General features: G+C 61.5%; 46 protein-coding genes. 25 read left to right on the top strand and 21 right to left on the bottom strand.

Annotated features, from left to right (window positions below):
- The 3 genes from pncB to pncA form a co-directional block, all read right to left on the bottom strand.
- A partial coding sequence (gene pncB, locus Q0478_RS13100; RefSeq protein WP_298679980.1) for a nicotinate phosphoribosyltransferase occupies positions 1 to 1,226 on the bottom strand: 1,226 nt, incomplete at its 3' end.
- Between the two features lie 75 nt (positions 1,227 to 1,301).
- Entirely contained in the window at positions 1,302 to 3,524 is a 2,223-nt protein-coding gene (locus Q0478_RS13095) for a PAS domain-containing hybrid sensor histidine kinase/response regulator (protein WP_298679978.1), read from the bottom strand.
- A gap of 113 nt (positions 3,525 to 3,637) precedes the next feature.
- Positions 3,638 to 4,249: a bifunctional nicotinamidase/pyrazinamidase gene (gene pncA / locus Q0478_RS13090; protein ID WP_298679976.1), complete on the bottom strand. Its 612-nt coding sequence runs from the start codon at positions 4,247 to 4,249 to the stop codon at positions 3,638 to 3,640.
- A gap of 107 nt (positions 4,250 to 4,356) precedes the next feature.
- On the opposite strand from pncA, the gene Q0478_RS13085 reads away from it, so the two are divergent.
- Together Q0478_RS13085 and Q0478_RS13080 are read left to right on the top strand one after the other, a co-directional pair.
- Entirely contained in the window at positions 4,357 to 5,283 is a 927-nt protein-coding gene (locus Q0478_RS13085) for a rhodanese-related sulfurtransferase (RefSeq protein ID WP_298679974.1), read from the top strand.
- Positions 5,280 to 5,633, top strand: coding sequence for a hypothetical protein (locus Q0478_RS13080; RefSeq protein ID WP_298679973.1), 354 nt, complete (start codon positions 5,280 to 5,282; stop codon positions 5,631 to 5,633). The genes Q0478_RS13085 and Q0478_RS13080 overlap by 4 nt, the downstream gene beginning before the upstream one ends.
- Positions 5,634 to 5,639: 6 nt before the next feature.
- Here the strand turns inward: Q0478_RS13080 and Q0478_RS13075 are convergent, their stop codons facing one another.
- From Q0478_RS13075 to Q0478_RS13050, 6 genes are read right to left on the bottom strand one after another with little or no spacing between them, the layout of a single operon-like run.
- Positions 5,640 to 7,013 (bottom strand): FAD-dependent oxidoreductase, encoded by a 1,374-nt coding sequence (locus tag Q0478_RS13075; protein ID WP_298679971.1) that lies wholly within the window; start codon positions 7,011 to 7,013, stop codon positions 5,640 to 5,642.
- Positions 6,994 to 7,860 (bottom strand): isocitrate lyase/phosphoenolpyruvate mutase family protein, encoded by an 867-nt coding sequence (locus tag Q0478_RS13070; protein ID WP_298679970.1) that lies wholly within the window; start codon positions 7,858 to 7,860, stop codon positions 6,994 to 6,996. Before Q0478_RS13070 ends, Q0478_RS13075 begins: the two co-directional genes overlap by 20 nt.
- Entirely contained in the window at positions 7,857 to 8,477 is a 621-nt protein-coding gene (locus Q0478_RS13065) for a cysteine hydrolase family protein (protein ID WP_298679968.1), read from the bottom strand. The genes Q0478_RS13070 and Q0478_RS13065 overlap by 4 nt, the downstream gene beginning before the upstream one ends.
- On the bottom strand, positions 8,474 to 10,537 hold the full coding sequence (locus Q0478_RS13060; RefSeq protein ID WP_298679966.1) for a hydantoinase/oxoprolinase family protein: 2,064 nt from the start codon (positions 10,535 to 10,537) through the stop codon (positions 8,474 to 8,476). The genes Q0478_RS13065 and Q0478_RS13060 overlap by 4 nt, the downstream gene beginning before the upstream one ends.
- A complete protein-coding gene (locus tag Q0478_RS13055) occupies positions 10,534 to 12,228 on the bottom strand; it encodes a hydantoinase B/oxoprolinase family protein (RefSeq protein WP_298679964.1) in 1,695 nt (564 codons plus the stop codon). Before Q0478_RS13055 ends, Q0478_RS13060 begins: the two co-directional genes overlap by 4 nt.
- Positions 12,225 to 12,791, bottom strand: a complete 567-nt coding sequence (locus Q0478_RS13050) for a nuclear transport factor 2 family protein (RefSeq protein WP_298679962.1) — start codon at positions 12,789 to 12,791, stop codon at positions 12,225 to 12,227. Before Q0478_RS13050 ends, Q0478_RS13055 begins: the two co-directional genes overlap by 4 nt.
- Positions 12,792 to 12,936: 145 nt before the next feature.
- On the opposite strand from Q0478_RS13050, the gene Q0478_RS13045 reads away from it, so the two are divergent.
- From Q0478_RS13045 to Q0478_RS13020, 6 genes are all read left to right on the top strand, one after another.
- Entirely contained in the window at positions 12,937 to 13,737 is an 801-nt protein-coding gene (locus Q0478_RS13045) for a GntR family transcriptional regulator (protein ID WP_298679960.1), read from the top strand.
- On the top strand, positions 13,737 to 15,140 hold the full coding sequence (gene leuC, locus Q0478_RS13040; protein WP_298679958.1) for a 3-isopropylmalate dehydratase large subunit: 1,404 nt from the start codon (positions 13,737 to 13,739) through the stop codon (positions 15,138 to 15,140). Before Q0478_RS13045 ends, leuC begins: the two co-directional genes overlap by 1 nt.
- The gene (gene leuD / locus Q0478_RS13035; RefSeq protein ID WP_298679956.1) at positions 15,140 to 15,751 is read left to right on the top strand and encodes a 3-isopropylmalate dehydratase small subunit; all 612 of its coding nucleotides are present in this window, start codon (positions 15,140 to 15,142) and stop codon (positions 15,749 to 15,751) included. The genes leuC and leuD overlap by 1 nt, the downstream gene beginning before the upstream one ends.
- An 85-nt stretch (positions 15,752 to 15,836) precedes the next feature.
- Positions 15,837 to 16,850, top strand: a complete 1,014-nt coding sequence (dctP, locus tag Q0478_RS13030; RefSeq protein WP_298679954.1) for a TRAP transporter substrate-binding protein DctP — start codon at positions 15,837 to 15,839, stop codon at positions 16,848 to 16,850.
- Positions 16,851 to 16,909: 59 nt separating this feature from the next.
- Positions 16,910 to 17,410, top strand: a complete 501-nt coding sequence (locus tag Q0478_RS13025) for a TRAP transporter small permease (protein ID WP_298679952.1) — start codon at positions 16,910 to 16,912, stop codon at positions 17,408 to 17,410.
- Positions 17,410 to 18,717, top strand: coding sequence for a TRAP transporter large permease (locus tag Q0478_RS13020; RefSeq protein ID WP_298679951.1), 1,308 nt, complete (start codon positions 17,410 to 17,412; stop codon positions 18,715 to 18,717). Before Q0478_RS13025 ends, Q0478_RS13020 begins: the two co-directional genes overlap by 1 nt.
- A 24-nt stretch (positions 18,718 to 18,741) precedes the next feature.
- Here Q0478_RS13020 and Q0478_RS13015 read toward each other — a convergent pair whose 3' ends face one another.
- A complete protein-coding gene (locus Q0478_RS13015; protein WP_298679950.1) occupies positions 18,742 to 19,854 on the bottom strand; it encodes a polysaccharide biosynthesis/export family protein in 1,113 nt (370 codons plus the stop codon).
- A gap of 97 nt (positions 19,855 to 19,951) precedes the next feature.
- Between Q0478_RS13015 and Q0478_RS13010 the strand changes: the two genes are divergently transcribed.
- Together Q0478_RS13010 and Q0478_RS13005 are read left to right on the top strand one after the other, a co-directional pair.
- Entirely contained in the window at positions 19,952 to 20,743 is a 792-nt protein-coding gene (locus tag Q0478_RS13010; protein ID WP_298679986.1) for an NAD-dependent epimerase/dehydratase family protein, read from the top strand.
- Entirely contained in the window at positions 20,740 to 21,369 is a 630-nt protein-coding gene (locus Q0478_RS13005; RefSeq protein ID WP_298679949.1) for a sugar transferase, read from the top strand. Before Q0478_RS13010 ends, Q0478_RS13005 begins: the two co-directional genes overlap by 4 nt.
- On the opposite strand, the gene Q0478_RS13000 is transcribed toward Q0478_RS13005, so the two are convergent.
- The 3 genes from Q0478_RS13000 to Q0478_RS12990 form a co-directional block, all read right to left on the bottom strand.
- A complete protein-coding gene (locus Q0478_RS13000; protein ID WP_298679948.1) occupies positions 21,344 to 22,060 on the bottom strand; it encodes an NAD(P)-binding domain-containing protein in 717 nt (238 codons plus the stop codon). The genes Q0478_RS13005 and Q0478_RS13000 overlap by 26 nt on opposite strands.
- 177 nt (positions 22,061 to 22,237) lie before the next feature.
- Positions 22,238 to 22,831 carry a GcrA family cell cycle regulator gene (locus Q0478_RS12995; RefSeq protein WP_298679947.1) on the bottom strand — a complete coding sequence of 198 codons (594 nt, stop codon included), beginning with the start codon at positions 22,829 to 22,831 and terminating at the stop codon, positions 22,238 to 22,240.
- Positions 22,832 to 22,931: 100 nt separating this feature from the next.
- Positions 22,932 to 23,831, bottom strand: coding sequence for a DMT family transporter (locus Q0478_RS12990; RefSeq protein WP_298679946.1), 900 nt, complete (start codon positions 23,829 to 23,831; stop codon positions 22,932 to 22,934).
- A gap of 241 nt (positions 23,832 to 24,072) precedes the next feature.
- Between Q0478_RS12990 and Q0478_RS12985 the strand changes: the two genes are divergently transcribed.
- A complete protein-coding gene (locus Q0478_RS12985) occupies positions 24,073 to 25,281 on the top strand; it encodes an aspartate aminotransferase family protein (RefSeq protein WP_298679944.1) in 1,209 nt (402 codons plus the stop codon).
- Positions 25,278 to 26,204 carry an ornithine carbamoyltransferase gene (gene argF, locus Q0478_RS12980; RefSeq protein WP_298679942.1) on the top strand — a complete coding sequence of 309 codons (927 nt, stop codon included), beginning with the start codon at positions 25,278 to 25,280 and terminating at the stop codon, positions 26,202 to 26,204. Before Q0478_RS12985 ends, argF begins: the two co-directional genes overlap by 4 nt.
- A 132-nt stretch (positions 26,205 to 26,336) precedes the next feature.
- Here the strand turns inward: argF and Q0478_RS12975 are convergent, their stop codons facing one another.
- The 3 genes from Q0478_RS12975 to hrpB form a co-directional block, all read right to left on the bottom strand.
- Positions 26,337 to 27,824, bottom strand: coding sequence for an inorganic phosphate transporter (locus Q0478_RS12975; protein WP_298679940.1), 1,488 nt, complete (start codon positions 27,822 to 27,824; stop codon positions 26,337 to 26,339).
- 81 nt (positions 27,825 to 27,905) lie between these two features.
- The gene (locus tag Q0478_RS12970; protein ID WP_298679938.1) at positions 27,906 to 28,367 is read right to left on the bottom strand and encodes an NUDIX hydrolase; all 462 of its coding nucleotides are present in this window, start codon (positions 28,365 to 28,367) and stop codon (positions 27,906 to 27,908) included.
- A gap of 91 nt (positions 28,368 to 28,458) precedes the next feature.
- Positions 28,459 to 30,882, bottom strand: coding sequence for an ATP-dependent helicase HrpB (gene hrpB, locus Q0478_RS12965; RefSeq protein WP_298679936.1), 2,424 nt, complete (start codon positions 30,880 to 30,882; stop codon positions 28,459 to 28,461).
- A 61-nt stretch (positions 30,883 to 30,943) separates the two neighbouring features.
- Between hrpB and meaB the strand changes: the two genes are divergently transcribed.
- Positions 30,944 to 31,918 (top strand): methylmalonyl Co-A mutase-associated GTPase MeaB, encoded by a 975-nt coding sequence (meaB, locus tag Q0478_RS12960; protein ID WP_298679934.1) that lies wholly within the window; start codon positions 30,944 to 30,946, stop codon positions 31,916 to 31,918.
- A 139-nt stretch (positions 31,919 to 32,057) separates the two neighbouring features.
- Complete coding sequence (gene hisD / locus Q0478_RS12955) at positions 32,058 to 33,371, top strand: histidinol dehydrogenase (protein WP_298679932.1); 1,314 nt, start codon at positions 32,058 to 32,060, stop codon at positions 33,369 to 33,371.
- Between the two features lie 12 nt (positions 33,372 to 33,383).
- On the opposite strand, the gene Q0478_RS12950 is transcribed toward hisD, so the two are convergent.
- Positions 33,384 to 33,731: a hypothetical protein gene (locus tag Q0478_RS12950; RefSeq protein ID WP_298679930.1), complete on the bottom strand. Its 348-nt coding sequence runs from the start codon at positions 33,729 to 33,731 to the stop codon at positions 33,384 to 33,386.
- A gap of 345 nt (positions 33,732 to 34,076) precedes the next feature.
- On the opposite strand from Q0478_RS12950, the gene Q0478_RS12945 reads away from it, so the two are divergent.
- From Q0478_RS12945 to lepA, 3 genes are all read left to right on the top strand, one after another.
- The gene (locus Q0478_RS12945) at positions 34,077 to 34,739 is read left to right on the top strand and encodes a hypothetical protein (RefSeq protein WP_298679928.1); all 663 of its coding nucleotides are present in this window, start codon (positions 34,077 to 34,079) and stop codon (positions 34,737 to 34,739) included.
- 149 nt (positions 34,740 to 34,888) lie between these two features.
- Entirely contained in the window at positions 34,889 to 35,335 is a 447-nt protein-coding gene (locus tag Q0478_RS12940) for a hypothetical protein (RefSeq protein ID WP_298679926.1), read from the top strand.
- A 32-nt stretch (positions 35,336 to 35,367) separates the two neighbouring features.
- Entirely contained in the window at positions 35,368 to 37,167 is a 1,800-nt protein-coding gene (gene lepA / locus Q0478_RS12935) for a translation elongation factor 4 (RefSeq protein WP_298679984.1), read from the top strand.
- Here the strand turns inward: lepA and Q0478_RS12930 are convergent.
- Both Q0478_RS12930 and Q0478_RS12925 read right to left on the bottom strand, forming a co-directional pair.
- Positions 37,164 to 37,886 (bottom strand): hypothetical protein, encoded by a 723-nt coding sequence (locus Q0478_RS12930; protein ID WP_298679924.1) that lies wholly within the window; start codon positions 37,884 to 37,886, stop codon positions 37,164 to 37,166. The genes lepA and Q0478_RS12930 overlap by 4 nt on opposite strands.
- Positions 37,879 to 38,427: a hypothetical protein gene (locus tag Q0478_RS12925; protein ID WP_298679922.1), complete on the bottom strand. Its 549-nt coding sequence runs from the start codon at positions 38,425 to 38,427 to the stop codon at positions 37,879 to 37,881. Before Q0478_RS12925 ends, Q0478_RS12930 begins: the two co-directional genes overlap by 8 nt.
- Positions 38,428 to 38,715: 288 nt before the next feature.
- On the opposite strand from Q0478_RS12925, the gene Q0478_RS12920 reads away from it, so the two are divergent.
- From Q0478_RS12920 to Q0478_RS12905, 4 genes are all read left to right on the top strand, one after another.
- Positions 38,716 to 39,030, top strand: coding sequence for a TraR/DksA C4-type zinc finger protein (locus Q0478_RS12920; protein ID WP_298679920.1), 315 nt, complete (start codon positions 38,716 to 38,718; stop codon positions 39,028 to 39,030).
- Between the two features lie 60 nt (positions 39,031 to 39,090).
- Positions 39,091 to 39,567 (top strand): cytochrome b/b6 domain-containing protein, encoded by a 477-nt coding sequence (locus Q0478_RS12915; RefSeq protein ID WP_298679918.1) that lies wholly within the window; start codon positions 39,091 to 39,093, stop codon positions 39,565 to 39,567.
- 86 nt (positions 39,568 to 39,653) lie between these two features.
- Positions 39,654 to 39,839 carry a CTP synthetase gene (locus Q0478_RS12910; RefSeq protein WP_298679916.1) on the top strand — a complete coding sequence of 62 codons (186 nt, stop codon included), beginning with the start codon at positions 39,654 to 39,656 and terminating at the stop codon, positions 39,837 to 39,839.
- Positions 39,840 to 40,040: 201 nt separating this feature from the next.
- Positions 40,041 to 40,739, top strand: coding sequence for a fumarylacetoacetate hydrolase family protein (locus Q0478_RS12905; protein ID WP_298679914.1), 699 nt, complete (start codon positions 40,041 to 40,043; stop codon positions 40,737 to 40,739).
- A gap of 118 nt (positions 40,740 to 40,857) precedes the next feature.
- Here Q0478_RS12905 and katG read toward each other — a convergent pair whose 3' ends face one another.
- On the bottom strand, positions 40,858 to 43,020 hold the full coding sequence (gene katG / locus Q0478_RS12900) for a catalase/peroxidase HPI (protein ID WP_298679912.1): 2,163 nt from the start codon (positions 43,018 to 43,020) through the stop codon (positions 40,858 to 40,860).
- A 122-nt stretch (positions 43,021 to 43,142) separates the two neighbouring features.
- On the opposite strand from katG, the gene Q0478_RS12895 reads away from it, so the two are divergent.
- Positions 43,143 to 44,033 carry a hydrogen peroxide-inducible genes activator gene (locus Q0478_RS12895; protein WP_298679909.1) on the top strand — a complete coding sequence of 297 codons (891 nt, stop codon included), beginning with the start codon at positions 43,143 to 43,145 and terminating at the stop codon, positions 44,031 to 44,033.
- Positions 44,034 to 44,041: 8 nt separating this feature from the next.
- On the opposite strand, the gene Q0478_RS12890 is transcribed toward Q0478_RS12895, so the two are convergent.
- A complete protein-coding gene (locus Q0478_RS12890; RefSeq protein ID WP_298679907.1) occupies positions 44,042 to 44,848 on the bottom strand; it encodes a helix-turn-helix transcriptional regulator in 807 nt (268 codons plus the stop codon).
- A gap of 146 nt (positions 44,849 to 44,994) precedes the next feature.
- On the opposite strand from Q0478_RS12890, the gene Q0478_RS12885 reads away from it, so the two are divergent.
- Genes Q0478_RS12885 through Q0478_RS12875 form a run of 3 tightly spaced genes read left to right on the top strand, consistent with a single transcriptional unit; the run spans position 44,995 to position 47,812 of the window.
- Entirely contained in the window at positions 44,995 to 46,080 is a 1,086-nt protein-coding gene (locus tag Q0478_RS12885) for an ABC transporter ATP-binding protein (protein WP_298679982.1), read from the top strand.
- Between the two features lie 3 nt (positions 46,081 to 46,083).
- Positions 46,084 to 46,995: an ABC transporter permease gene (locus Q0478_RS12880; protein ID WP_298679905.1), complete on the top strand. Its 912-nt coding sequence runs from the start codon at positions 46,084 to 46,086 to the stop codon at positions 46,993 to 46,995.
- Complete coding sequence (locus Q0478_RS12875) at positions 46,988 to 47,812, top strand: ABC transporter permease (RefSeq protein WP_298679904.1); 825 nt, start codon at positions 46,988 to 46,990, stop codon at positions 47,810 to 47,812. The genes Q0478_RS12880 and Q0478_RS12875 overlap by 8 nt, the downstream gene beginning before the upstream one ends.
- Positions 47,813 to 47,816 lie beyond the last annotated feature (4 nt).

Genomic DNA, 47,816 nt, shown 5'->3' with positions numbered 1-47,816 from the left:
TCCGCTGGGCCCATGGCTTTGCGGGGGTTGTCGGAGAGTTTGACTGTGGGGGAGCCGTTGGCGGAGACGGCTTTACAGACCATGGAGAAGGGCGCGAGGGCGTTGCCTTTTGTGAGGCCGCGGAAGTCGTTTGTCATGAGCGTGCCCCAGCCGAAGGAGGGGCGGACGCGGCCTGCGAATTGTGCGTGGAGTTCGAGGATTTTGTCCACGTCCAGACCATCGGAGAAGATGACCAGTTTTTTGGTCGGGTCTTCGCCGCGCTCTTGCCACCAGCGGATGGCGGTTTCGGCGGCTGTGGCCGGATCGCCTGAATCGATCCTGATGCCTGTCCAGCCGGCGAGCCAGTCAGGCGCGTTCTTGAGGAAGCCTTCGGTTCCGTAGGTGTCGGGCAGGATGATGCGCAGGTTGCCGTCGTGTTCCTCGTGCCAATCGGACAGCACCTCGTAGGGGGCCTGGGCCAGCTCGGCATCGGAGCGGGCGAGGGCGGAGTAGACCATGGGCAGCTCGTGGGCGTTGGTGCCGATGGCCTCGATATCGCGGCGCATGGCGATGTGGACATTGGATGTGCCGATGAAGGTGTCGGGGCCGAGGCCCTCGAGCATGGCCTGCACGCACCAGTCCTGCCAGAGGTAGGAGTGGCGGCGGCGGGTTCCGAAATCGGCCAGTTTGAGGCCGGGGGCGGCGCGCAGGCGCTCGATCTTTTCCCAGAGTTTTGTCATGGCGCGGGCGTAGAGCACTTGCAGCTCGAATTTGCCCATTTGCCCGAGAACGGCGCGGGAACGCAGCTCCATCAGCACGGCGAGCGCGGGGATTTCCCAGAGCATGACCTCGGGCCATTTGCCCTCGAAGGTGAGCTCGTATTGGTCGCCCACGCGCTCAAGGTGGTAAGGGGGCAGGCGCAGGTTTTCGAACCACTCCATGAAGTCGGGGCGGAACATCTGGCGTTTGCCGTAGAAGGTGTTGCCGCGCAGGTAGGTGCTTTCGCCGCGGGTGAGCGAGAGGGAGCGGATGTGGTCGAGCTGTTCGCGCAGCTCGCCTTCGTCGATGAGCTTGGCGAGGGGGACATCGGCGGCGCGGTTGATGAGCGAGAAGCGCACGGTGGCGTCGGGCTTGTTGCGAAAAACCGACTGGCACATGAGCAATTTGTAAAAATCGTTGTCGATCAGGGAGCGGACGATCGGGTCGATCTTCCATTTGTGATTCCAGACGCGTGTGGCGATGTCCAAGGCTGCGGCCCCCTTGCAAAATGTTGGCGCCACAATGGGGCGGGGCGCGCGGGGGTTCAAGCCCTGAGTGGGGGCTCAGATCTGGTTGAGCCAGCCCATCAGCTCGGCCCGTTTGAGCGGCTTGGAGAGAAAACCGTCCATCCCCGCCGAGAGGCAGGCGGCTTTGTCGGAGGCATAGACATTGGCGGTCAATGCCACGATGGTCGGCTGGACAAGCGACGGATCGGCGCGGATTTTGCGTGTGGCACTGAGGCCGTCCATTTCCGGCATGGACATGTCCATGAAGATCACCCGGGGGGCGTGGCGGCGGGCGAGGCGGACGGCTTCGCGGCCATTGCGCGCATAGATCACGTCCATTTCGGTGGATTTGAGGAAGGATTTCATCAGAAGCTGGTTGGTGAGATTGTCTTCGGCCACCAGCGCTTTCACCCCCGGCAGTTTGATAACGTTGTCGGCGGAGCCTGCCTCGCGGGGCTGGGCCTCATCAGGTGCAGGGGTGAGGGCTTGGGCGAGCTTGAGGGTGATGGTAAAGGTCGAGCCCTCTCCCAGCACCGAGCGGATTGCGATGTCTCCGCCCATCTCGCGGGCGAGAATACGCGAAATGGTCAGCCCGAGGCCGGTGCCACCAAATTCGCGGGTGATGGCCCCGTCGGCCTGGCTGAACTGGTCGAAAATCAGGTCCACACGATCGGCGGGGATGCCGATGCCGGTGTCAGTGACGGCCAGGGTCAGGCTGTGGCCCTCGGGGCTCGTGGTGCAGGACAGATCCAGGGTGACACCGCCTTGTTGGGTGAATTTTATCGCATTGCCGACAATGTTGAGGATGATCTGGCGGATCCGCCCGTCATCGCCGCGCACAAGGGGCGGCAGCGGTGTGGCACAGGTCAGATCGACATAGATCTGTTTTTCAAGCGCCTTTGGCCGCAGGATCGAGAGCGCGCTCTCGACACAGGGCAACAGCTCGAAATCGACCGGGCAAATCACGGATTTGCCGGCGTCCAGTTTGGAGAAATCGAGGATGTCGTTGATGATGCGCATGAGAGCTTCGGCTGAATAGCGGATGGTTTCGACATAGCTGCGTTGCTCTTTGGCCAGCCCGGAATCGCGCAGCAGATCGGCCATGCCGATGATGCCATTCATGGGGGTGCGGATTTCGTGGCTCATGGTGGCGAGGAATTGCGCCTTGGCGCGCTCGCCCTCCTCGGCTGAGTGTTTGGCGCGGGCCAGTTCTTCTTCGTGGTGTTTGGCGGCGCTGATGTCGCGCTCCACGGCGATGACCATTTCCACGGCGCCGTTTGCGTCGAGAACGGGCACCTGATTGGTTTCCACCCAGACTTCGGAGCCGTCTTTGCGGGCATTGAGGATTTCGCTGCGCAGCGGGCGCCCCTGGGTGATGGCGGTGCGGATGGCCTCGCTGGTGGCCGGGTCGGTGGTGGGGGCGTTGAGCAAATCGGCCGGGCGCTGGCCCACGGCTTCCTGAGCGCTGTAGCCGGTGAGCCGTGTGAAGGCGGCATTGACCCAAAGGATGCGCCCCTCAGGATCGGCGACAAAGACACTGTCATTGGCGTTTTGCGCCACCAGCGCAAGGCGGCGCATTTCGCTTTGATGCGCATGGAGCATGGTGTTGGTGAGCGCCAGTTTCTGGCTTTGTTCAAGCAGGCGGTGGGCGCTTTGGGTTTTATGGGCAATGCTGCGGCGGGAGTGTTGCAGGAAGGTGTAGTTGAGGAAGAGGGTCATGGCGAAGGCAAACAGCCCGTAGAGCTGCCCCTCCGGGCTCACGCTTCCCGCGAGCCAGGCATGAGCCATCACCCCGACACCACTGGCCAGCAGGACCGCCAGCCTGACAAGGGTGGCGGCGCGGTGGAAGCTGTAGAGATAGCTGGAGTTGATGCCGCCGCCGGCGATAAAGGCAAAGGCAAAAGCCAGCGTCTCGGCCCCGCCGGACAGTGCGATGGGCAGGCCGATCAGCAAGACGGTGGTGAGCGCCTGCACCGCGGCGGTGAGGGTTGAGACAAAGTAGAGCCGTTTGACGGGGGCACCGGCTGCCAGGCGGCGCGGCACGCCGGCAAGATAGGCGCAATCCAAGAGATCGCCCAGCAGCAGTGTGAGCAGCGCCACCCCCCCGGCCAGCGGGTGCCCCGTGAGAAACAGAACAGCCGCCCCGCCGAGCACAAAGATCTGTCGGAACCAGAAAAAGCTGAGCCGCTGGCGCGCGTAGCGCTTGAGCAAGCCCTCGGGGCTTTGCCGCGCTTCAAACTCGGTCAACCGGTTTTCAAATTCGAGACTGCCTGCTCGCATCGCTGCTTTCACTCTTGGCCTGCATTTGGCCCAGAGTTACGCCTCTGCCCCTTAACGAACAGGTAACAGCCACCCCCTATTTGCACTTATTTTTAGGCGTTTCGCGCCGTGTCTCAGGTAAAGATGCCCTCGCATATCACGCCGGCGGCCTGCATCTGGCTTTTGGCCTCTGCAAGGGAGCCGTTGAGGTCGATGGCGCGGCAGAGGTCTTCCCGGAGGGTGACATGGTAGCCGAGCCGCGCAGCGTCCAGCGCCGAATAGGCGACGCAAAAATCCGTTGCGAGGCCGGTGAGCACAACGGATTTGACGCCGCGCTCTTGCAGGTAGCCGTGCAGGCCGGTGGCTGTGGTGTGGTCGTTCTCGAAAAAGGCGGAGTAGCTGTCGATGGCATGGCGAAAGCCTTTGCGCACGATCATCTGGGCGGCATCGGTGCGCAGGTCGGGGTGAAACGCCGCGCCCTGGGAGCCAGCGACGCAATGATCGGGCCAGAGGACTTGCGCGCCGTAGGGCATATCGACCATCTCGTAAGGCGCTTTGCCTGCGTGCGAGGAGGCAAAGGAGGAGTGGCCCGCGGGATGCCAGTCTTGCGTGAGGACGATGCAGGAATGCGCGTCCATCAGCGCGTTGATGCCTGATACGATCTGATCGCCGCCCGCAACAGCGAGGGCGCCGCCCGGGCAAAAATCATTCTGGACGTCGATGACGAGGAGGGCGGTGTTTGACATGGCGGGCTCCTTGGCTCGGCTCTCTGCGACAATGGGTAGGGGTGCAAAGCGCTAAACTCAAGGGTAAAAGCCTTGCCGAAACCGCGATTCCCAGCTAGGCGAAGCCCATGTTTATACTTGCTGCACTCTATCATTTCACCCCGTTTGACGACCCTGCCGCCATGCAGGCACCTTTGCAGGATGTCTGCCGGGAGAACGGAATTTCCGGCTCTCTGCTGATTGCGCGCGAGGGGATCAACGGCACGATTGCCGGCCACCGTGCGGGGCTGGACAAGGTGTTGGCCTATATCCGCGCGCTGCCCGGCTGCGCCACACTGGAGTGGAAGGAAAGCACCGCCGCGCACCAGCCGTTTGCGCGCATGAAGGTGAAGCTCAAAAAAGAGATTGTCACCATGGGCCAGCCCGATGTGGACCCGCGCGCCCATGTGGGCAACTATGTGGCGCCGGAGGACTGGAACGCGCTGATCCTCTCTGAAGATGTGGCGGTGATTGACACGCGCAACGACTATGAGGTTGCTATCGGCACGTTTGAGGGGGCTGTTGACCCGAAAACCGCAAGCTTTCGCGACTTTCCGGCCTGGTGGGAGGAGAACAAGGAGCGCTTTCACAACAAGCGCATTGCCATGTTCTGCACCGGCGGTATCCGCTGTGAGAAATCGACCAATTACCTGCTCGGGCAGGGGATTGAAGAGGTTTATCACCTCAAGGGCGGTATTTTGAAATACCTTGAGAAAGTGCCTCAAGAGCAGAGCACCTGGAACGGCGAGTGCTTTGTTTTTGACGGGCGCGTTTCGGTGGGCCATGGCTTGCGTGAGGGGCCGCACGAGCTGTGCCATGCCTGCCGCCGGCCTGTTTTGCCCGAAGACAAGGCGCGCGCGACATGGGAGCAGGGGGTGTCTTGCCACCATTGCATTGACGAGACCACCGAGGACGATAAGGCGCGCTTTCGCGAGCGCCAAAAGCAGATCCGGCTGGCCGCAGAGCGAGGCGAGCAGCACATCAAGGTGGATGTGCCGCTTGAGCCGCTCGGATGACGCCTGCGCAGCCCAAAGAGACGGTCTCTTTTGAGGACTTCCAGAAGCTCGATATCCGTGTGGGGACAATTTTGGAGGTGGCCGATGTGCCCAAGTCCAAAAAGTTGGTGCAGCTGCGGGTGGACCTCGGCTTTGCCACGCGCACCGTGCTGGTGGGCATGAAGGGCGAGCGCGATGATCCGAGCGAGATTGTCGGACGACAAGCGCTGTTTGTGGTGAACCTCGCGCCGCAGGTCATGGCGGGGATCACCTCGGAGGCGATGTTGTTTGACATTGGCTATGCTGACGGGGTGACGCCGGTTCTGGCCATGCCCGAAAATGCCGTGCCCAACGGGACGCGCGCGGGCTGAGGCCGATCAGGCGCTCTGGTCCTGCCCTGCGATGCGGCCCAGGACCACGGCTGCCAGCAGGCCATTGCCCGACAGATAGCCGCTGTCTGCGCGACCGGAAACGCCGCAGGCGGCCCCACCCCCGGCAAAGAGGTTCGCGATCGGCTGTCCGCTTTGCCCCATGACCCGGGCGTGGGTGTCAACACGCAGCCCGCCTTGGGTGTGAAACAGCGCTCCGGTCACACGCACGCCGCAATAGGGCGCTTGCAGCGCGCTGGGCCCGAATGGCCTGCCAAAGGAGTCGCGCCCTCCTCGGGGCAGGGCTTTGAGCGTGTCTTGCAGCGCCTTGGCGGGCAGGCCGAGGGCCTCGGCCAGCCCGGCGACGGTTGGGGCGGTTTTGATGGCCCCCTGCGCCTCGGCGTGTTTGAAATCTTCAAACTGGCGGGCGATGGCGGCGATCCGGCTGTCAAAGATCGCATAGGCCTCTCCGCCCGGTTGGGCAAGCACGGCGCGGGCCGCCTCGGAGTAGCCCTGTGCTTCGTTCCAGAAGCGCAGGCCGTCGCGGTTCACCTGCACGCCCCCCTCGGTGATTGTGGCCCAGGTGATCAGGATTCCGTGCGGATGTGCGACGTTGCCATGGCCCTGATAGGCGCCAAGGTGCTGTGTCTGGGCGCCGATGGGCTCGGCCCAGAGCACGGCTTCGCCTTGGTTGCCATCATGGCCAAACCAGAGCCCCTCGCGGATTTGCGGCATATGCTCCCCCACAAGCGCCGGGTTGCCGCCAAAACCGTTGCAGGCCAGGATGAGCCGCGCGCAGCCGATGGTTTCAAGGCCGCCATCGGGGCGGCGTGCGGCGATGCCTTGCACGCGGCCATCGGCGAAATAGAGTGTTGTGGCACGGCGCTCGCAGATAATGTCTATGTCGGCCCGCTCGGCGGCGCTGCGCAGCGCATCAATCAGCTCGCGGCCCGCGCGGGTGGGCAGGCCGTGCATCCGGCGGCGGCTGTGGCCCGGATAATCAAAGTCATCCACGACCGAAAAGGGCAAGCCGTGGGCCTCTGACAGCCAGTCGATCACAGGGCCGGCATTCTGGGCGAGCAGATCAACAAGGGCCTGGTCATTTTCGCCATGGGCCTTGGCTTGGATATCGGCCGCGAACTGTGCGGCGCTGTCCTCTATGCCGGCAGCCTGCTGGAGCTTTGTGCCGGCAGCGGGGATCAGCCCCGCTGACAGGGCCGTTGAGCCAGACGGCAGGGGGTCTGCCTCGATCACCAACAGGTCTTGTCCGGCTTCTTTGGCCGAGAGGGCCGCCACGAGGCCGCAGGCCCCTGCGCCGATGATCAGCGTTTGAACCTCAAGATCAAAGCTGGGGGGCGGGGGTTCAACTGTCGGAGCCGTCATAGCGGGCCCCTGTTTTGAGCATCTCTGCGGTGCCGATCACGCCGTTGAGCCCGTTGAAATCAAACATCCGCTCTGCGAAGGGTTTGTTGGAGCCGTGTGTGGCGAGGCTTTGGTAATAGTCCTGTGCGGTGCGCGCGAGGGCGCGCACGATACCGCCGGGGAAGATCACAATGGAAAAGCCGAGGCGCTCCAGATCTTGGGCGCCCGTGATGGGGGTGGCCCCGCCCTCGACCATATTGGCGAGCAACGGAATGCGCCCGCCAAAGCGCGCGGCGATTTGCTCCAGCTGGGATCTGTCTTGCGGGGCTTCAATGAACAGCACATCGGCACCGGCCTCAAGATAGGCTCCGGCGCGGTCTTCGGCGGCGGCGAAGCCCTCCACGGCAATGGCATCTGTGCGGGCAATGATCAGGGTGTTTTCGGTTGCGCGGGCATCGGCCATGGCGGCAATCTTGCCCACCATTTCGCCTGCGCTGATCAGCGATTTGTCGGCCAGGTGGCCGCAGCGTTTGGGGTAGCTCTGATCTTCGATTTGCAACGCAGAGGCGCCTGCGCGCTCGTAAAGGCGCATGGTGCGCTGGGCGTTGAGCGCGTTGCCAAAGCCCGTGTCGGCATCAATGATCACCGGCAGGGGGGTGCGATCGGCGATCAGCATCATCGTGTCGGCCATTTCCGAGGCGGTGGTGAGGCCAATGTCGGGCCGGCCCAGACGCGTATAGGCGACCGCCGCACCGCTGAGGTAGAGGGCCTCAAAGCCTGCCGCCTCGGCCAGCGAGGCCGTCAGCCCGTCATAGACGCCGGGGGCGACGACAATCTCTTTGCTCTTGAGGCGTGTTCTGAGGCTCATGCTGTGCCCTCTACAAGGGCCAGCATCTGTGCGCAGCTCATCTGGTGGGTGACGGTGCCAAGCGAGAGGAGCGTGGCCTCATGGACCTCGGATTTGAAGGCCGCGCAGCCATCGGTGAGCATGACGGTTTCGATGTTGCGCAGGTGGGCGTCGCGCAGGGTCGAGGCGACGCCGCCGTTGGTGACGATACCGCCGACAATCAGGTGATCAATCTCGAGTGCGCGCATCAAATATTCCAGCCGGGTTTGGTAAAAGGCGGAGTAAGCGACTTTTTCAACCACGAAATCCGCGGGCTGGAGGCTGTCGACAAGGCTGTGCCCAAAGCTGCCGGGTGCGAAATCTCCCGGCCCGAGAAAGGGGCGCAGCGCTTTCAGGTGTGGGGCAATGAGCGGCGTGCCGTCTTTGTCGGGCACAAGGGTGAACTGGGCCGAAAAATAGCGCCCCCCCCTGGCTTGCAAAGCTCGCGCCAGCGGGGCGATCCGGGCGGGCAGGGCAGCGATGCTGGCCGCCGTCTGGCCGGCGCGGCCATAGGCTCCTTCCGGGTGCAAGAAATCGTTTTGCAAATCAATTGTCAGCAGCGCGGTGCGGGACATATCCCAGGTGGTTGGATTGCTCATGGGGCCTTCTCCACAGGTTCGATAATGGTGTTGCCAAAACGGTCCACGCGGCCTTGCAGCCCCGGCTCGATCAGCACGGTGGTGTCTGGCTGGGTGAGGATCGCGGGGCCCTGGATGACACTGCCGACCGGCAGGGCGAGGCGTTCATAGAGGGCGGTTTCATGCCAGCGGTCGCCAAAATGGACCGGCCGGTGGCCAAACGGCGCGGTGCGGCCCGTGCCCGCAGGGGCGAGCGTGCCAAGATCAAACTTGGGGCGCTGGCCCGTCACGGCGCTGCGCAGGTTCAGAATGCGGCGCACGCCATTGTGCAAGAGCCTGCCGAAGGTCGCGCGGTAGGCGGTGTCAAAGGCGGTTTCGATCTCGGCGCGCGCGGGGGCGATGACTTGCCCGGCCTCTGTTTTCACGGTGAGGGGCACGGCGACCGTGTGGGTCTGGCCAACATAGGCCATGTCCAGCTCGAAGCTCAGGGTGCGGGCCTGAAAATTTGTGCGCGCGGCGTCAAGCAGCGCCAGTCCCTGGTCTGCGTGCGCCTGCATGAATTCGGCAAGGGCGTTTGTGTCCAGCTGGTCCACGAGCGCGTTGATGGTTTGCACAAAATCCTGGCGCATATCGGCAATGACACAGCCCATGGCCGAGGTCACCCCCGGGTAGCGCGGCACGATTGCGCGGGCGATGCCCACCTCTGCGAGCATGGCCCCCGCATGGAGCGCACCGCCACCGCCAAAGGGCATGAAGGCAAAGCGCTTGGGGTCAAAGCCGCGCTCGATGCTGACCAGCCGGATTGCGCCGGCCATACGACTGTTGGCCACCTTCAGGATGGCTTCGGCGGCCTCAACCGTGCTCAGGCCGAGGGGTTGGCCGACATGGGTGTCGATGGCCTGGCTCGCGGCGTCCACATCGAGCCGTGCGAGCTTGCCGCCGATCGGATTGTCCGGGTCAATGCGCCCGAGCACGACATTGGCATCTGTCACTGTGGGGCGCGTGTTGCCCAACCCATAGGCGACAGGGCCGGGGTTGCTGCCGGCGCTTTCGGGGCCGATGTTGAGCAGCCCGCCCTTATCGACCCAGGCGATAGAGCCGCCGCCCGCGCCGATTGTTGTGATCTCGATCATCGGGTTGCGCACGACCATGCCGAAATCAATCGAGGTTTGCGGCGAGAGCATCGACTGCCCCTCGGCAATAAGCGAGACATCAAAGCTCGTGCCGCCCATATCGCCGGTGATGACATTTTCAAAGCCGGCGGACTGAGCAATATAGGCGGCAGCGATCACCCCGGCGGCGGGCCCGGAGAGGGCTGTGCGCACCGGCAGGCGGCAGGCGGTCTCGACCGCCATGACCCCGCCGTTGGATTGCACGATCATGAACTCGCCTTCAAAGCCATCTGATGTCAGCGCATTTTCAAGCCGTGCGAGATAACCCGAGACCTCGGGTTGCAAATAGGCGTTGAGCGCGGTGGTTGAAAAGCGCTCAAACTCGCGGATCTCCGGCAGGATCTCGGAAGAGGCCGAAACATGCGCATTGTGCCAGATCTCGCGCAAAACGGCCACGGCGGCCGCCTCGTTGGCCTTGTTGGCATAGGCGTTGGCAAAGAGGATGGCGACGGCCTCGCAGCCGTTGTCTTGCAAGGTTTTGGCGGCGGCGCGCAGGGCGTCAAGATCAACCGGGGTGCGTATCGTTCCGTCAGCCAGCGTGCGCTCGGGCACTTCAAGGCGGTTGCGGCGGTCGACCACGGGCTCAAAATCGCCGCGCAGCCCCCAGGTGCGCGGGCGGTCACGGCGGCGCATTTCGAGCACATCGCGCAGGCCTTGCGTGCAGATCACGCCGGTTTTTGCGCCTTTGCGCTCCAAAAGGGCGTTGGTGCCTGCTGTGGTTCCGTGCACAACCACGGAAATATCAGACAGCGCGCTCACCTCGCGCCGGATGCCATCGAGAAAACCGCCGGACTGGTCTGGCCGCGTGGTGGGAACCTTGGCGACGCGGGCCGTGCCTTCGGCTTCGTTCAGAACGAAGACATCTGTGAACGTGCCGCCCACATCCACGCCGATCATAAGAGTGCTCATGCTGTTTTCTCCCGCCACTCTGGGCCATAGGCTTCATCGGCCTCGGCTGCGCTGACCAGACCTCGGGCCACATCACGGGCGATGGCGTCTGGGCTGCGCGCGCCGGGCGCGCCATAGCCGCCCCCGCCCGGTGTTTCCAGACGCACGGCCTGCCCCGCTTTGAGCGTGATGCCCCGCATTTTTGAGGCCAGGGGCGGGCTGTGCCAGCCGTCGTCCTGCTCGTATTGGAAGGCATTGAGCGCGGCCATACCGCCGCCGGCGATCCCCTTGGGGGCAAAGCGTCCGCGCTCGCCGAACAGGAAGGCCTCGGCGCCATTTTCTTCCAGCACCTCGATTTCGTAGACGGCGCCAAGCCCGCCCCGGTGTGTGCCTGCACCGGCACTGTCCGGGCGCAGCGCCCATGTGCGAAACATCACCGGGTAAGCCGCTTCCAGAATTTCCATGGGCGGGATGGTGGCAGTTGAGATCGGCGCGTTGCCATGGTTGAGACCGTCTGTCTCGATAGAGCCGCCATGGCCGCCGCCGTAGAAGGAAAACATCACCCATGGCTGGCCGTTGGCGCGCTTGCCTGCAATCGAGAGCGCGTTGATGGTGCCGTAGGCATTGGCCACAACCCGCTCTGGTGCGGCCTGCGCAAAGGCTGAAAACACAACGTCGATCATCCGCAGGATCGTCTCGGTGTAGCCACCTGTCGGGGCGGGGAACTGTGCCGCCAGAAGGCTGCCCTCGGGCACGATCACATCGATCGGGCGCATGACACCGGCATTGGCTGGCAGGGCCGGGAAGACATGTTTGATGGCCACATAGGCCGTTGCCACGGTGGTTGGCAGGGCAATGTTGACAGGGCCGGCACATTGTGGCGCGGAGCCGGTGAAATCGAGCACCATCTCGTCGCCCTTGATCTCAAGCGCGATCTTGATTTTTAGGGGGCTGTCGGTGATGCCGTCGTTGTCGAGGTAATCTTCGGCCTCCCAGCGGCCATCGGGTAGCTCGGTGAGTTCGGCGCGCATGAGCGCTTCGGCGCGGTGGCCCAGAGCCTCCAGCGCGGCGGTGATCGTCTCGCCGCCATATTCGTCGAGCAGCTCGTCCATCCGTTTGACACCGAGGTCCAGCGCGCTCAGCTGCCCGTTCAGATCGCCCATAGCCGATTGTGGCAGGCGTGTGTTGCGCAGCAGGATGTCCACGATGTCCTGATTGATCGTGCCAGCGCGGGCAAGCTTCACGGGCGGCAGGTTGAACGCCTCCTGAAACACATCTGTCGCTGCGGGGTTGTAATTGCCGGGCACGGCGCCGCCGACATCATGCCAGTGGCCGACGGAGGCGAGGTAACAAAACAGCGCACCATCGCGAAAATAGGGCCGCACGAGGCGCATGTCGGAGAGATGCGTGCCGCCGATGTGGGCATCGTTGAAAATGTAGATGTCGCCGTCTTGCAGATCGCCGTCTTTGGCGGCCTTTTCGATCACGGCCTTCACGGCAAAGGACATGACACCGACAAAAATGGGCAGGCCCGACTTGCCTTGCACCAGCGTGTCGCCGGAGGTGGCGTGGTAGAGGCCGTGGCTTGCGTCATGGGCTTCGGCGATGATCGGGTTGAAGGCCGCGCGAAACAGCGTGGCGTCCATTTCATCGGCAATTTGTTCCATCCGTCCGGCCAGCACGGAGAGGGTGATCGGGTCTATCGTGCTCATTTTTTTGCGCTCACTTCGGCCATGTCGTTCCAAACATCTTGTTGGGTGATCTTGCCGTCTTTGACTTCAAAACGGTCAATGAAGCGGATGCCTTCAAAGCGGGTGTCGTCGTGATACTCGCCTTGCAGGGTTCCGCGGCAATAGACAATGGCGGCGTCGCCTGCGCCTTGCATTGCGTCAAAGCCCTCGAAGGTTTTGGTGACGAATTTGTAGCGCGGTCTGGACCAGGCAATCAGCTCTTTCAGGCTGTGCATCGGGGCCGTTCCGGGGAAGGTCATGGTGAAGTCTGCGGCGAGCATGGCGCGGGCCTTGTCAAGGTCGCGTGCTTCCATGGCTGCCAGATAGGTGGCCACAAGCTGGGCCGGATCGGGACGGGCGGGCGCCGGGCTGCGCTGAGTGCGGCCGCGGTAGTAATTTTGGGCAGGCATGTCGTGGATCATGACGGTGACCAGCTCTGGAGCCGCCGGCACGACGAATCGCACGGCATCTGTCAGAGCTTCGCCAAGACGTTGTTTTTCCTCCGGATTATATCCGGCCAGCAGATGTAGCTCGACGATCGGCATGGCACCCTCCTGCGCTTCAAGTTGTATTATTTGTAATACAAATATTGTATCTTACCAGCGAAAATTTTTGGATATTATGAATACTAATACTTGCTTTTGAAAGTAACATATTTACGGTCGGGTGCGAATGTCGGGAGAATCATCGATGCGGCCGGAAGCTGTCCAGATACTGCCAGAAGGGGCCAAGGCGCGGCGTGTTTACCTTGCTCTGCGCGACCAGATCAGCGGTGGCGATTTGCGCGATGGCGAGACTTTGCCGGGCGAACAAAAGCTTGCGGAGGCGTTCAGCGTCAGCCGGGTGACGGTGCGCCGGGCACTTGATGCCCTGGCGCAGGGCGGCTTGATCGAGCGGCGGATCGGCAGCGGCACGCGGGTGCGCGCCCGCGCGGCCAGCGGCCAGCGCGCCGAAATGAATTTCAACACGCTCATGCCCCAGCTTGTGGAGATGGGCCAGAAGACAACCGCGCGGCTTTTGTCGTTTTCCTATGGCAGCGCGCCTGATTTCGTTGCGTCTGCGATGGGTTTGGGCGGGGCGGCCAAAGTCCAGATCGCGACACGGGTGCGCCTGGCGGGGGATGTGCCGTTTTCGCATTTGACAACATATGTGCCGGCGCAGATTGCCCAGAACTACTCGGAAAACGATTTGGCGACCACGCCGCTTTTCAAGCTTCTGGAGCGCAGTGGCGTGCAGATCAAGGAAGCGCATCAATCGGTGAGTGCGATGCTGGCGGGGCCGGATGTGGCCGAGGCGCTTGAGGTTGAAGTGGGCTCTGCCCTGCTCTCGCTGCGCCGCGTTGTGCGGGATGTGGAGGGCAATGGCGTGGAATATCTGTCCGGGCTCTACCGGCCCGACATGTTTCGCCTGGACATGCCGCTGACGCGGGTTGGCGAAGGGGGCGCGCGCCACTGGGAGCCGGCGATTGGCGAGAGCGGGAGCGAGCGTTGATGGGCGCTGCGCAAACCATGCTCGACAAGCTCTGGGGTGCGCATGAGGTGCTTTTGCGCGAGGATGGCGTGTCTCTGCTCTGGGTGGACCGGCATTTGGTGCATGAAGGCTCGCATCATGCGTTTGCCAAGCTGAAGGCGCGTGGTTTGGCACTGGCCGAGCCTGCACTGACATTTGCGGTTGTGGACCATTATGCGCCCACGCGGGGCCGCGCACGGCGTGCTGATCCGCAGATCGAACGGATGATCCAAACGCTGCGCAGCAATGCAACCGCGCATGGGGTGCGGCTTTATGATCTGGATGACCCGTTGCAGGGGATTGTGCATGTGCTTGGCCCCGAGGAGGGGTTGACGCTGCCGGGGCTGCTCATCAATTGCGGTGACAGCCACACCTCGACCCACGGGGCTTTCGGGGCGCTGGCCTTTGGCATTGGCGCCACTGAGGTCGCCCATGTTCTGGCCACGCAAACCATTTGGCAGCGCAAGCCCAAGGCGATGCGGATTACGGTGGATGGGGCGTTGGGCCCGGGGGTGAGCGCAAAGGACATTGCTCTTGGCTGGATTGCCCGCCTTGGCACCGATGGCGCTCAGGGCCATGCGGTTGAATATGCGGGCAGCACGGTCCGGGGGTTGTCCATGGAGGGGCGCATGACGCTGTGCAACCTCTCGATAGAGGGCGGCGCGCGGTTCGGGATGGTTGCGCCAGATGAAACGACATTTTCGTATCTGCAAGGGCGACGCTTTGCGCCGCAGGGGGCTGGCTGGCCCGCAGCCTGCGCGGATTGGACGGCGCTGGCCAGCGACGCAGATGCGCATTTTGAGCGCGAGGTGTGGCTGGATGCGGGCGAGATCGCCCCGACGGTGACATGGGGGACTAGCCCTGAGCAGGCCCTGCCCATCACCGCTGTTCTGCCTGATCCGGCCGATTTGCCCCCCGCAAAGGCCGAAGCGGCCCACGCGGCCTATGCCTATATGGGCCTGACACCGGGGCAGAGGCTGGCCGGCACCCCGGTGGACCAGGTTTTCATCGGCTCTTGCACCAACGGGCGGATCGAGGATCTGCGCGCGGCGGCGGCTGTTCTGGCCGGGCGCAAGGCGAAGGTGCCCGGTCTGATTTCGCCCGGCTCGGCACAGGTGAAGGCGCAGGCCGAACGCGAGGGGCTTGACCAGATTTTTGGCGCGGCGGGCCTTGAGTGGGCCGCGGCGGGCTGTTCGATGTGTGTGGGGATGAACGGCGACCTTGTGGGAGAAGGCAAGCGCTGTGCGTCCTCGACCAACCGCAATTTCAAAGGCCGTCAGGGGCGCGGTGCGCGCACCCATCTGATGAGCCCGGCGATGGTGGCGGCGGCCGCTGTGACAGGTGTGCTGAGCGATGTGCGCCCCTTGCTTGAGGGGCGGGTGTGATGAGCGGTTGGAACAGCCACAAGGGTTTGGCGGTTGGCCTGCCGCAGGCCAACATCGACACGGACCAGCTGATTCCGGCGCGTTTCATGTCGGTGCCGCGCGCGGAGGGCTATGGGCCCTATTTGCTGCATGATATGCGCCGAGACGCAGAGGGACGCTTGCGCGCGGAGTTTGCGCTCAACCGTCATGAGGGGGCCAGCGTGCTGGTGGCCGGGCGCAATTTTGGCAGCGGCTCCTCGCGCGAGGCGGCTGTCTATGCGCTTGTTGATGCGGGCATCTGTGCGGTGATCGCCCCGAGCTTTGGCGATATTTTCGCCTCAAATGCTGTGAACAACGGGCTGTTGCCTGCCAGGATAGACGGGGCGCTTCAGGGTGAGCTGGCCACGGCTCTGGCCGAGGGCGCGCGGGACATCGAGATTGATATCAGCGCCCGCCAGCTTCGGCTTGGGACGCTGAGTGGCGCTTTTGAGCTGGATGACAGTTGGGCCAAGAAACTCATCAACGGCTGGGACGATATTGACCTGTCGCTGGCGCAGGGCATGGCCATCAAGAAATTCAAAGATTTACGCTATCAAACCACCCCTTGGGCCTGGCCCAGCGGACCGGATTGAAAACCGCCACCTTGGGCGGAAACATTGGGCAGAAACAGGCCCGAAAGAAGGGGGCGACTGCCCCGAAACAGTGGAGGACGACACGATGAAGATGAAACTACTGGGAAGCCTGCTTGCAGGTGCCACGCTGGTTGCGGGCGCACTCAAAGCGGAAGAGACGATTTCGGCGGTGCATGCTTTTCCGGAAACGCTGATCTACACCAAGAGCTTCCTGAGCTTTGTGGACAAGGTAAATGCCGCCGGTAAGGGGGTGATCCAGATTGATGTGCGCGGTGGCCCCGAGGCGATTGGCATGTTCCAGCAGCCCGATGCGGTGCGTGATGGTATTGTTGATATGGTCTATACGCCCGGCTCTTTTTATGGCGGTGCGCTGCCTGAAAAAGATGCGATGGTGGCCTCAAACCTCACCGCGGTGGAAACACGCGTCAACGGTGGCATCGCCCTGATTGACCAAATCCATCAGGAGAAGATGGGCCTGAAGTATCTGGGCTGGTTTGACAGCGGGGTGTGCTACAACCTCTGGACACGCGATGAGCCGCAGTTTGATGCGAACGGCAACCTTGAGGTGGAAGGGCTCAAGCTGCGTGGCAACAACGTGTATAACGCGTTCTTTACAAACTACCTCGGCGCGCAGGTCATTGATTTGCCGACAGGCGAAGTTTATTCCGCGTTGCAGCGCGGTGTTGTTGATGCGACGGGTTGGACCCAGATCGGCCTGATTGATCTGAAGTGGAACGAGTTTCTCAACTACCGGATCGAGCCCTGCTTTTTCTCGACTGACCTTGGCGTGATCGTGAACAACGAAAAGTGGAATTCACTGTCTGAGGAGGCCCGCACGATCCTTCAGGATGTGGCGATCCAGCACGAGAAAGACAGCGTTGCCGCGTTGCAATCCAAGCGAGATGAGGACTTTGCCGCGCTTGATGCTGCGGGCATGAAGGTTATCTCCCTGGAGGGCGAAGCCAAGGCCAACTATCTTGCGGCAGCCCGTGAAAAAACATGGGAGCGCATGAAGGAGGTCATGGCCGGACAGCCCGGTGGCACAGGCAATTACGACCGTCTGCTTGAGCTGTTCTACGACCTTGACGCAGCCAAATAACCCCCCACGCGGGCCTGCCCTTGGGGGTGGGCCCGTTTTGCTTTTTGGAGCCCTCTGCGATGATCACCAAAACCTATAAGGGTCTGCTCTACGGGATGGCCGCGATATCGGGCTTCATGCTTGTCTGGATCATGGTGTCGGTCATCACGTCGGTTGTGATGCGCAACTTTGGAGTGCAGCCCTTTGCCTGGCTTTTCACGTCGGCGGAATATGGCCTTCTCTATATGACCATGCTTGGCGCGCCCTGGTTGGTGCGCGAGAAGGGGCATGTGCATATCGAGCTGGTCACCGCCAGTTTGCCCGAGCGCGCGCGCCAGAGTCTCAGCCGGGCTGTGGCGCTGGCCTGTGTTCTGGTTTGCGTGATCCTGGCCTGGAAGGGGGCAGAACTGGTTCTCACCAACCTGGAGCGCGGCGACTTTGACACCCGCGCCTACTACTTCCCGCGGTGGCTGCTTACGATTGCCTTTCCGCTCTCGTTTGGCCTGATGGCTGTAGAATTTTCCCGCTTCGTTTTCGGTTCCGAGCTGATGCACAGCGGCGAAGCAGGGATACACGAATAATGGAATGGTTCGAGGCGCTGGCCCTACTGTTGGGCACTATCGTTTTTCTCATGGCGATCGGGATGCCGATTGCACTGGCTTTTCTGGCGGCCAACATCCTTGGCGCTTGGGTCTTCATGGGCGGAGAGCGTGGCATCACACAGCTGTTGAACAACGGGCTGGGCGCGCTGACCAAATACGCGCTGATGCCCATCCCCCTGTTCTTGTTGATGGGGGAGATTTTCTTTCACACCGGGCTTGGCGGGCGGATGTTCACGGCGATTGACAAGCTGTTGGGCCGTTTGCCTGGCCGGCTGAGCTATGTCACGGTGCTGGGTGGCACGGCGTTTTCCACGCTGTCAGGCTCCTCTATGGGCTCCACGGCGCTTCTTGGTTCGCTCATGGTTCCGGAGATGAGCCGCCGTGGCTACAAATCGCATATGAGCATCGGCCCGATCCTTGGAACAGGTGGGCTGGCCATCATCATCCCGCCGTCTGCGCTGGCTGTGCTGCTGGCCACATTGGCGCAAATTGATGTGGCTGCCCTGCTGATTGCCGGGGTGATCCCCGGGCTGATCCTGGCGGGGTTTTACATGGCAACGATCTGGATTCAGACCAAGATAGACCCGACAGCCGCCCCGGCCTATGAGGTTGCGCCCATGTCTTTTGGCACCAAGCTGGCTCTGCTCTTGCGGGAGGTTGTGCCGATGATCAGCGTCATGGTTGTTATCATCGTGCTGATGATACAGGGTTTTGTGACCCCCTCGGAGGCTGCGGCCTTTGGCGCTTTGGGCGTGCTCTTGCTGGCGGCTGTGTTTCGCTGCCTCACATGGGAGGCGATGAAAAAGTCGGTGCTCGGGGCGATGCGGGTGACGTTGATGGCCTATCTCATCGTGTTCGGCTCGGCCACGTTCAGCCAGCTTCTGGCCTTTTCCGGCGCATCACGCGGGCTTGTAAGCTGGGCGACCAGCTTTGATCTGGCACCGCTTGTGATGCTGCTTGTCATGTTCGGGGTGCTTTTGCTGCTTGGAATGTTCATGGAACAGATCTCGATCATGCTGCTGACGGTTCCGATTTTCTTTCCGCTGGCGCAGACGCTTGGCTTTGATCCGATCTGGTTTGCGCTGATCATGCTGCTCTCGCTGGAGATCAGCTTTACCACGCCGCCCTTTGGCTTGCTTCTGTTTGTCATGAAGGGGGTGGCCCCGGCGGGAACGACCATGCGAGAGATATATACCTCCGCATTTCCCTATATTTTCTGTTCGTTGTTTCTGGTGGGGTTGCTGATCGCCTTTCCCGGGCTTGCGCTCTGGTTGCCGTCCTTTTGAGCAACCAGAGCGGCCCGCAGCGGGTTAGCTGCCGCTCAGGGTTGTGGCCAGTCCGAAGGCCGAGCCGATCAGGCCAAAGAGTGAGCGCGCCGCTGTGACGGCCGATTCTGTGGCGAGAATGGTGTCTCCGGCGGCGATCTCAAAGCTGCGGGCGGCAAAGAGGCCGTCGGCATGGGTGAGATCGAAGGTGAAGACCACATGGGCAAGCTCGGGCCGCCCGGGGCCTGCGCCGGTTTGTGCGGCGCTGTATTCACGCAACACCAGAACCGCCTTGAGATTGGCGCGCGCATCTGAGAGCCCGCCCAGCCGCGACAGGGCTTCCATGGCGGTGATGGTCTCCTGATCAAAGGGCACGATTGTCTCTGTGCCGGTTGCGCCGAGGGCGGTGAAGTAGCGGTCATCCTCGCGCACGATGATTTTGTCGCCACCGCGCAACACGGTGTTCAGGGACTGATCGGTATAGAGTTTTTCGGCGCGCACCGCATAGGAGCGGTTGGCGCGGTTGAGCCGCACAAGCGGATTGCGCAGCCCTTGGTCGATTCCGCCAGCCAGCGAGAGCACGCTCAGGATCGAGGTGTTCTTGCTGGGCAAGGGGTAGCTGCCGGGCTTGCCAACGCCAGCCACCAGATCGACCGAGTTTTGCTGTCCGGCGCTCAACATGAGCTGCACCTGTGCTGAGGGCGATATTTCGGTGAGGCGTTGCTGGATATGGCGGCGGGCTTCTGTGGAGCTGAAGCCGGAGACGACCACCTCATCCAGATAGGGCACAAAGACCGTGCCCGCAGGCGAGACCCTCAGCCCGCGCATATCGGTTGATTTTGAGCCGGCCCCTGTCAGCAGGGAGTTGGCATCACTGTCCCAGATGATCAGGTCGATGCTGTCGCCGGCGCGGATTGTATCGGCGTTGGAGCCGCGGGTGGCGCTGGGCCAGCTGTAGGGCGTTGTCGCGCCCGTGCGTGGCCAGCTGGCAATATCGGGCAGCGCGGCGCGGGTGACCGGCACAACCTGAAAGCTCGGATCTTGGGAGCGTGTCTCGCGGACCACCTCTTGGACAAGCGCCGCTCCGCGCGGCAGCGAACAGGCGGCAAGACTGAGACTCAAACAGGCCAAAAGACCGAAACGGGCAAACAAACGCACAAGACCCCCCCAGACAAATTGGGTGCTTTGCCCTGTTTACACGGGCAAGGGGGTGCTAGGAAGGCCAAATAGCCAGTGGAGTTTATTTTTGGGCAGAGTGATTTTTCTGGGATCGACAGGGAAGCTGGGCCGCGCCTTGCAGCGCGTCTGGAGCGCATCGCCCCCTGAGGGCCTTGAGCCCCTGTGGCTCGGGCGCAAGGCGCTAGAAACGCAAAGCCGCTTGCCCCGGGCCCAAGCTGTTGTGGCTTTGTGGGGGGTCACCCACGGCCCGGCACAGGCGCTGGCGCAGAATGTGCCGCTGGCCGAGGCCGCGCGGGTTCTGGCCAAGGCCAGTGGCGCGGAGCGGGTGCTGCATCTCTCCAGCGCGGCGGTGTATGGCGCTTGCGCCAAGGCAGACCCCAGCGAGGCCGCACCGCTTGCGCCGCTGGGCGCTTACGGGCAGGCGAAGGCCGATATGGAGGCGCGGATTGCGCTTTTTGGGCCGCGCCCGCGCAACTGTGTGTTGCGGCTGGGCAATGTGGCGGGCTGTGACAGTCTGTTTCGCACCCTTGCGGAGGGCCGTGTCGCCGAGATTGACCAGTTTGAAAGCGGCAAGGGGCCACAGCGCAGCTATATTTCCGTGCCCCAATTCGGGCGTGTGCTGGAGGCGCTTCTGGCGTTGCCGCTGGCCGAGCTGCCTGATGTGTTGAACGTGGCGCAGCCCGGGGTTGCCGAGATGGGCGCGATTGCGGCGGCGGCGGGGGCCCCTGTGTGCTGGCGGCCTGCGCCGGCGGGGGCCTTGGCGCGCGTGGCGCTGGATGTGCGCGCCTTGCAGCGGATTGTCGGTTTGCCCGAGGTGACGCCCGAAGCACTGGTGGAGAGCTGGCGTTGCTGGGGAGGCTGGGCATGAGCGCGGCCAAGCGGGCAATGGACCTTGTGCTGGCGCTTGTGCTGGCGACGCTGCTTTGGCCTGTGGCGCTTGTGATTGCGCTTGCCATTAAGCTCACCGACGGGGGCGATGTGTTTTATGTGGCTGAGCGGATGCGCGGCGTAGAGGCGCCCTTCCTGCTCTGGAAGTTTCGCACCATGCGCCCTGCTGCGGCCAACGAGGGTGTTTCGGGCGCGGATAAGGCCGACAGGATCACACCGGTGGGGCGTTTCTTGCGGCGCACGCGGCTCGATGAGCTGCCGCAGCTCTGGAACATCTTGCGCGGCGATATCAGCTTTGTCGGGCCGCGCCCGCCGCTGAGGCGCTATGTCGAGATGTTCCCTGAACTTTACGGCGAGGTGCTGAAGGCGCGCCCCGGTGTGACGGGGCTGGCGACACTGGCGTTTCACCGCCGCGAGGAGGCGCTTCTTGCGGCCTGCACCACGGCGGAGCAAACAGAGGCGGTTTATGTGCGCCGCTGTGTGCCCGTGAAGGCGAAGATCGACCTGATTTATGCGCGCGAGCAGAGCCTGTGCTACGATTTGCAGCTGATGGTGGCGACTGTGCTGCGGCGCGTGCCGCTCAGAGCGCGGAGAGGCCGCTCTTGAGCGCGGCGAAGCTGCCTGTGGCCTCCATATGGGCGCGCAGGCGGGCGTTGTAGCCGCCTTCTGTGCTCAAGGAAGCGAGCAGGGGCGCAAGCGGGCTGGCTGTGAGATTGGAGGCCACGAGGCTGCGCAGGAAGTCTTGCGCTTTGGTGGCCTCAGCGCCTTGGGTGGCGGCCCAGCCCGCGGCTTCAAGCAGCATCTGCACCACGGGGGAGAGCACGGCTTGCGCAGAGAGCATGGCGGCGAACTCTGCCGCGCTGTCCATGGCGAAGACATCATGCGCGACGAAGATTTCTGTAACCAGCTCTGACTGTGGGAAAGCGATGAGCGGGGAGCGGCCATGGGCGATGGCCGGGAACGGCAGCACGAGGCTTTCGGCTGTGGCGGGGGCGACAAGCGCCTGAACTTCGGGCAAGGGCAGATCGGCGATGAAGGAAACCACCCGCTGGCCCGCGCGGAAGGGCAGCGCGGGCAGCAGGCCTTGCGCCACATCGGGCATAAGGCCGAGAAAAAGCACATCGGCTGCGGTGACAACGCCCGCGTTGTCGGCCACAGAGACGTTCGGGTAGGCCGCGCTGAGCGCGCGCGCGTTGGCGGCGGAGCGCTCGGACACCGCGATGGTATGGCCCAGAGGGGCGAGGGCGTGGACAACCGCTGTGCTGATGGTGCCTGTGCCGAGAAAACCGAGGTTCATGTCGTGCTCCTTGAAAGGGTTTGCGCTTTAGCTTCGCTAAATCGCGGTGGCGCGTGCTGCGGGGCGGCAGAAACGCGAAAGCCTGCGCGGGATGACAGCGCAGGCTTTGGATATTTTTGGCAATAAGAAAGGGCTGTTGTGCGTTGTTTGAAAACACCGGCACGGTTTCCTAGGGATTTAGCGCTTGCGGTCGCGGCGTGAGGACATGGGCTGGAAGGCCACGCCCACATGGGCTTCGCAATAGGGCTTGCCGGACTGTGTGGGCAGGCCGCAGAACCAGAAATCATCTGTGGCGGGATCGCCCACGGGCCATTTACAGGTGCGCTCGGTGAGTTCCATGAGGCTCAGTTTTTTGGCCTTCTTCTCGATCTCGTTGACCTTGGCGAGGGCCTCGGCGCTGATCTCGTTGTTGGAGGGCTGTGGCGGCAGGGGCTGGCCTGCGGGAATGATGGCGCGGCGCGCAGGGCTTTTGGGGAAGGGTTTGGCCTCGGCTTCCGGAGCCGCCACGGGCGCAGGCTCGGCGGGTTTGGGCTTTTTGGCTGCGGGTGCCGGTTTGGGCTTGGAGGGTTTTTTCGGAGCGGGTGCGGCCGCTGGCTTGGTTTCGGTTTTGGCGGTTCCTGTGGTGGTGCGGTTGGACAGGCCGAGGCGGTGCACCTTGCCGATCACCGCGTTGCGGGTGACACCACCAAGCTCTTTGGCGATCTGGCTGGCCGACTGGCCTTCGCCCCACATTTTTTTCAATACGTCTACGCGTTCGTCTGTCCAGGACATGCGGTTTCCTTGAGGTTGGGGGGCCGCGCGCAGGAGGCGGGCCAGAACTCGGATCAGCGCCCTATACTAAGCATCGCAGCCGCAGATACAAGGCACAGAATCACTTGCGCTCAGATGGGGACTGTTTGAGATGGCTTTCGCGCCACGCCAGCAGGCCGGCGCCCGAGAGAATGGTGGTGGCACCCAAGAGGGTGACGGCATCGGGCCATGTGGCAAAGAGGGTGGCATCATAGGCCGCGGCGAAGATCAGCGTGGCAAAGGAGAAGGGGGCGACATAGCTGGCGTCTGCGCGGGCCATGGCGTTGACGAAGAAAAACTGCGCCGCCGCCATGGCACTGCCAACACCGGCGAGAACAAGCCATTGCGCTGCGGTTGGTGCTGCCCAGACAGGCAGCACGGCGAGGCTGGCTATGGCGAGGCCGAAGGCGTTGTTGACAAAGAGGATTTGCAGCGCGGGTTCGCGCCCTGAGAGCCGTTTGATGAGGATGATCTCAAGGCCCATGACGAGCGCGGCTGCCAGCGCGAAGAGCCCCCCGAGCGCGAAGCTGGCCGACGAGGGGCGCAGCAGCAAAACTGCGCCCAGCAGGGCAATGCTGGCAGCGCTCCAGCGGATGGGCCCCACCCGCTCGCCGAGAAGCGGAATTGCGAAGATCATGGCAAAGACGGGGTTAAGAAAGCTGATGGCCGTGGCATCGGCCAGCGGCACGAAGGCCACGGCCGTGAACATCAGTGTGACGCCGCCCCAGCCCAGAAACGAGCGCGCCGCATGGAGGGCAAGTGCGGGTGCGCGGATGGGTTGGCGCGTTGTGGCGACCACGGTGCTGATCAGCAGGAAGGCAAAGAGAAAGCGGCCATGGCTGATCTGCAAGGGATGCAGAGGCGCGCCAAAGCGCGGATCGGAGGCGAGCTTGGCCATGAGCGTGGAACTGGCGATGAAGAATGTGGCTGCCAGCATCAGCAAGACGGCGCGGCGTGGGTTGGGGCTAGGTAATAGGCTCATTGGGCAAGCGATAGTGGATGGCCGGGCCGTGGCAAGCGGTTTCTGCTTTCCTTGCGGCAAGCAGGCTGTTAAAGCGCGCGTATGTGCAAGGCTGTGATCTCTTTCTTCTCACGACGTCGACGAGCGTAAGCTCTTCGGATGCATGGGCTTGGGCGCGGCCATAAGGCGCTCTTTTCCCTCCCAATGTTGACTATGCCTGCCTGCTTCGGCACTTATCGGGCTTCTTATAGAGGACTGGACCATGACTCCTTCTGCGACTGCTTCTGCAATCCCATCTGTTTTGCCAACCTACAGCCGTGCGCCTTTGAACTTTGTCAAAGGCGCGGGCAGCTGGCTGACGGAAGCGGACGGACGACGCTTTCTGGACCTAGGCGCCGGGATTGCCGTAAACGCGCTGGGCCATGCGCACCCGGCACTTGTTGACGCGCTGACGGAGCAGGCGGGCAAGGTGTGGCATCTGTCCAACCTCTACGAAATCCCGCAGCAGCAGGCTTTGGCGGACAGGCTGGTTGAGGCAACCTTTGCGGATACCGTGTTTTTCACCAATTCGGGCACGGAAGCTTGCGAGCTGGCGGTGAAGATGGTGCGCAAACACTGGTATGACAAGGGCCAGCCGGAGCGGGTCGAGATCATCACCTTTGACGGCTCGTTTCATGGCCGCTCTTCGGCCGCGATCGCGGCGGCGGGCAGCGAGAAGATGACCAAGGGCTTCGGGCCTTTGCTCGGTGGTTTCACGCATTTGCCATGGGGCGACCATGAGGCCTTGCGCGCGGCTGTGAGCGACAAGACCGCTGCGATCCTGATCGAGCCGGTGCAGGGCGAGGGGGGCATTCGCCCGCTGCCCGACCAGTGCTTGAAGGGCTTGCGCGATATGTGTGACGAGACGGGTGCGCTTTTGGTGCTCGATGAGGTGCAATGTGGCGTAGGGCGCACGGGCAAGCTCTTTGCCCATGAGTGGGCCGGGATCGAGCCGGATATCATGATGGTGGCCAAGGGCATTGGCGGGGGGTTCCCGCTGGGGGCTGTTCTGGCCAAGGCCGAGGCGGCGCGCGGCATGGGTGCGGGCACCCATGGCAGCACGTATGGCGGCAACCCTCTGGGCTGCGCTGTAGGCCTCAAGGTGATGGAGATTGTGGCCGAGCCCGCGTTTCTGGCCGATGTGAACGCCCGTGCGGGTGGTTTGCGCCAGAAGCTGGAAGGGCTGGTGGCGGCGCATCCCGATGTGTTTGAGGGCGTGCGCGGCACGGGGCTGATGCTGGGCCTCAAGTGCAAGGTGGCGCCTGCGGAGTTTGTGAGCGCGGGCTATGCGGCCGAGGTGATCACCGTTCCGGCGGCGGACAATGTGGTGCGGCTGTTGCCGGCGCTCAACATTGGCGAGGATGATATTTCTGAGGCCGTGACACGCCTTGACAGAGCCGCGACAGCGGTAAGCGAAGGATTGAAGGCATGACCCATTTTCTCGACATTCATAAGACCAGCAAGGAAGATTTGCGCGGCATCATCGACCAGGCGGCGGCCATGAAGGCGGCGCGCGCAGGGCGGCCCAAAGGCGAAATGGACGACACGCGCCCGCTGGACGGGCAGATGGTGGCGCTGATTTTCGAGAAGCCCAGCACGCGCACGCGGGTGAGCTTTGATGTGGGCATCCGCCAGATGGGCGGGCAGACCATGCTGCTTACCGGCAGCGAGATGCAGCTGGGCCATGGCGAGACGATTGCCGACACCGCCAAGGTTATGAGCCGTTATGTGGACCTGATCATGATCCGCACCTTTGACGAGAGCGTGCTTTTGGAGATGGCCGAACACGCGAGTGTGCCGGTGATCAACGGGCTGACCGACCGCACGCACCCCTGCCAGATTATGGCGGATGTGCTGACCTATGAAGAGCATCGTGGGCCGATCAGGGGCAAAAAGGTTGTCTGGTGTGGCGATGGCAACAACGTCTGCGCCTCTTTCTTGCACGCGGCGGCGCAGTTTGGCTTTGATATGGTCTTTGCGGGGCCAAGCCAGCTTGATCCGGAGGAGGAGTTCATCGGGCTGGCGCGCAAGGCGGGTGTGAGTGTGAGCATCGAGCGGGACGCGGCCAAGGCCGTAGCGGGCGCGGACCTTGTGGTGACGGACACCTGGGTGAGTATGCATGACGGGCAGAGCACCAAGGAACGGCGGCACAACATGCTGAGGCCCTATCAGGTGAATGAAGCTCTGATGAAGCACGCCAAGCCTGATGCGCTGTTTATGCATTGTCTGCCGGCGCACCGCGAGGATGAAGCCACGAGCGCTGTGATGGACGGGCCCAATTCGGTTATTTTTGACGAGGCCGAGAACCGGTTGCACGCGCAAAAAGCGATTGTGCGCTGGTGTTTGGGCGTCTGAATTGTGCGCCTGACGGCGCGCAGGTTTTTTTGACTGGGGGACCAGTCCCCCAGACCGCAGTTTTAACTGGGGGACCAGTCCCCCAGACCCCCTGGGATATTTCGGGCAAAAAGAAAGTGCGCGCGCTTTGGGTTAGTTTACGACAGCATTCAGGATGTAGAAGATCAGCCCTGACATGATGGCGGCGGCGGGCACGGTGATCACCCATGCGGCTATGATGGTCATGAAGTGGCTGCGGCGCACGAGCTTGCGGCGGCGGCGCTCTTCGGGAGCAATCCGGCGCTCTTGGGGCAGGGTTTGCGCGCTGGTGCGCATCCGCCGGAGGGCATCCCATTCGCGGTAGAAGCCGACGCCAAAGACTGCGCCCACGGCGATATGGGTAGAGGAGACCGGTAGGCCGAGCCAGCTTGCGACGATCACTGTGATGGCGGCCGAAAGCGAGACACAATAGGCGCGCATCGGGTTGAGCTTGGTGATCTGGGAGCCGACCATGCGGATGAGCTTGGGACCGAACAGAAAGAGGCCGAAGCTGATCCCGAAGGCGCCGATCACCATGACCCACATGGGAATGGCAACCTTGTCAGCGAAGCTGCCGTATTCGGCGGCGTGGACGATGGCGGCGAGGGGGCCGACGGCATTGGCCACATCATTGGCGCCATGGGCAAAGCTGAGCAGGGCGGCGGAGATGACCAGGGGGATACCGAAGAGCACCTTGAGAGATTTGTTGCGGTTTTCCAGCCCTTCGGCCTGGCGGCGGATGAGGGGTATTGTCACAAGCCAGGCGATGACGCCGAGCGCGAGGCCGATGAGCAGGGCTGTGGGGAGATCGATTTTCATCACACGTTTGAGGCCCTTGAGCGCAAGATAGGAGGCAAAGGCCCCTGCCATGATGCCCACAAGGATCGGAACCCATTTGCGCGCGGCGGCGATTTTGTCGTCCTGATAGATGACGCGGGATTTGATGAGCGCGAGAAAGGCGGCGGCGATGAGGCCGCCTAAGACAGGCGAAATCACCCAGCTCGCGGCGATCTTGCTCATGGTGGGCCAGTTGACGGCGGCAAAGCCCGCCGCGGCGATCCCTGCGCCCATAACGCCGCCCACCACCGAGTGTGTGGTGGAGACAGGTGCGCCGACCCATGTGGCCAGATTGACCCAGAGCGCGGCCGAGATGAGCGCGGCCATCATCGCCCAGATGAAGATATCGGCGGAGGCCATTGTGGAGGGGGCGATGATGCCTTTGGAGATGGTTGAAACCACATCACCACCGGCCAAGAGCGCGCCGGCACTTTCAAACACCACCGCAATGGCAATGGCACCGCTCAGGGTGAGTGCATTGGCGCCCACAGCCGGGCCCATGTTGTTGGCAACATCATTGGCGCCAATATTCAGCGCCATATAGGCCCCGAAGACAGCGGCGAGGATAACCACAGAGTTTTGTGGCTCAAAGCCAAAGAAGATGGCCGCCGAGAGACCGGCCAGAACCATGAAGGCCAGCGCGATGCCCGGCCCGACCATGGGGCGCGACACATATTGGGTGGCGTTTTCCAGATAGGAGAGGCGGTGCAGATCGCGGTCGAGTGTTTCGAGGTGATCTGCGTTGTGTTTGTGAAAGTCGGTCATTGTGCCCCCCTGGCTTTGGGGGTCGGTAGCCAAGGTGAGCGCAATTTTCAATCAATTTGTCATAAAATTGATACAAAACTGTTACAAATTGCGGAGGATGTCCTGAAGTTGGGGTTCGCAGACCATGTTCGCGGCCTCATCTGGAGAGACCCATTTGCGGCTGCGCTCGGAGGCCTCGGGGTAGTCATCGCGCATTTCGCTGACCTTCACGGGGAAGACAAGTGTTTGCACAGCCACGGGCAGGCCGCTTTTGAGCTCTTTGTCGTAGTCGTAGTGACCGAGCAACTTGCCGGCTGTGCCTTTGCGCACGCCAGCCTCTTCCCAGGCTTCTTGCAAAGCGGCTTCGGGGGCGTTTTTGCCATCAATCGGCCAGCCCTTGGGGATGATCCAGCGGCCTGTATCGCGCGAGGTGATGAGAAGGATCTTCTTTTCCCCGTTGCCAGAGCCCTGCTTGTAGCAGAGCGCGGCCACTTGCAGCCGCTTGGGGCGGCGCAAAAACGGGCTTAGGAGCTCTTCCCAAGCTTTCTTGAAGGTATCGGTCATGGTTTACTGACTATCTGCCGCAAATTTATTTTTGATTAACGCCACCATAGCCGATCTGTTTGAAAATTGCAAAAGAGGGGCATATCGGCGGTTAAGAGCGGCGCTTGCTGCGCAGGGTCGGATCGGCTTCGCGGGGGTCTTCGGGCCATGGGTGGCGGGGGTAGCGACCGCGCATATCCTTGCGCACGTCTGCATAGGACGTGTCCCAGAAGGCGGGTATATTGAGCGTCGTTTGCACCGGGCGCTGGGCGGGCGACAGAAGCGTGACGCGCAAAGGCTTGCCTGCCACTTGCGGGTGCGAGCGCTGGCCGAACATTTCTTGAAGGCGCAGGGAGATTTCGGGGTGCTCGCCTGCGTAATCAATCGGGATTTTGCGGCCCAGAGGCGTGGTGAAATGCGCGGGCGCGTGCTGTGCAAGCAGCTGTGTCTGCTCGTAAGACAGCAGCGCTTGCAAGGGGGCGTGGATGTCAAACGCCTTCCAATGTGCGCTGGTTTTGACGCCTGTGAGGTAGGGCGCGAGCCAGCTTTCCAGCGTTGCCAGCAACGCGTCATCGGACATATCGGGCATGGCGTGGCCCGCGGCGGCCAGAAGGGCCACGCGGGCGCGCAGACGCTCGGCGGCGGGCGAGGGTTTGAGACCCAGCTCGCGGATGCCTTCGCACATGGCGGCGGCGAGGGCCTCTTCGGGCGCGTCTTTCCAGAGGCGGCTTTGCAGGGCGATCTGGCCGAAGCGCTCTTCCTCGCTGGCCAGCACACGGCGCTCGCGGCGCGACCAGTGGCAGCTTTTCTGCCATGTGATCTCGCGGGCGAATGTCTCGCGCAGCTCGGCCTCGCTGATCTGCAAGGCGGCGCGGATGCGGGCTTCGCGCGGGTGGCCGTCAGTATCGGTGATCACGAGGAGGCGGGCGGCGGCGAGGGGGTCATCCTCGGCGAGATAGGTGCCTTTGCCGCCGGATGTGAGGTAGCGCGGGGCATCGCCCGCGCGGCGCAACGCGATACGATCAGGATAGGCGAGCGCGGCCATTTGCGGCGGCGTAAGCGCGCGGGCGCTCGCGGGCGCGACCCGGGCGAGGCGCTTGGCCTCTTGGCGCACCTGCGCCAGCGCGGCGTGGTTCACTTGCTGCGGCACGGCGCGGGGGCTATCGAGCGCTTTGAGGCGCAGGGAGAGATCGGCGGGGGCAGATTTGAGGATGTCCCGCTCGGAGAGAAGGGCGGCCAGCCCTGCTGCATCCTTGCCTGCGAGCGCGAGCATATGGCCGAGACGCGGGTGCACCGGCAGGGCGGCGAGCGCGCGGCCGTGGGCTGTGATGTGCTTCGCGTCATCGAGCGCGCCAAGCGCTTGCAGGAGGCTCTGCGCCTCGGCCAGCGTGCCTTCGGGCGGGGCTGTGAGCAGGGGCAGATCGGCGCTGCCCCAGAGGGCCAGCTCCAGCGCGAAGGGGGCAAGATCGGCCACCTCGATTTCGGCGGGGGCGAAGGCGGGCAAAGCGCCTTCTTCGCCGCGTGTCCAGAGGCGGTAGCAGATGCCCGGTGCGACACGGCCTGCGCGGCCTTGCCGTTGGGTGGCCTCGGCGCGGGAGGCTTTTTCTGTGACCAGCCGCGAGAGGCCAGAGCCTGCATCGTAGCGCGCGCGCCGCGCGAGGCCCGCATCGAGCACCACGCGGACATCTTCGATGGTGAGCGAGGTTTCGGCGATGGAGGTGGCCAGCACCACCTTGCGGCCCGTGGTGGCGGGGCGGATGGCGGCTTGCTGCTCTTTGAACGGCAGCGCGCCGAAAAGCATATGCACGCGGACGCCATCGGGCAGGCACTTGTCCAGTAGTGCGGCGGCGCGGCGGATTTCGCCCTCGCCGGGGAGGAAGGCGAGGAGGCCCCCTGAGGTTTCGGGGAGCACTGTGAGGACTTGCTCGGCCATGGCTTCGGCAATGCGCGCGCCTTTGGGCAGGGGGCGCTCAAGCCAGCGGGTCTGCACAGGGAAGCTGCGGCCTTGGGAGGTGACCACGGGGGCGTCGCCCATGAGGGCTGCGACGGGGGCGGCATCGAGCGTGGCGGACATAACGAGGAGTTTGAGGTCATCGCGCAGGGCCTCACTGACCTCAAGGCAGAGGGCGAGGCCCAGATCGGCGTTGAGCGAGCGCTCGTGGAATTCATCAAAGATCACCATGCCGACCCCTGCAAGCTCGGGATCAGATTGCAACATGCGGGTGAGGATACCTTCGGTGACAACCTCGACGCGGGTGTGCTGGCTTGTGCGGCTCTCGCCGCGGATGCGGTAGCCCACGGTTGTGCCGACCTCTTCGCCCAGCGTGCTGGCCATAAACTCGGCGGCGGAGCGCGCGGCGAGGCGGCGCGGCTCCAGCATGAGGATGCGACCCTTAATAAGGCCCGACTGCATCAGAGCGAGGGGCACAACCGTGGTTTTGCCGGCACCCGGGGGCGCTTGCAGCACGGCGCGGGGACCATTTTCAAAAGCGCAGAGCAGCGCGGGCAGCGCCTCGTGGATGGGCAATTTGGACATGGTCCTATGGAGCATGGCGCGGGCTGGACAATCAAGCGGCAAAGAGGGCATATCTGGGCGCATGGATATTGAAGCAGTTGCCTTGAGAATTCTGGACGGGGACAGGCGCGCGCTTGCGCGGGCGATCACGCTTGTGGAGAGCGGCCGCGCGGACCACCGCACCCAAGCGCGCGACCTTCTGGAGCGCTTGAAGGGGGCCGGGCGGCAAGCCCTGCGCATTGGCCTGTCGGGCACGCCGGGTGTGGGAAAATCGACCTTTATCGAGAGCTTCGGCCTCATGCTTGTGAAAGCAGGGCTGCGGGTGGCTGTGCTGGCGGTTGACCCCAGTTCGGCGCGCTCTGGCGGCTCTATTCTGGGTGACAAGACGCGCATGGAGCATCTGAGCCGTGAGCCGCGCGCCTTTATCCGCCCTTCGCCCAGCCAGACGCAGCTTGGCGGTGTGGCGCGGCGCACGCGGGAGGCAGTGGCGCTCTGTGAGGCGGCGGGCTTTGATGTGATCCTGATCGAGACCGTGGGTGTGGGGCAGTCCGAGACCGTTGTTGCCGAGATGTCGGACCTCTTTATCCTGCTGCTTGCTCCTGCGGGTGGCGACGAGCTGCAGGGTGTGAAGCGCGGCATCATGGAGATGGCCGATATCATCCTGATCAACAAGGCGGATGGGGATTTGAAGCCTGCCGCAACGCGCACCTGTGCGGATTATGCGGGCGCTTTGCGCTTGCTGAGGAAGCGCGCGCAGGACCCTGAAGGCTTTCCGAAAGCGATGACGGTTTCGGCTGTGGAAGAGCTGGGGTTGGCTGAGGCCTGGGAGGCGATGTGCGCGCTCACGGACTGGCGGCGCGCGAACGGACATTTTGAGAACACGCGGGCGCGCCAAGCCCGGCACTGGTTTGCAGAAGATGTGCGCCAGGGCTTGCTGGCGCGGTTGCAGACCGGCGAGATGCGCCTTGTGATGGATGCACTGGCAGGGCAGGTCGAGGCAGGCGAGATCACGCCTTCGGCGGCCGCCGCGGCAGCGCTTGAGACGCTCGGCGGTTAGGGGCGGTTTCAGAAAGATCGAACAAGCCTTTTGGCGGCACGAAAAATAGCCTGTCCGGCGGGCCTTTGATCTGTGAGGGTGCTTGATTTCAGGCGCGCGCGCCCGCTGAACTGGGGCAAGCATGACAGGAGCGCGCGCCATGGCCATTCACTATTTGAAAACTGCGGACAAGGAGCTTGAGGCCCGTGCGACGGCGGATGTGACCGACACCGTGAAGGTGATGCTGGCGCGGATCAAGGCGGGTGGCGAGGCGGCGGCGCGCGATTATGCCAAGCGGCTGGACGGCTGGGACGGCGACATCGTGGTGAGCGAGGCGGCTGTGGCCGAGGCTGTGCGCGTTGTGCCGCAGGAGCTGAAAGACGACATTGCCTGGGCGCATGACAACATCCGCCGGTTTGCCGAGGCGCAGCTGGCGACGGTGAGCGAGATGGAAGTGGAGCTGCGCCCCGGGCTTTTTGCGGGGCAGAAGCTGATTCCGCTTCATGCGGCGGGGGCCTATGTGCCGGGCGGGCGCTATGCGCATATTGCCAGCGCCTTGATGACCATCACCACCGCGAAGGTGGCAGGGGTAGGCCATATCACGGCCTGTTCTCCGCCCAAGCCCGGACAGGGCATTCACCCTGCGATCCTTTATGCCATGCAGCTGGCGGGGGCAGACCATATTCTGGCGCTGGGCGGTGTGCAGGGGATTGCCGCCATGGCCGGGGGGCTGTTTGGCGCTCAGCCTGCGGATATCTTGATCGGGCCGGGCAATGCTTTTGTGGCCGAGGCCAAACGGCAGATGTTTGGGCCGGTGGGGATTGATATGTTCGCGGGGCCAACCGACAGTATGGTGATTGCCGATGCGGGGGCGCAGGCTCTCCGCGTGGCATGGGATCTTGTTTCGCAGGCAGAACATGGGCACAACTCGCCCGTGTGGCTGGTGAGCGACAGCGAGGCCTTGGCGCGGGAGGTTATGAGGCTTGTGCCGGAGTTGGCTGCGCAGCTCCCCCAAGACAACCGGCATGCCGCCGAAGCGGCCTGGCGGGACTTGGGCGAGGTGATTTTATGTGACACGCGCGCGGAGATGGCCGAGGTGGCAAATGCCTATGGCCCGGAGCACCTTCATGTGCAGGCGCAAGACCTGGGGTGGTGGCGCGCCACGCTGCGCTCGTATGGCTCGCTTTTTCTTGGTGCGGAGACAACGGTGAGTTTTGGTGATAAGGCGGCGGGGCCCAACCACACCCTGCCGACATCGGGGGCCGCGCGCTACACGGGCGGGCTTTGCGTGCATAAGTTTCTAAAAACCGTGACCTGGCAGCGGGTGAGCGCGGCGGGTCTGCCCGATCTGGCGCGGGTCAGCGCGAATATCTCGCGCCACGAAGGAATGGTCGGTCATGCCCGCGCCGCGGAGATCCGCCTGGAGGCGCACCGGCCTGCGACATCCCAAAAACCGCGGCTGGCGGCGGGGTGATCTCGCCACAAATTAGCCGCATATTTGCTCGGCCGTGTCGGCGTATTCACTGTATTTGGCCCAGAACCGCTCATGGCCTGCTGCGCTGGACTGGCGGATGTCCTGGGCTTTTTGGGGGTTGCCGTAAAAGGACGCTGCCAAGGATTGGTCGGGCTTTGAGAGGGTCATATCGGCGACAGCCTGGATACATCCGCAGAGCTGACGCGAACGGGCCTTTCTGTCGGAGACGAGGCAGGCGCGCGAGATCGGCCCTGATGTGGCTGCCGGAATGGCGGCGGTGTAGCGTGGCGCGGATTTATAGCCGTTGCTGCCGCATGAGACGAGAGTTGTCAGGGCCAAAAAGGGGAGTAACTTGTTCATCAGGACGGGTCTCGGCGGGCGGTGAGATTTACGATATCAACATGACGGCTTTTGACAGGGGTTTCAATGGGAGATGCCAAGAGGGTTGCGCTTTGGCTGCGCCAAATCGCCCGGTGGCGCCTCGGCCCTGCGGGCCTCGGCGCAGGGGTGCGCTGTGTGGCTGACGGAGGAAAGGGGCGCTTGCGCCCCTTCATGGGCTGACGCCCAATGCACCCTAGGGATATTTGGGGAGAGAAGAAGGGGTTAGAGGATGGAAAGGGCACCGGCTATCTGAACACCTAAAGGTTGACGCTTTGGCGCGCGGTAGAGCACTCTTTTGGTGTATCAAGTAGCAGGAATTTGCCCATGAAGTATCTGGAACCTTTTGCGAACACGCCCAATACGCCGCAACTCATACCGAATTTCAAACAGCCTGAGCGAAAACTACTGTCTGTTTTCTTGGCATTGCTCGGTATTTTGCCCAGCGCGCGAGAAGTGTTTTTGCGCAATTGTGGTTACAACGCGGGCAAAAGCTGTAGTTTCAAAAGTGCGATGGAGGTTGCCTTCAAGAGTTCGTTGGTTTCGGATGTGCGGCCTGACGGGCTGATCGTGTGCACGCGTGGCAAAAGCGAGTGGGCGGCTTTTATCGAGGCGAAAGCAGAGAAGAACGCTATTCGCTCAGAGCAGATCCATAGCTATCTGGAACTGGCCAAGCAAACGGGCGTAACCACTGTTATTACAATCTCAAACGAATTCGCGCGAACGCCTGACTCGCCTCCGTATCATTTGGATGTGAAGAAAACGCGGAACATTGATGTGTTTCATTTTGCTTGGGCAGATATCAGGACGACCCTTGAAATGTTGCGCGCCAATGGCGGGCTTGACGCGATTGAAATGGCGCTGCTGAAAGAGTGTCTCGATTTTTTCTGGGATGAGCGCTCGGGTGTGGCGACATATGATATCATGCCCGAGGTCTGGCCTGCATTGGAGAGGCGGCTTCTACGGCGCTGGGCTTTAGTGCCAATGTGAAAGGGCTTTCGGAGGTTGTCTATGGATGGCAACAGGAGCGGCGAGACCTGTGCTCTAAGCTGACACACTTCTTGGGGTTGGATGTTGAGTTGAGACATATCGCCGGTGTGCGGGCGGATGATGCGGCGCGCACGAAGGCGGATCGACAGATGCTGGCGGATGATTACAAGATGTCAGCACTTTACCACTTCAGGGAGCAAAAGCTAACGGCAGAGGTATTGCTCGATTTGCGTGCATGTCGGATGACGGCGGCGATGGATATCCCTTTGCCGGGCAACAAGGGCGCGAAAGCCACTTTGTCGTGGTTGGCGAAAGTATTTACGAACCAGCCAGTGGAAGACGCAAGCATCTGCATTATCTGGCCCGGACGTGGAGCAGACGTCTTGTTGACCCTTGAGGCTTTTCTGAGCGAACCTGAGTATTACAGCGAAGGGCAAAAGCAGGCCCCCAAGGCTGTGAAGCTGATTGTGTCGCGCCATGGTGTGCGGACATTCAAGAGCCGCAAGAAGGTCATCTTGGACGTTGAGGAAATGGTCTTGGAATTGGTCGGCTATGCGCGCAGCAATGCTTGGATATCTGCGCAGAAGCCACCTTGACCAAACCCTTAATCCACATCATATCCCAATCTATGACAGAGCTTGAACACATCCGCAATTTTTCGATCGTGGCGCATATTGACCACGGGAAATCCACGCTTGCCGACCGGCTTATTCAGGAGACGAATACAGTCGCGGCGCGGGATATGAAGGCACAGATGCTCGATGCGATGGATATTGAGCGCGAGCGCGGGATTACCATCAAGGCCAATACTGTGCGTATCGAGTATACGGCGCAAGACGGGCAGGACTATGTGCTCAACCTCATCGACACGCCCGGGCATGTGGACTTTGCCTATGAGGTTTCCCGCTCCATGCGCGCGGTTGAAGGCTCTTTGCTTGTGGTGGATTCCACGCAGGGTGTCGAAGCGCAGACGCTGGCCAACGTCTATCAGGCGATTGATGCGGATCACGAGATTGTTCCTGTGCTCAACAAGATCGACTTGCCTGCGAGCGAGTGTGACCGTGTGGCGGAGCAGATCGAGGATGTGATCGGGATTGACGCCTCGGGCGCCATTCGGGTTTCGGCAAAAACCGGAGAAGGGATCAAGGAGACGCTTGAGGCGATTGTGACCCATTTGCCGGCCCCCAAGGGCGAGCGCGCCGCGCCGCTCAAGGCCATGCTCGTGGACAGCTGGTATGACAGCTATCTGGGCGTTATCGTGCTTGTGCGGATCATGGACGGGGTGCTCAAGAAGGGTGACCAGATCGTGATGATGCAAAACGGCTCCAAGCACCATGTGGACCGAATTGGCGTGTTCCGCCCCGAGATGCAGCCGGTGAGCGAGCTGGGGCCGGGGGAGATCGGCTTTCTCACGGCGAGCATCAAGCAGGTGCGCGACACCAAGGTGGGCGACACGATCACCCATGAGAAAAAGGGCACTGACACGGCGCTGCCGGGCTTCAAGCCCTCTGTGCCTGTGGTGTTCTGTGGCCTGTTCCCTGTGGACAGCGCGGAGTTTGAAGACCTGCGCGACGCGATCGAGAAGCTGGCGCTGAATGATGCGAGCTTCAGCTATGAGATGGAGACCTCTGCGGCGCTGGGCTTTGGCTTCCGTTGTGGCTTTCTCGGGCTGTTGCACCTTGAGGTGATCCGCGACCGGATCGAACGCGAGTATGATATCGAGCTGATCACCACAGCGCCGAGCGTGATTTACCATGTCTATCTCAAAGACGGCACGATGCTGGAGCTGCACAACCCTGCGGATATGCCGGACCTTTCTGTGGTGGACCACCTGGAGGAGCCGCGCATCAAGGCGACGATCCTTGTGCCTGACGAATACCTTGGCGATGTGCTCAAGCTCTGCCAGGACCGCCGCGGGATACAGGAAGACCTGACCTATGCGGGCAGCCGCGCCATGGTGGTCTATGATCTGCCGCTCAACGAAGTTGTGTTTGATTTCTACGACCGCCTGAAAAGCGTGACCAAGGGCTACGCCAGCTTTGACTACCAGATGCTGGGCTACCGTCAGGACCATCTGGTGAAGATGTCCATTCTGGTGAACGACGAGCCGGTGGACGCGCTGAGCACGATGGTGCACCGCGACCGCGCCGAAACGCGGGGCCGCGCGATGGTGGAAAAGCTCAAAGACCTGATCCCGCGCCATATGTTCAAAATCCCGATCCAGGCGGCGATTGGCGGCAAGGTGATTGCCCGCGAAACGCTGTCTGCCATGCGCAAGGACGTGACCGCGAAGTGCTATGGCGGCGACGCCTCTCGCAAGCGCAAGCTTCTGGACAAGCAGAAAGCGGGTAAGAAGAAAATGCGCCAGTTCGGGAAAGTGGATATCCCGCAGGAAGCGTTTATTTCGGCGTTGAAGATGGATGGTTAGGCTAGGCTTTTGAGTTCGTCGATCAGTATTCGAAACTTTTGAGCGAAGTCTTCGATGTCTTTTTGCTTGGTAATGTAATTTCTGCTATGAGCCGCGGTGTCACCTAGCGTTTTAAGGTCTTCCAGATATTTCGGCGCATTTCTGCTGAGTTTGAAAGCCTGACCTGACTTAAGGGCGCTTATCAGGCCATTCATCATTTTCAGGTTGCCATCGCCGTCGCGAATTTGATCATCATGTCCTTTGGCCAAATATGCTTCTATAATTAGAACTTCAGCAAGACGCCTCATCATTACTGCGCAGCAATCGAAGAATTGGAATTGGTGTGCTCCATTTATTTGTCGGACCAGCTCTTGGACGTAGCGCCGTTGACTCTCAAAGTCAGAGCTTTGCAGAATACGGTCGTTTATCTGTGGTGGCTTGGGAGCGACAAATTCAGGATAGGTATCGTCCAATTTTTTGACGGTGATCGCGGGCAAGTGCAGTAGCCCGTTTGCTTTGAATGAGACGCCTTTAGCTGTACGAAGCTTTGTCTTCAATCGAGGGGTGTTGATGTTGGGACGAATTGACCAAGTTTTAAGGAATTCGACAGCTGTTTCCAAAGGAACTTCGAGCGCTCCAGTTGTTCTTCTTTCAAACCATGCGGCGCGAACAACCAAGTCAATTTCGGTCAATCCTGCTTCCATGGCTATTGCATGTGCAAAATCGCCGGCATCAATCATCTGAACTTGTGGTCAACCAGTTAAGAAACTCGGTTTCGGCCGCGCTCGTAAGTTCATACTTTACAGGGTTGTCGCCCTTGGTGAGGAACTTATCTGCATTATTTGAAAGAGTCGTGGAGAGTGTTGATAGGCTATTTTTTACTTTGAGTGCATCCATTGTGCGGTGAACATCACCTGATGTTATCGGTTCGTCTGCAAAGTGCCCTACCAATTTGCACTTTGTGACCCAATCCGCTTTTACGTCAAGTATACGTGACTTTATCTTCGCAAAATTTTCGCTCGTCTTGATTTTGTTTGCTAGCTCTTGCGCGTTGATTGAGATTGAACCTGCTGAAGTAGCAGCCGCTCCGGTTGGAGCAGACTTGGCGCGTTTGGCTCTAGATTTCTTGGGTGCAAGGGGTGGGGCAGCCTCGTTCTTACTATTGGCGACACTGTGTGCCTTTGGTTGAGGCTTCCAGTAGGCATCTAGCAACGCTTGGGCTTCTTGTAGCTCTCCTTCAAAGGAAAAGATGGAGTCACCTGAGGTGAGTTTAAACTTCATATCGTTACCTTTAATCAACCAATGATTGCAGTTTACTATTGGATTTCGATACCTTCTAGCTAAAAGTGCGTTGTGTAATGCTTGGGTATGGCTCTTTTGCCAAATCACAGATTTGGCAGCGCCCAAACCGCCCCCGTCGCGCCAGAGGCACGCCTTTGGTGTGACTCGGGCACTTCGCTTCCTGCCTCTCGGTTCGGGCGCGGTGCTCTATACCCCCCCTTGACCCAAATCAAAGCACGCTCCCCCGATCCGTCCCATCCTCCTCTAGAAACCCAATGGGAGGTGGACATGGACATCGAACTCGCAAAGCAGACACTTCTCGCACGCAGGGCGGAGTTGACGGCGCATCTCAGTGAGGTGGAGCATCAGTTGGACGAGCCTGTGTCGCCAGATTGGGAAGACCGCTCTGCCGAGCGGCAGGGGGACGAGGTTCTGGAGGCTCTTGGCGCGCAGGAATTGGCCGAGCTGCGCCAGATTGATGCGGCTTTGGCGCGGGTAGAAGACGGCAGCTATGGCGCCTGCGTTAAATGCGGTGGCGAGATCGCTGGGGCGCGCCTTGAGCTCTTGCCGGCCACGCCGCTTTGCGCCGCTTGTGCCAAGTAACAACGGCGGGCACGCGCTCTGGCGTATCAGGGTTGTGCGCGGTTTTTGGGAGTAAAAACAATGAGCTATACGAGGTCACAGATCCTTCTGCATTGGGTGGTATTTGTGCTGATCGCGGCGCAGTTTATCGGCCATGAGCCGATCAAACAGGCCTTTGATATGTGGATGAAGGGCGGTGAGATAGCCTTTTCGCCGCTGGTGGCGGGGCATGTTGTGGGCGGAGTGCTGGTGCTTGTTCTCGCGCTGTGGCGCCTTGGGCTGCGGCGCAAGCATGGCGTGCCACCCCTGCCGGAGGGGCAGGACAAGGTGAGCCGTTTGCTTGCCCCTCTCACGCATGGAATGCTCTATGCCTTGATGATCCTCATGCCGGTTTCGGGCGCTGTTGCGTGGTTTGGCAGCCATGAAGGTGCGGCCACGGCCCACGGGCTGATGCGCTTTGCACTGCTTGGCTTTTTGGCCTTGCATGTGATTGGCGCGCTGTATCATCAGTTTGTGCTCAAAGACGGGCTGATGGCCCGGATGAAGCGGGCGCGCTAGGCCTGTGCAATCTGACCCAGATCAAAGACCGGCACCTGTGGCGCGCCTAGGGTCGTCTCGAAGCGCCGCCAAAGAAAGGGACAGTTATGCTCCGTATCGCGTTAATTTTTCACCTCTTCATCGGCACAACACTGGCCGGTGTTGCCATGGTTGCAGCCCTTACCATGGGCTATGATACGCTCAATCCGATTTTGTTGTCGGCATTGCTTGGGTTTGTCGTGTCTATTCCTGTTACATGGTATGTGGCCAAGATGGTTTATGAAAACACCTAAAGGCAGCGCCGCATCTGGCCCAAAAAGGCCGGCTTGACAGAGCGCAGGGCCGGGTTTTCCGGTCTGTGCGCGCCCTGACGGCTGCTGTAGTGCCGCAGGAAAGCGGCGGGTGTGGGCGGTTTTGTGCGCGCCAGTGTGGATGGAAAGTCTTGCTTTTCGGGGGCATCAGGGTTCACTTAGCCCAACCACAAGGAGCGCCTGATGAGCCATTATCTGTTTGAACCGCCTGCTGTGTTTTCGTTGGAGGTTGGCGGAGAGGCCCGGGGCTATCCGCTGCGGCGCATTTTTTGTGTTGGGCGCAACTATGCCGCTCATGCTGCGGAGATGGGCAATGAAGTTGACCGAGAGGCGCCGTGGTATTTTACCAAGCAGGTGGCGCACGCGGTAAAGAGCGGGGCGGTGCTGCCCTATCCGCCCGGAACGACGAATTACCATCACGAGATGGAGCTTGCCTTTGTGCTTGGCGCACCCGTGTTTTGCGCGGGCGCGGCTGAAGCGCAGGCAGCGATATATGCCTATGGCTGTGCCTTGGATATGACGCGGCGTGACCGCCAGCAAGATGGCAAGGACAGCCGCAGGCCCTGGTCGCTTGGCAAGGATGTGGAGGGCTCGGCGGTGTTTGGGCCGCTCACGCGCGCAGCAGATTTTGGCGCGGTGGCGGAGCAGCGGATTCATCTGAAGGTGAATGGCGCAGTGAAGCAGGACGCGAGCCTTGCCGAGATGGTATGGAGCTGTGGAGAGATTGTCGCACATCTGTCGCATTATTATCACCTCGGGGCGGGGGATATGATCCTGACAGGGACGCCAGCTGGAGTTGGGCCTGTGCGCGCGGGGGACACAATCAGCGGCGGGATTGACGGGCTTGCTGGGGTCTCCTTGACACTTGCCGCAGGCGCTTAGGGCGCTCACCGAAAGCGGCCCGCTTGGGGAGATGTCGGGAATTTGGATATTTAGAGCAATAAGAAAGGGGCGCGAGATTATATCTGCGCCCCTTTGAATTTTGGCGGTTCTGGGGGTGTTATGCCAGATCGAAGCGGTCGGCGTTCATCACCTTTGTCCAGGCGGCGACGAAATCGGCCACGAACTTCTCTTTGCTGTCATCTTGAGCGTATAGCTCGGCTAGGGCGCGCAGCTGTGAGTTGGAGCCGAACACGAGGTCAACGCGTGTGCCTGTCCATTTCACCTTGCCTGACGTATCGCGGCCCTCATAGACGCCATCTCCTGCGGGCGACCATGTGATGCCCATATCGGTGATGTTGCGGAAGAAGTCGTTTGTCAGCTTGCCGGGGGTCTCTGTGAAGACACCGTGGCAGGACGCGCCGTGCACAGCCCCAAGGGCGCGCAGGCCGCCGATCAGCACTGTCATCTCTGGCGCTGTGAGCGTCAGAAGCTGGGCGCGGTCGACGAGCATGGCTTCGGCGGCAATCGCGTATTCCTGCTTTTGGTAGTTGCGAAAGCCGTCTGCCTCGGGCTCCATTGGCTCGAAGCTTGCGGCATCGGTCTGATCTTCGCTGGCATCGGTGCGGCCCGGTGTGAAGGGCACAAAAGCGCCTGAGGCGGCCTCGATGGCGGCTGTTCCGCCCAGCACGATGAGATCGGCGAGAGACACCTGCGCACCGCCCTTGGCGTTGAACTCGGCTTGCACCGCTTCAATTGCTTTGAGGGCTTTGGCAAGGGCTTCAGGCTCGTTGGCCTCCCAGCTGTTTTGTGGCGCGAGACGGATGCGCGCGCCGTTGGCGCCGCCGCGCATATCGGAGGCGCGGAAGGTGCTGGCCGAGGCCCAAGCTGTTTTGACAAGCTCTGCTGTGGAAAGGCCACAGCCCAGCAGTGCCGCCTTGAGGGCCGCGATGTCGGCGTCGTTGATCATCGGGCCGGTGTGGGCCGGGATCGGGTCTTGCCAGATCAGGTCTTCTGCCGGGACTTCTGCGCCGAGGTAGCGGGCTTTCGGGCCCATGTCACGGTGGGTGAGTTTGAACCAGGCGCGCGCCCATGCGTCGGCGAACTGGTCGGGGTTCTCATGGAAGCGGCGGGAGATTTTCTCATAGGCCGGGTCCATGCGCATGGCCATGTCGGCGGTTGTCATCATGGGGATGACTTTCTTGCCGGAGCCGTCCACTTCAAAGGCGTGATCTTCGTCTTTGAGGTTTACCGGATGCCAGATGTGCGCGCCTGCGGGTGATTTTGTCAGCTCCCATTCGTAGCCGAAGAGCAGGTCGAAATAGCCGTTGTCCCACTGGATCGGATTGGCTGTCCACGGGCCTTCGATGCCTGAAGTGGTGGTGTCGACGCCTTTGCCGGACTTGTGGCTGTTCTTCCAGCCAAAGCCCATCTGCTCGATGGGCGCTGCCTCGGGGTCGGGGCCGACGAGGGCGGGGTCACCCGCGCCGTGGGCCTTGCCGAAGGTGTGGCCACCTGCTGTGAGGGCGACGGTTTCTTCATCGTTCATGGCCATGCGCGCGAAGGTTTCGCGGATGTCGCGGCCGGAGGCGATGGGGTCGGGGTTGCCGTTGGGGCCTTCGGGGTTCACATAGATGAGGCCCATTTGCACAGCAGCGAGCGGGTTGGCCAGCTCGCGGTCGCCTGAATAGCGCTCGTCGGCGAGCCATTCGGCTTCGTCCCCCCAGTAGATGTCTTCTTCGGGGGCCCAGATATCGGGGCGGCCACCGGCGAAGCCAAAGGTTGGCCCGCCCATGCTTTCGATGGCGACATTGCCTGTGAGCACAAAAAGATCGGCCCAGGAGATTTTGTTGCCGTATTTCTGCTTGATTGGCCAGAGCAGGCGGCGGGCCTTGTCGAGGTTGCCATTATCTGGCCAGCTGTTGAGCGGCGCGAAGCGCTGGTTGCCTGTGCCTGCACCGCCGCGGCCATCGGCTGTGCGGTAGGTGCCTGCGGCGTGCCATGCCATGCGGATAAAGAACGGGCCATAGTGACCATAGTCTGCTGGCCACCAGTCCTGGCTGTCTGTCATCAGGGCGGTGAGATCGGCTTTGAGGGCCTTGAGATCAAGCTTCTTGAACTCTTCAGCATAGTTGAAGCCTTCGCCCATCGGGTCTGATTTTTTGTCATGCTGATGCAGGATCTTGAGGTTGAGCTGGTTTGGCCACCAGTCACGGTTTGAGCGTGTGTTCATGCTGGCTGCGCCGTGCATTACGGGGCATTTACCTGCTGCGGTTCCGTCCATGTCTTTTCTCCCTGGGGTTGCGGCGCATGGCGCGCTGTCTGATGCGAATCCTAGAACCATTCTAACGAAGGGTTTTGATAGGAAAAAGTTGCATTTTCTAATGGTTGTTATAAGCAAAAACTATGACAAACATCACACTCCGACAGTTGCGGTATTTCGAGGCCTTGGCCGGGCAGGGGCATTTTGGCCGCGCAGCAGAGATCTGTTCTGTTTCCCAACCGGCCCTTTCGATGCAGATCAAGGAGTTGGAGGGGCAGCTTGGCATGGCGCTGTTTGAGCGGATGTCCCGACAGGCGCGGCTCACCGCGTTTGGGGAGGATTTTGCCCGCCACGCGCGCGACGTCTTGCGTGGGGCCGAAGCGCTTGAGGAGATGGCCCGTAAGGCGCAGGAGCAGTTTAGCGGACGGCTGCGGCTGGGTGTTATTCCGACAATTGCGCCCTATCTTTTGCCTCGGGTTTTCAAGGCGCTGGCGGCGCGCTATCCGCGGCTGGATATTCAACTGCGTGAGACGCTGACATCAAAGCTGCTGGAAGAGCTGGAAGAGGGGCGGCTTGATACGGCGATCCTGGCTTTGCCTGTGGCGGAGCCGAGCCTTGAGGAGGTGACGCTGTTTGAAGAGCGCTTTGTGCTGGTGCGCCCTGAAGGGGATGCGGGGCTGCCTGTGCCAAGTGCGGACAGCCTGAGCCAGATGCGGCTGTTGCTGCTGGAAGAGGGGCATTGCTTCAGAGATCAGGCCTTGGCGGTCTGTTCGCTGCCGCAAGTGCGCCCGCGAGATGGCTTTGACGCCAGTTCGCTTTCGACACTCGTGCAGATGGTGGGCGCGGGGATGGGGGTAACGCTGATTCCGGAGATGGCGGTGCCAGTGGAAACCCGCTCTGCGGCGGTGGCCTTGGCGCGGTTCGCTGCGCCGGAGCCTACACGGCGTGTGGGCATGGTGTGGCGCAAGAGCAGCCCCCTGATTGCACAGCTTCAGGATGTGGCTGCGTTGGTGCGCAGCGCAGCGGCCGCCTGAGTGCAGGCTCATATCACATGTTTGAACAGGGCAAAGAGCTCGCCCTGGGAGGACAGGCTCAGCTTGCGATAGATATTGCGGCGGTGGACCTTGGCTGTCTCGTAGGCAATGCCCAGTTTCAGAGCTGCGGAGGCGTTCGAGTGACCTTGCAGGACCAGCTCGGCGATCTGGGCTTCGCGACGGGTGAGGGTGACACCGAGGATGCCTGTGGCTTCGGTTTGTAAAATACTGGCCAGCGAGCGTGCCGCAGCTTCTGGCAGCCGCGCGCCATCGGTCTGGGAGCGGGCTAACGAGAGGCAATGCGCCCTGAGCAATTCCAACAACAGCGGTGCGTAGTGGCGCAGGCAGTTCAGCTCTTTGCGCTTGTAAGGGCCGGTCTTGGCGCGACGGCTCAAAGAAAGATGGGCGCGGCTGCCATCGGGAAGGGGGCAGAGGAGCCCGACCTCATCACAGAGGCGCGTGGCACCATAGTAGTTGAGATAGTATTCGCTGATAAAGAAGCGGTCTGGCGCAATTTCGGAGAGGCGGTAGAGCCCTCCGTCAGCGGGGAGGTCTTGAAACTGGTAAAACGGGTCAAGCCGGTAGGCGCCGGCCATATATTGGGCCATGGCCTCATCAAGCAGCGCCGAGCGGCGCAGCCAGCCGTTGTGCAGGCGGGGCACGCCATGCGTTTCAAACTGCAAGATCAGCAACGTATCTATCGGCAATTTGGCGATCAGAAGGTTTTTCAGGCAGCGCAAAAAAGAATCGCTGCGCACCTGCGCCATGGCTTTGCGCAGGCGCAGGATGTCACGGTGAGAGAGTTGTTCTGGCATTTATACCCCGCCTGAGGCCCAAATTAGTTAAAAAATACCCCAGTCGGGGTATTACGCAAAGAAATATTCGGCGTAACCTGAAGAGATGGACGAGGGCGCTGCACGCCTCAACACAGGGCAATCGCCGGGCTGGCGAGACGGGGAGACTGAATTTGACCGCAGCAATCAGCGTGAGAAATTTGCGAAAAACCTATGCGGGGCAGCCCCCTGTGGTGGCGCTGAAAGATGCGAGTCTGACCATAAACGACAATGAGTTTTTTACGCTTTTGGGGCCATCTGGATGTGGCAAGACCACCCTTTTGCGGCTGATCGCCGGGTTTGAAAGCCCGACCTCCGGCGCACTTGAGATGTTTGGCGAGGACATCGTCAATCTGCCGCCCTACAAACGGCCCGTGAACACGGTGTTCCAGAGCTATGCACTCTTTCCACATTTGACTGTCGCGCAGAACATCAGCTTCGGGCTTGAAATGCTTGGCAAACCCAAGGCCGAGATCAAGGCCACGGTTGGTGAGATGATGGAACTTGTGCAGATGACGGCGATGGCCGACCGGCAAACAAGCCAGATTTCGGGCGGACAACAACAGCGCGTGGCGCTGGCACGTGCGCTTGCGCCAAAGCCCAAGGTTTTGCTCCTGGACGAGCCTTTGAGCGCGCTTGATTTCAAGCTGCGCAAGGAAATGCAGCTCGAGCTGAAGCGGCTTCAAACGGAGACGGGGATCACCTTTATTTTTGTGACCCACGATCAGGAAGAAGCCCTGACGATGTCAGACCGCATAGCCGTTATGGAAGCGGGGACGATCCGCCAGATTGGCGGACCACGCGATATTTATGACCACCCTGCCGAGCGCTTTGTCGCGGATTTCATTGGCGACACAAATTTTCTGCCTGCCGAGTTTATTGCCGCCAAGGGCGGGCAGGCTGAGGTGCGGCTTGCCTCGGGGCAGACGACCACGGCGCGCGCGCCCGAGGATGGCGCGACGTCGGGCAAGGTGACGCTGGCGATACGGCCGGAACATGCCAGCCTTGTGAGCGAGGGCGAGGGGATGCTCGCGGGCACGCTGGGCAACATCGTTTATTTTGGCACGGACACGCATTTTCATGTGCAGCTGGATGATGGGACGGCCTTTGTCTTGCGGCAGCAGAATACACCGGATGCTACGGCGCGTTTTGAAAGCGGTGCGCGGGTGGGTGTGAAATTTGGCGCAGATGTCGCGCAGGTCTTGAGGGATTAACGGATGGCGGATCTCTCACAACGGGTTGAAAAACGCGCAGCGCGGGTGCGCTGGATGCTTCTGGCGCCGGCGCTTGTGATCCTGTTGTTTGCCGCGAGCGGGCCGCTTCTGATCACGCTTGTTTATTCGTTTCTTAGCCCCGGAGATTATGGCGGGGTGGTGTGGACGTTTTCCACGGATGCGTGGTTCAACGTGGTGATGCAACGTGATATTTTTGATGAGACGCTGAGCTTTTCGGACGCGCATCTGAGCATTTTCTGGCGCTCGGTGAAGCTGTCGCTGATCACCACGCTGATCTGTATCTTCTTTGGTTTTCCGACGGCCTATTTCATCGCGACGCGGCCCAAATCGCAGCGTGATTTCTGGATGTTGCTGATCATCATCCCGTTCTGGACCAACCTGCTGATCCGCACCTTTGCGATTGTGGAGCTCATCCGCAACGAAGGCACGCTCAACACCATCTTGATGGCATTGGGAGTGATCAGTGCACCGATCCAGATGCTTTACACAGAGTTTTCAATCGCTCTGGGGATGGTCTATGTTTATCTGCCGCTGATGGTTTTGCCGCTTTATGCTTCGATGGAGCGGCTCGATTTCAGCCTTGTGGAGGCAGGATATGATCTCTACGCCACGCGGCTTCAGGTCTTGCGGCGGGTGATCTTGCCGCTGGTCAAGCCCGGGGTGATTGCCGGCTCTATCCTTGTGTTTGTGCCGTCGCTTGGTGCTTATGTGACCCCGCGGGTCATGGGTGGGGGCAACCAGCTTATGATCGGCAACCTTATCGAGCTACAGTTCGGACAGGGGCGTAACTGGCCGTTGGGTGCAGCGCTGTCGATCACGCTTCTGGCGATCGTGATGATTGCGCTCATGTCTTATGTGCGGGCGGTGGGCAATGAGGATGTGAAGCATGGCTAGGGGAAAAGGCTTCAACATCCGCAAGCAGCCCGGCTTTGCCACGCTCGCTGTGAGCTGTTTTGCGATGTTGTATCTGCCGATCCTCTTGTTGGTGATCTACTCGTTCAATGCCGGGAACTCGATTGCCATCTGGGAGGGGTTTTCCTGGCGTTGGTATCAATCGGCTTGGGCCAACGAGCAGGTGCAGGAGGCCACTGTGCGCAGCCTGATTATCGCGCTCTGGGCTTCGCTGATTGCCACGACCTGCGCCGTTTTGGCCGCGCTGGCGACAACACGCTCCCGAAAATTCAAGGGGCAGGGCGCTGTTTTTGCCATGATCAACCAGCCGCTCATGGTTCCTGAGATTGTCACCGCTGTGGCGCTGTTGATCTTTTTCGCCATGATCAAGGTGGCCACGGGCTATTCGGGGCTGTTGTATCTGATTATTGCGCATTCGGCGTTTTGTATTCCTTTCGCCTATCTGCCGATCCGCGCGCGCTTGCAGGGGATGGATTTGAGCCTCGAACAGGCGGCGGCCGATCTTTACGCCACACCGTTTCAGGTGTTTCGCCGTGTGACCCTGCCGCAGCTCTGGCCCGGTATTTTGGCAGGGGCGATGCTGGCTTTTGTGATCTCGCTGGATGATGTGGTGATCACCGAGTTTGTCAAATCGGCGGGGCAGGACACGCTGCCCACCTATATGCTCGGCCAGTTGCGCCGCGTGATTACCCCCGAGATCAATGCGATCTCGACTGTGCTGATCGGGGTCTCTGTCACCATGGTGATTATGTTTACCTTGCTCAGCAAAATGAAGACCGGACCCAACAACAACACTTAACCAC

This window comes from uncultured Lentibacter sp. (assembly GCF_937123735.1).
Classification (GTDB): Bacteria; Pseudomonadota; Alphaproteobacteria; order Rhodobacterales; family Rhodobacteraceae; genus Lentibacter.
The sequence above is the reverse complement of the archived record's forward strand: the minus strand, read 5'-3'. Positions and strand labels throughout refer to the sequence as shown.

Bases quoted from the DNA above. Each gene is read 5' to 3' on its own strand.
- Q0478_RS13050 (WP_298679962.1), bottom strand. From the start codon at position 12,791: ATGCCGATCGTCGAGCTACATCTGCTGGCCGGATATAATCCGGAGGAA.
- Q0478_RS12990 (WP_298679946.1), bottom strand. From the start codon at position 23,831: ATGAGCCTATTACCTAGCCCCAACCCACGCCGCGCCGTCTTGCTGATG.
- Q0478_RS12875 (WP_298679904.1), top strand. From the start codon at position 46,988: ATGGCTAGGGGAAAAGGCTTCAACATCCGCAAGCAGCCCGGCTTTGCC.
- hisD (WP_298679932.1), top strand. From the start codon at position 32,058: ATGGCCATTCACTATTTGAAAACTGCGGACAAGGAGCTTGAGGCCCGT.
- Q0478_RS12905 (WP_298679914.1), top strand. From the start codon at position 40,041: ATGAGCCATTATCTGTTTGAACCGCCTGCTGTGTTTTCGTTGGAGGTT.
- Q0478_RS13075 (WP_298679971.1), bottom strand. From the start codon at position 7,013: ATGACGGCTCCGACAGTTGAACCCCCGCCCCCCAGCTTTGATCTTGAG.
- argF (WP_298679942.1), top strand. From the start codon at position 25,278: ATGACCCATTTTCTCGACATTCATAAGACCAGCAAGGAAGATTTGCGC.
- pncA (WP_298679976.1), bottom strand. From the start codon at position 4,249: ATGTCAAACACCGCCCTCCTCGTCATCGACGTCCAGAATGATTTTTGC.
- Q0478_RS13055 (WP_298679964.1), bottom strand. From the start codon at position 12,228: ATGAGCACGATAGACCCGATCACCCTCTCCGTGCTGGCCGGACGGATG.
- dctP (WP_298679954.1), top strand. From the start codon at position 15,837: ATGAAGATGAAACTACTGGGAAGCCTGCTTGCAGGTGCCACGCTGGTT.
- Q0478_RS13085 (WP_298679974.1), top strand. From the start codon at position 4,357: ATGTTTATACTTGCTGCACTCTATCATTTCACCCCGTTTGACGACCCT.
- katG (WP_298679912.1), bottom strand. From the start codon at position 43,020: ATGGACGGAACCGCAGCAGGTAAATGCCCCGTAATGCACGGCGCAGCC.
- Q0478_RS13005 (WP_298679949.1), top strand. From the start codon at position 20,740: ATGAGCGCGGCCAAGCGGGCAATGGACCTTGTGCTGGCGCTTGTGCTG.
- leuC (WP_298679958.1), top strand. From the start codon at position 13,737: ATGGGCGCTGCGCAAACCATGCTCGACAAGCTCTGGGGTGCGCATGAG.
- Q0478_RS12975 (WP_298679940.1), bottom strand. From the start codon at position 27,824: ATGACCGACTTTCACAAACACAACGCAGATCACCTCGAAACACTCGAC.
- Q0478_RS12890 (WP_298679907.1), bottom strand. From the start codon at position 44,848: ATGCCAGAACAACTCTCTCACCGTGACATCCTGCGCCTGCGCAAAGCC.
- Q0478_RS13000 (WP_298679948.1), bottom strand. From the start codon at position 22,060: ATGAACCTCGGTTTTCTCGGCACAGGCACCATCAGCACAGCGGTTGTC.
- Q0478_RS12970 (WP_298679938.1), bottom strand. From the start codon at position 28,367: ATGACCGATACCTTCAAGAAAGCTTGGGAAGAGCTCCTAAGCCCGTTT.
- Q0478_RS13060 (WP_298679966.1), bottom strand. From the start codon at position 10,537: ATGAGCACTCTTATGATCGGCGTGGATGTGGGCGGCACGTTCACAGAT.
- Q0478_RS13080 (WP_298679973.1), top strand. From the start codon at position 5,280: ATGACGCCTGCGCAGCCCAAAGAGACGGTCTCTTTTGAGGACTTCCAG.
- Q0478_RS12895 (WP_298679909.1), top strand. From the start codon at position 43,143: ATGACAAACATCACACTCCGACAGTTGCGGTATTTCGAGGCCTTGGCC.
- meaB (WP_298679934.1), top strand. From the start codon at position 30,944: ATGGATATTGAAGCAGTTGCCTTGAGAATTCTGGACGGGGACAGGCGC.
- Q0478_RS13045 (WP_298679960.1), top strand. From the start codon at position 12,937: ATGCGGCCGGAAGCTGTCCAGATACTGCCAGAAGGGGCCAAGGCGCGG.
- Q0478_RS12910 (WP_298679916.1), top strand. From the start codon at position 39,654: ATGCTCCGTATCGCGTTAATTTTTCACCTCTTCATCGGCACAACACTG.
- lepA (WP_298679984.1), top strand. From the start codon at position 35,368: ATGACAGAGCTTGAACACATCCGCAATTTTTCGATCGTGGCGCATATT.
- Q0478_RS12925 (WP_298679922.1), bottom strand. From the start codon at position 38,427: ATGAAGTTTAAACTCACCTCAGGTGACTCCATCTTTTCCTTTGAAGGA.
- Q0478_RS12995 (WP_298679947.1), bottom strand. From the start codon at position 22,831: ATGTCCTGGACAGACGAACGCGTAGACGTATTGAAAAAAATGTGGGGC.
- leuD (WP_298679956.1), top strand. From the start codon at position 15,140: ATGAGCGGTTGGAACAGCCACAAGGGTTTGGCGGTTGGCCTGCCGCAG.
- Q0478_RS12930 (WP_298679924.1), bottom strand. From the start codon at position 37,886: ATGATTGATGCCGGCGATTTTGCACATGCAATAGCCATGGAAGCAGGA.
- Q0478_RS12945 (WP_298679928.1), top strand. From the start codon at position 34,077: ATGAAGTATCTGGAACCTTTTGCGAACACGCCCAATACGCCGCAACTC.
- Q0478_RS12940 (WP_298679926.1), top strand. From the start codon at position 34,889: ATGCTGGCGGATGATTACAAGATGTCAGCACTTTACCACTTCAGGGAG.
- Q0478_RS13095 (WP_298679978.1), bottom strand. From the start codon at position 3,524: ATGCGAGCAGGCAGTCTCGAATTTGAAAACCGGTTGACCGAGTTTGAA.
- Q0478_RS12880 (WP_298679905.1), top strand. From the start codon at position 46,084: ATGGCGGATCTCTCACAACGGGTTGAAAAACGCGCAGCGCGGGTGCGC.
- hrpB (WP_298679936.1), bottom strand. From the start codon at position 30,882: ATGTCCAAATTGCCCATCCACGAGGCGCTGCCCGCGCTGCTCTGCGCT.
- Q0478_RS12985 (WP_298679944.1), top strand. From the start codon at position 24,073: ATGACTCCTTCTGCGACTGCTTCTGCAATCCCATCTGTTTTGCCAACC.
- Q0478_RS12950 (WP_298679930.1), bottom strand. From the start codon at position 33,731: ATGAACAAGTTACTCCCCTTTTTGGCCCTGACAACTCTCGTCTCATGC.
- Q0478_RS13070 (WP_298679970.1), bottom strand. From the start codon at position 7,860: ATGAGCCTCAGAACACGCCTCAAGAGCAAAGAGATTGTCGTCGCCCCC.
- Q0478_RS13025 (WP_298679952.1), top strand. From the start codon at position 16,910: ATGATCACCAAAACCTATAAGGGTCTGCTCTACGGGATGGCCGCGATA.
- Q0478_RS13065 (WP_298679968.1), bottom strand. From the start codon at position 8,477: ATGAGCAATCCAACCACCTGGGATATGTCCCGCACCGCGCTGCTGACA.
- Q0478_RS13020 (WP_298679951.1), top strand. From the start codon at position 17,410: ATGGAATGGTTCGAGGCGCTGGCCCTACTGTTGGGCACTATCGTTTTT.
- Q0478_RS12920 (WP_298679920.1), top strand. From the start codon at position 38,716: ATGGACATCGAACTCGCAAAGCAGACACTTCTCGCACGCAGGGCGGAG.
- Q0478_RS12915 (WP_298679918.1), top strand. From the start codon at position 39,091: ATGAGCTATACGAGGTCACAGATCCTTCTGCATTGGGTGGTATTTGTG.